The sequence below is a fragment of the Pseudomonas sp. SMN5 genome (assembly GCF_052041925.1).
GTDB lineage: Bacteria > Pseudomonadota > Gammaproteobacteria > Pseudomonadales > Pseudomonadaceae > Aquipseudomonas.
This window is the reverse complement of sequence record NZ_JBKGGX010000025.1, coordinates 1-57,671: the sequence shown is the minus strand read 5'-3', so window position 1 is coordinate 57,671 and position 57,671 is coordinate 1. Positions and strand designations below refer to the sequence as shown.

The following is a 57,671-nucleotide window of genomic DNA, read 5'->3' as shown; positions in this document are numbered from 1 at the left end:
CGGCGGGCGGTGATTTCACCGATCACCACGCCGAACTCACCCGGCTTCAAGGCATCGAGGCGCCCCTGAACGATGTGCTGGGCAACAATCGACACCTTGCCCTCCTGGGCCGGGTCGATACCACTGATCTGGATCGGCTGCATCGAACCCTTGTGGCTGAGCATGCCTTCCAGTTCAGTGAACGGCACGGCCGCGGTCACTTGAGGATTTTTCAGCGCTGCGGCGGCCACCGGTTGCCAGTCGTCGATCGGATTGACGCCGACGACAGTCGCGTGGGGCACCATGCCGAGGATGCGCGAACTCATTTCACGCTGGAAGCCGTTCATCACCGACAGTACCACGATCATCGCCAGCACACCCAGGGCGAGGCCGATCATCGAGGTCATGGAGATGAACGAAACGAAGCGATTGCGACGCTTGGCGCGGGTATAGCGCGTGCCGATAAAGATCGATAACGGTCTGAACATTCGCGGTGCACCGTAAAAAGATAAAAGACCCGGCGCTAGCAGCGAGCGCCGGGTTGCGGTCGGTCAGATAGGTGTCAGGCAACCTTCCTGCAAGTGCAGGACGCGGTCCATCTGCCGGGCCAGGTTCATGTCGTGGGTCACCACCAGGAACGCCGTGCGCATCGAGGTACTGAGCTCCAGCATCAGGTCCTGGATACCCTGGGCGGTGTGAGAATCGAGGTTACCGGTCGGCTCATCGAGCATCACCAGGCCCGGTTTGTTGACCAGCGCCCGGGCAATCGCCACGCGCTGGCGCTCGCCGCCGGACAGCTCGGCGGGCTTGTGCTCCAGGCGATGCCCCAGCCCGACCCGTTCCAACAGCGCCGTGGCACGCTGGCGGGCTTCAGGGATTGCGGTGCGGCCGATCAGCAACGGCATGCAGACGTTTTCCAGCGCCGTGAACTCGGGCAACAGATGGTGGAACTGGTAGACGAAGCCCAGGGAGCGGTTGCGCAGCAGGCCACGGGCCTTTTCGTTCAACGCCGAAAGTTCTTCCCCTGCCAGCCAGACGCTGCCGGTGGTCGGCGTGTCGAGGCCGCCCAGCAGGTTGAGCAAGGTACTTTTGCCCGAGCCGGAAGTCCCGACAATCGCCACCCGCTCGCCGGGGTGCAATTCCAGTTGCAGGCCCGACAACACCACCACCGACTCCGGACCTTCCTCGTAGGACTTGCCCAGGTTGCGGCAGCTCAAGATCGCTTTTTCACTCATGCCCGACTCACTCATAACGTAACGCCTCCGCCGGCTGGGTGCGTGCGGCACGCCAGGCAGGATACAGGGTGGCGAGGAAACTCAGGACCAACGCGGCGCCGCAGACCATCAACACGTCATCGGCCTGCAATTGCGATGGCAGATAGTCAATGAAATACACGTCGGCGTTGAGAAACTTGTGCCCGATCAGGCTTTCGAGGCCGGCAATCGCAGCGCTGACGTTCAGCGCGGCAAACATGCCAACCAGGGCGCCCGCCAGCGTGCCGATCACCCCGATCACCGTGCCCTGGACCATGAAGATGCGCATGATCTGCCCCGGCGTGGCGCCCAGGGTGCGCAGGATCGCGATGTCGCCCTTCTTGTCGTTCACCACCATCACCAGCGTGGAAATGATGTTGAAGGCGGCAACGGCGACGATCAGCAGCAACAACAGGCCGATCATGGCTTTTTCCATGCGGATGGCCTGGTACAGGTTGCCGTGGGTGCGGGTCCAGTCACGGGCGTAGTAGCGGTCCTCGCCCAGCTGCTGGGCGATGGTCCAGGCCGCGCGCGGGGCCTGGAACAGGTCGTCGAACTTCAAGCGCAACCCCTGGACCTGATCGGCTTTCCAGCGATGCAGACGCGCCAGGTCTTCAAGATTGGTCACGCCCAGGTAGCCATCCAGCTCACCGGCACCGACGTGGAAGATGCCGATCACAGTGAAGCGCTTCATACGCGGGAACATGCCGCCGGGCGTTACGGTGACCTCCGGCGCAACAAAGGTCAGCTTGTCGCCGATAGCCACGCCGAGCTTGGCTGCCGCCTTGTCGCCGATGACGATGCCGAAGCTGCCGGGCGCCAGGTCGTCGAGTTTGCCCTGCTGCATGAAGTTATCGATGATCGACACCTGCCGTTCGAGCTTGGGATCGATGCCATTGAGCAACACTTTGGAGACCTTGCCATTGTTGGTCAGCAGGCCCTGCATCTGGGTGAACGGCGCAACGGCCAGTACCTGCGGGTTCTGCTTGACCTTGGCGGCCAGGCTCGGCCAATCGCTGATGGCCTCGCCGGTTTCGAGGGTCGCGTGGGGCACCATGCCCAGTACACGGGTGCGCATCTCGTGATCGAAGCCGTTCATCACCGACAGCACGACGATCATCACGACCACGCCGAGGGCCAGGCCGATGATGGATGTCAGGGAAATGAACGATACGAAATGATTGCGGCGTTTTGCACGGGTATAACGCGTGCCGATGAATACGAAGAGTGGTCTGAACATGTCGGGGCTTGTTCGGAGGGAAAAGGAACGTCCTTGTGGCGGGGGTCACAAACCAGCTTTACACTCAGACCACCGCCGCTACCATGGGTTCGCCATGTCGACATTAGATGAAGAAGATCGCCGCGAATACTACCGTATCGAGGACACGATCGCACTGGAAATTCGGCCCCTGTCCATTCCAGAAGCCGCCGGCCTGGAAATGCTGCAGGATGCGTCCCCGCTGTTCAATCTGCTCAGTGAACTGCACCTGAGCGAGTTCGAATCCCAGCACCTGCTGCGCCAGATCAGCGAGCGCGAACGCAGCATCGCGGCGTACCTCAAGGTGATGAACAAACGCATCGACCTGCTCAGCCAGGTCATCGCCCTGACGGTGCTCGGGGAAATCGGCGAACCGCAGCCAGTGATCATTTCCGAAGGCGGTATCGACTTCCAGTACCCCACCCCCGTCGCCATCGGCGCCCATCTGTCGATCAAGCTGGTGCTGATGCCCCAGGCGCTCGGGCTTCTGCTGCGCGCCCGCGTCACCCACTGCGACCCCAAGGGCGACGGCTTTGACGTGGGCACCGAGTTCGAACGCCCGACCGACGCGCAGCGCCAGTTGCTGGCGCGCTACATCCTGCAGAAACAGGCGCAAGAACGGCGCCTGGCTCGCGAACTGAACGAATCAGGTACCAATAAGGAAGAACCGTGACCCTCATTTATGGCCACCGCGGCGCCAAGGGCGAAGCGCCGGAAAATACCCTGACCGGTTTTCAGGAATGCCTCAAGCACGGCGTACGCCGTTGCGAACTGGACCTGCATTTATCCATGGACGGCGAGTTGATGGTGATCCACGACCCGACCCTCAAGCGCACCACGGATCGCCGAGGCAAAGTGGTGGAGCATTCCGCCGCCGAGCTGGTGACCTACGATGCGCGCAAGGGTGGCCCGGGCTGGGTCCAGCCATGTCCGATCCCGCGTCTGGAGGAACTATTCGAGAAGTGTGATTTCGAGCATTGGCAACTGGAAGTCAAAAGCGCTTCCCGCACCCGCGCCGCCGCCACGGTTTTGGGGATCCGTGAAATGGCCCAGCGTTTCGGGCTGCTGGACAAGGTCACCATCACCTCCAGCTCCCGGGAAGTGCTCAAGGCGGCCCTGGAGCTGACCCCGGACATCTCCCGTGGCCTGGTGGCCGAATATGCCTGGCTCGACCCGCTGAAGGTCGCCCAGAGCTACGGCTGCAAGATTCTGGCGTTGAACTGGACGCTGTGCACACCCGAGCGCCTGATCAAGGCCCAGCGCCAGGGATTGCATGTGTCGGTGTGGACGGTCAACGAACCCGCGCTGATGCGCAGGCTCGCCGACTTTGGCGCTGACAGCCTGATTACAGACTTTCCCGGTTTGGCCACCGCCACGCTCGGGAATGGCTGAAATCGGTCTCCCCGGCCGGCTCAGGCCACCGGCCGGAGCCGCTCAAAAAAGCCGGTTGAGCCCGTCGTAGGCCGCAACCCGATAGGCTTCGGCCATGGTCGGGTAGTTGAACGTGGTGTTGACGAAATACTTCAGCGTGTTCAACTCGCCGGGCTGGTTCATGATTGCCTGGCCGATGTGCACGATTTCCGAAGCCTGGTAGCCGAAGCAGTGCACACCCAACACTTCCAGTGTTTCGCGGTGGAACAGGATCTTCAGCATGCCTTGCGGCTCACCGGCGATCTGCGCGCGGGCCATGCTTTTGAAGAACGCCTTGCCCACTTCATACGGCACCTTGGCCTGGGTCAGTTCCTGCTCGTTCTTGCCGATGGAGCTGATCTCCGGAATCGTGTAGATACCGGTCGGCACGTCGTTGACGAAGCGCCAGCTGCCATTGTCGACGATGCTGCCGGCAGCCGAGCGACCTTGGTCGTGGGCAGCACTGGCCAGGCTCGGCCAGCCGATCACGTCACCGGCGCCATAAATATTCGGCACACAGGTGCGGTAGTTCTCGTCGACTTCGATCTGGCCGCGGCTGTTGACCTTCACGCCGATGTTCTCTAGCCCCAGGGTGTCGGTGTTGCCCGTGCGGCCGTTGCACCAGAGCAAGGCGTCGGCCTTGATCTTCTTGCCGGACTTGAGGTGCAGGATCACGCCGTTGTCCACGCCTTCGACGCGGTCGTATTCTTCGTTGTGGCGCACCGTGATGTTGTTGTTGCTGAAGTGATAGCTCAGGGCCTGGGAGATTTCCGAGTCCAGGAAGCTCAGCAACTGGCCACGGTTGTCCACCAGCTCCACCAACACACCCAGGCCGCTGAAGATCGAGGCGTATTCGCAACCGATCACGCCCGCGCCGTAGACGATGAGTTTACGTGGAGTGTGGCCCAGGCTCAGGATGGTGTCGCTGTCGTAGATCCGGGCATGGCTGAAATCGATGTCGGCCGGGCGGTACGGGCGCGAGCCGGTGGCGATGATGATGTGCTTGGCCACCAGCTTCTCGACCACGCCGTTGCCGCAGACCACTTCCACCGTCTGTTCGTCGGCGAAACTGCCGGTGCCGAAGAATACGTCGACCCGGTTGCGAGCGTAGTAGCCGGTACGCGAGGCGACTTGCTTGGAAATCACCTTCTCGGCGCTCTTGAGCACGTCGGGAAAGGAGAACCAGCGCGGCTCGCCGATGGCCCGGAACATCGGATTGGTGTTGAACTGCATGATCTGCCGCACCGAGTGACGCAAGGCCTTGGACGGGATGGTGCCCAAGTGGGTGCAGTTGCCGCCGACCTGCCGACGGCTGTCGACCATCGCCACCTTGCGCCCTGCCTTGGCGGCGTTCATTGCCGCGCCTTCCCCCGCCGGGCCGGAACCCAGTACCACCACGTCGTAGTTGTAGACAGCCATGCGTACTCCTCAGAACAGGCCGCGGCACCAAGCGTGGTACCTGCGGCTAAATCACGTCGGGTTGCGACATGAAGGAACAATTTTCAGGCCGGTTCACGAGCCCGGCCACAGTCTATAGAAGCGTCAACGCCGCGCACATTACCCCTTGGTCGCATCAGAGGCTAGGGGGCGTTCTCAATTAGTTTCCCTACCGCTTTAAGGCGCAACCCGGAGGGCCGGGCCTACTAATGTGGCGAGGGAGCTTGCTCCCGCTTGAGTGCGAAGCGCTCACAAAAAGGGGTCTGCTGCGCAGCCCAGCGGGAGCAAGCTCCCTCGCCACGGGTCATCTGCGATCCACATTGCAGTCATCATTGGGTTTTCCCGCTGCTTATCCGGTCAAACGTTTCATTGGTGCGAGTGACAAAACGCTCGCCGTCCCGCAACACGAAAAATACCCCAATGCCGTGTTCTTCAGCATAGTCCCAACCCCGTTCAGGACCGAGAATCAGCAACAGCGTCGACAGTCCATCGGCCATCAACGCCGAAGGATGAATGACCGTGACTGACGCCAGGTTGTGCAGGACCGGTGCGCCGGTGCGTGCATCGAGGGTGTGGGAATAGCGCGCCCCGTCCTGCTGGAAATATCGGCGATAGTCGCCGGAAGTTGAAACCCCATAGCCGTCCACCTCGATCACCCGCTCAGCCACCTGCCGGTCATCCCGGGGTTCTTCCAAGGCAACCCGCCAGGCCGAGCCGTCGGGTTTGCGCCCGCGTGCCTTCAGCTCACCCGTCGCCTCGGCCAGGTAACTGTCGATGCCCAAGGCCTGGAGCCTGGCGGCGATCCGGTCCACCGCGTAGCCGGCGGCGATGCTGTTGAAATCGACTTCCACTGCTGCGTCCTTGCACAGCCGGACGCCGTCGATGCGCAGATGAGCCTGGCCGACACGCTGGCGCGTCAAGGCCAAGGCTTCTGCACTGGGCACTTTCTCTTCCCGGGACTGAGGGCCGAAGCCCCATAGGTTCAGCAACGGTTCCACAGTCAGGTCGAAGGATCCACCGCTCCAGGAGGACAACTGCTCGCCCACCCGGACCAGTTCGAGGACGGGGCCAGGCATGACCTGGCAAGCACCCGCCGGCAGCGCATTGAAACGCTCGACATCCGAATCACTGCGATAGGTCGAAAACTGCCGATCCACCTCGGCGAGAATTTTTACCACCTCGGCCTGCACCGCTTTCGGACCCGGCGTGGCGGAATGCCTGACGTACTGGATGAAATAATGACTGCCCATGGTCGGGCCGTCGAAACGCTCAAGGGTGTCGCCATTGCCGCAGCCGGACAACACGCCCCCCAGCATCACAAGCACTGCCCATCGTCCAGTTAACAAATCTTCATCTCCCCGCAAAACCACGACGGCCATTATGGACACAGCCCAACCCCTGGGGGAGCGAGCCTGCTCGCGATGGCGGCATCTCTGCCCGCATCAATGTGTCCGGCACACTGTCATCGCGAGCAGGTTCGCTCCCACAGGTACTGCGTTTACCAGAGTGAGTACCTACACATGTCTTCCAACACGAGCAACGGCAAGGCGATCTTTCGCGTTGTCAGCGGCAACTTCCTGGAGATGTTCGACTTCATGGTCTATGGCTTCTACGCCACGGCCATTGCCAAGACATTTTTCCCCACCGATAGCGCCTTCGCCTCGTTGATGCTGTCCCTGGCGACGTTCGGCGCCGGCTTCCTGATGCGCCCGCTGGGGGCGATTTTCCTCGGTGCCTACATCGACCGCCACGGCCGTCGCAAAGGCTTGATCATCACGCTGGCGATGATGGCCACCGGCACCCTTCTGATCGCCTGCGTGCCCGGTTACGCCACCCTGGGCCTGGCCGCCCCGCTGCTGGTTCTGCTGGGCCGATTGCTGCAAGGTTTCTCCGCCGGTGTCGAATTGGGTGGGGTATCGGTTTACCTGGCGGAAATCTCCACGCCGGGGCGCAAGGGCTTCTTTGTCAGTTGGCAATCGGCCAGTCAACAGGCCGCCGTGGTGTTTGCCGGGCTGCTGGGTGTGGGCCTCAATCACTGGTTGAGTCCTCAGGAAATGGGCGAATGGGGCTGGCGCATACCATTCCTGGTGGGTTGCATGATCGTGCCGACCATCTTCGTGATCCGCCGCTCACTGGAAGAAACCCCTGAATTTCAGGCTAGGAAACACCGCCCCACCCTGTCGGAAATCATCCGCTCCATCGGTCAGAACTTTGGCATTGTCTTGGCCGGCATGGCTCTGGTGGTGATGACCACCGTGTCGTTCTACCTGATCACTGCCTATACACCTACCTTCGGCAAGGCCGAACTGAACCTGTCGGACCTGGATGCGTTGCTGGTCACGGTGTGCATCGGCTTCTCGAACTTCTTCTGGTTGCCGGTCATGGGCGCCGTTTCCGACAGGATCGGACGCAAGCCCCTGCTGCTAGCGGCGACAACCCTGGCAATCCTCACCGCCTACCCGGCGCTGTCCTGGCTAGTGGCGAACCCCAGCTTCAGTCACTTGCTGATCGTCGAGTTGTGGCTGTCCTTCCTGTACGGATCGTACAACGGCGCGATGGTGGTGGCCTTGACGGAAATCATGCCGGTCGAAGTGCGCACCACCGGGTTCTCCCTGGCCTACAGTCTGGCGACGGCAACGTTCGGCGGGTTTACGCCGGCGGCCTGCACTTACCTGATTCATGTGCTGGGCAACAAGGCTGCGCCGGGTATCTGGCTCAGTGGCGCGGCGGTGTTGGGGTTGATAGCCACACTGGTACTGTTCAAGGGCAACCGGCATGAGTTGCGCACTGCGCAAGCTTCGGTAGTCGGTGGCGCCTGATAGATCGCTATCGCGAGCAGGCTCGCTCCCACCGTTGACCGAGTTGTTACTGATATCGGAGATCCAATGTGGGAGCGAGCCTGCTCGCGAGAGGCCCTTGAAAGCCCCACAAAAAATCCAGACAAAAAAACGCCCCGACAAGTCGGGGCGTTTTCACATTCTGCTAATGCTTAGCGCGGGAACGCTGGCGGATTTACACCGGCCATGTCTTCCATCACGCGAACCACCTGGCAGCTGTAACCGAATTCGTTGTCGTACCAGACGTACAACACAACGCGGTTATCGTTGCAGATGGTGGCTTCGGCATCGACCACACCGGCGTGACGCGAGCCCACGAAGTCGGTAGACACCACTTCCTGCGAATTGACGAAATCGATCTGCTTGTGCAGGTCGGAGTGCAGCGCCATGTAGCGCAGGTACTCGTTCATCTCTTCGCGGCTGGTGGCCTTCTCAAGGTTCAGGTTGAGAATGGCCATCGACACGTTTGGCGTCGGGACACGGATGGCGTTGCCGGTCAGTTTACCGGCCAGCTCAGGCAAGGCCTTGGCAGCAGCGGTGGCAGCACCGGTCTCGGTGATTACCATGTTCAGCGCGGCGCTGCGACCACGACGATCGCCCTTGTGGAAGTTGTCGATCAGGTTCTGGTCGTTGGTGTACGAGTGAACCGTTTCCACGTGACCGTTGACGATACCGAACTTGTCGTTCACAGCCTTGAGCACCGGCACGATGGCGTTGGTGGTGCAGGAAGCGGCGGAGACGATCTTGTCGTCAGCGGTGATATCGCCGTGGTTGATACCGTGAACGATATTCTTCAGCTTACCTTTGCCAGGCGCGGTCAGGACCACGCGGTCGATACCCGGGCAGGCCAGGTGCTGGCCCAGGCCGTCGGCGTCACGCCACACACCGGTGTTGTCCACCAGCAGCGCGTCCTTGATGCCGTACTGGGTGTAATCCACCTCGGTCGGGTTCTTCGCGTAGATCACCTGGATCAGGTTGCCGTTGGCGCTGATGGTGTTGTTTTCTTCGTCGATGGTGATGGTGCCGTTGAACGAACCATGGACCGAATCACGGCGCAGCAGGCTGGCACGCTTGGTCAGGTCGTTTTCGGCGCCCTTGCGCACCACGATGGCCCGCAGACGCAGACCGTCGCCGCCACCGGTTTTCTCGATCAGGATGCGCGCCAGCAGGCGACCGATACGACCGAAGCCGTACAGCACCACATCCGTGCCTTTACGGGCGGCTGCGTTTTGCTGACCCACCACGTCGGCCAGCTCTTCGCGAACGAATTGCTCGGCGGTGCGGCCATTGCCCTGGGTCTTGAACTTGACGGCCAGCTTGCCCAGGTCCACCGAAGCGGCGCCGAGCTTGAGCTCGCTCATCGCCTTGAGCAGGGGGAAAGTTTCGTGGACGGACAATTCGCTGTCGTCGGACTGACGGTGGCGAGCAAAGCGGTGGGCTTTGAGAATCGCGATGACAGACTGGTTGATCAGGCTGCGGCCATAGATCGAGCTCACCACGTTGTTATTGCGGTAGAGCTGACCGATGAGAGGGATCATCGCTTCGGCGAGCGCTTCACGATCGATCCATTCACCAAGACACTGGTCGGGCTTCTGAGTCACGGGAACCTTCCACATGTAGGGGCTGAAAAAAGGGGCTACATTATGCCGCCGAGTCCACGGCGGAGCAATGCGCGCCTGTCGCACCGTGGTTTTCCTGTCTACGCGGGTAGTCTGCGACTGACAGCAGCCCCCTTCCCCCGCTACAATTGCCGACTTTGTCGCAACGCTGGAGCTCAACCTTCCGTGCCCGTTCTGCGTCTTCCGCTACTCCCTGCTGCGGCAGGTAAACAGCACTGGGGCAATCTGCCCGGTGCCGCCCTGAGCCTGGCCATTGCCGAGGCCGCCAGCGCTGCAAAGCGTTTCACCCTGCTGCTGACCGCCGACAGCCAGGGCGCCGAGCGCCTGGAACAGGAGCTGGGTTTCTTCGCTCCGGATCTGCCGGTGCTGCACTTCCCGGACTGGGAAACCCTGCCCTACGATCTGTTTTCGCCTCACCAGGACATCATTTCCCAGCGCATCGCCAGTCTTTATCGGCTGCCGGAGCTCAGTCATGGCGTTTTGGTAGTGCCCATCACCACGGCCCTACATCGCCTGGCGCCCACGCAGTTTCTGCTGGGCAGCAGCCTGGTGCTGGACATCGGCCAGAAACTCGACGTCGAGCAAATGCGCACCCGCCTGGAGGCCAGTGGCTACCGCTGTGTCGACACCGTCTACGAGCACGGCGAGTTCGCGGTCCGTGGTGCATTGATCGATTTGTTCCCGATGGGCAGCAAACTGCCGTACCGCATCGACCTGTTCGATGACGAAATCGAGACCCTGCGCACCTTCGATCCGGAAAATCAGCGCTCCATCGACAAGGTCCAGTCGGTGCGCCTGCTGCCGGCCAAGGAATTCCCCCTGCAGAAAGACGCCGTGACCCGCTTCAAGGCGCGTTTTCGCGAGCGTTTCGATGTGGATTTCCGCCGTTGCCCGATTTTCCAGGACCTGAGCAGCGGGATCACCCCTGCCGGTATCGAGTATTACCTGCCGCTGTTCTTTGAGGAAACCTCCACCCTGTTCGATTACCTGCCCCAGGACACCCAGGTGTTTTCCCTGCCGGGCATCGAGCAGGCGGCAGAGAACTTCTGGAACGACGTGCGCAACCGCTACGAAGAACGCCGCGTCGATCCGTCCCGTCCTCTATTGCCGCCGGCCGAGTTGTTTCTGCCAGTGGAAGACTGCTTCGCCCGCCTCAAGAGTTGGCCACGCGTAGTCGCCAGTCAGCAGGATGTGGACACCGGGGTCGGCCGCGAGCGCTTTGCGGCCAAGCCCTTGCCTGATCTGGCGATCGAAGCCAAGGCCACGCAACCACTGGCGGCACTGGCCGGATTTCTCGACGAGTTCCCCGGCCGCGTGCTTTTCACGGCCGAAACCGCCGGGCGCCGCGAGGTGCTGTTGGAGCTGCTGGAGCGCCTGAAGCTGCGACCGAAGACGGTGGACAGTTGGCCGGACTTCATCGCCAGCAAGGATCGCCTGGCGATCACCATCGCCCCATTGAACGACGGCCTGGTCCTGGAGGACCCGGCGCTGGCGCTGGTGGCTGAAAGCCCGCTGTTCGGCCAACGCGTGATGCAACGGCGGCGGCGCGAAAAACGCGCCGACGCGGCCAACGATGCCGTCATCAAGAACCTCACCGAGCTGCGCGAAGGCGCTCCGGTGGTGCACATCGACCACGGCGTAGGACGCTACCTGGGCCTGGCGACCCTGGAAATCGACAACCAGGCGGCCGAATTCCTGACGCTGGAATACGCCGAGGGCGCCAAGCTCTACGTGCCGGTGGCGAACCTGCACCTGATCGCCCGCTACACCGGCAGCGACGACGCCCTCGCCCCGCTGCATCGCCTGGGTTCGGAAACCTGGCAGAAAGCCAAGCGCAAGGCCGCCGAACAGGTGCGCGACGTGGCCGCCGAGCTGCTGGATATCTACGCCCGCCGCGCTGCCCGCGAGGGTTATGCATTCGCCGATCCGAAAGCCGACTACGAAACCTTCAGTGCCGGCTTCCCGTTCGAAGAAACCGTCGACCAGCAGACCACCATCGAAGCCGTGCGCGCCGACATGCTCGCCGCCAAGCCGATGGACCGACTGGTGTGCGGCGACGTGGGTTTCGGCAAGACCGAAGTGGCGATGCGCGCTGCGTTTATCGCGGTACATGGTGGCAAGCAGGTGGCGATCCTGGTGCCCACCACCCTGCTCGCCCAGCAGCATTACAACAGCTTCCGCGACCGCTTCGCCGACTGGCCGGTAACCGTGGAGGTGATGAGCCGCTTCAAGTCCGCCAAGGAAGTGAACGCGGCCGTTGCCGACCTGGCCGAAGGCAAGATCGACATCGTCATCGGCACCCACAAGCTGCTGCAGGACGACGTGAAGATCAAGAACCTGGGGCTGGTGATCATCGACGAAGAACATCGCTTCGGGGTGCGCCAGAAAGAACAGCTCAAGGCCCTGCGCAGCGAAGTCGACATCCTCACCCTGACCGCCACGCCGATCCCGCGCACGCTGAACATGGCGGTGTCGGGCATGCGCGACCTGTCGATCATCGCCACGCCGCCGGCCCGTCGCCTGTCGGTGCGCACCTTCGTCATGGAGCAGAACAAGAGCACGGTCAAGGAAGCCCTGCTGCGCGAGCTGCTGCGTGGCGGCCAGGTCTATTACCTGCACAACGACGTCAAGACCATCGAGAAATGCGCCGCCGACCTGGCCGAACTGGTGCCGGAAGCGCGGATCGGTATCGGCCACGGGCAGATGCGCGAACGCGAACTCGAACAGGTGATGAGCGACTTCTACCACAAGCGCTTCAACGTGCTGATCGCCTCGACCATCATCGAGACCGGCATCGACGTGCCGAGCGCCAACACCATCATCATCGAGCGCGCCGACAAGTTCGGCCTGGCCCAGTTGCACCAGTTGCGCGGCCGGGTCGGACGCAGTCACCACCAGGCCTACGCCTACCTGTTGACGCCGCCGCGCCAGCAGATCACGCCGGATGCGGAAAAGCGCCTGGAAGCCATCGCCAACACCCAGGACCTGGGCGCCGGCTTCGTGCTCGCCACCAACGACCTGGAAATCCGCGGCGCCGGCGAACTGCTGGGCGACGGCCAGAGCGGGCAGATCCAGGCCGTCGGCTTCACCCTGTACATGGAAATGCTCGAACGGGCCGTCAAGTCGATCCGCAAGGGCGAACAGCCGAACCTCGACCAACCCTTGGGTGGCGGGCCGGAAATCAACCTTCGGGTGCCGGCGCTGATCCCGGAAGACTACCTGCCGGATGTCCACGCGCGCCTGATCCTCTACAAACGCATCGCCTCGGCCACCGACGAGGACGGCCTCAAGGATCTGCAAGTGGAGATGATCGACCGCTTCGGCCTGCTGCCGGAACCGACCAAGAACCTGGTGCGCACCACGCTGCTCAAGCTCAAGGCCGAACAGTTGGGCATCAAGAAAGTCGACGGCGGCCCCAACGGCGGTCGTATCGAATTCGAGGCCCAGACGCCGGTCGATCCATTGGTGCTGATCAAGCTGATCCAGGGCCAGCCCAAGCGCTACAAATTCGAAGGTGCCACGATGTTCAAATTCATGGTGCCCATGGAGCGCCCGGAAGAGCGTTTCAACACCGTAGAAGCGCTGTTCGAGCGCCTTACCCCGACCACTGCTTGAAGGACGCCACATGCGCCTGTTTCGCTCACTGACCTTGTTGATGACCCTGGTCGCTCCCCTGGCGTTTGCCGACGACCTGTATCAGGTTGAAATGATCCTGGTGCGCCAGAACGCCGAACCGGCAATCATCAGCCGCGCCGCGCCGGAAGACTGGGACGCCGGGGCGCAACGCCTGGGCGCGGACAGCCAGCGCACGCCGGCGCTGGGCAACATCGTCGAAAAACTCAACGCCAGCGGCCAATACACAGTGTTGATGCATAAGGCCTGGCAACAGCATCTGGGCGAACAGGGGAGCAAGGTCGCCGTCAGCGACGGTGCCGAACAATTCGGTCAGTTTCCCATCGAGGGCACTCTTGAACTGAAGCTGGGCCGCTTCACCGACGTGGACGCCGATTTCTGGATCAACCAGATCGACGCCAACGGCCTGGTCACCGCCAGCGAGCGCCTCAAACAACAGAGCCATACCAAGAACGGGCAACTGAACTTCCTCGACAACGGCCACCTCGGCCTGCTGATCAAGATCACCTCCCTGACTGCGCCCGCGCCACGGCAGGCGCCTGACGTCATTCCGGACTGATCGGCGCGCCTATGCCCTCGCCCCTGAGCAAACCGCTGGCACCTTCCTGGGTCAATCGATTCAAGGAACAGAGCCTGGAGCGCGGGCGCCGTTATGCGTTGGAAAGTCGCGTGCGGATCGTCGAGGCCGGCGACAGCACCATTACCGCCAGCTGCGAAGGCTCTGGCGGCAGCATCTACCGTCAGACCATTCGTCTCAAAGAGTCAGCCAAAGGGACATTGATCCTGCTTGAAGCTGCTTGCTCCTGTCCGGTGCGCATCAACTGCAAGCACTGCGCGGCGGTGCTGCTGCAAGTCCAGGAAACCCTCGCCTACCCGGCCGCCGAGAAAGACGCGCAGTTGCTGGAGAAGCTCCAGGCGGTGTTGGACAACCGCAGCCCCAAGGCCCCGCCGCAAGTGCTGGTGGACAATGTGCAACCGCTGCCACGCCTATGGCTGGCGAGCATCGAATTCAGCGCCTTCGAGCCACGCAACGGCAAGATGCAACGCTACATCCAGCACCGCGCCGCCCTATCCTTCAGCTACCTGGACGAATACGTCAGCGGTCAGCGCAACACCGACGTGCTGATTCGCCAGGAAACCCAGACACTGCGGATAAAACGCCACACCGATGTGGAACAGTCCTATCGCGAACAGCTGCGAATCCTCGGCTTCAAGGTGGCGACCCGGCAGAGCAAGGCGTTGCCCGAAAGCGCCGGCGAACTGTACGAGATGGTCAACGACAGCGCCTGGCTGACCTTCACCCTCAACGATCTGCCGAAATTGCGCGACCAGGGCTGGGAATTACAGATCGACGAGGATTTCGGCTTCGACCTGACCGCCGTCGACGACTGGTACGCCACGGTGGAAGAAGCCCCGGAGCGTGACTGGTTCGACCTGGAGCTGGGGATCATCGTCAACGGCGAGCGCTTGAGCCTGTTGCCGATCCTGCTGAATCTGATGCGTTCGCACATCGAACTGTTCAATCCGGAACGCCTCGCCAGGCGCCGCGATGACGAGCTCATCCTGGTCAACCTGCCCAATCGGCCAAACTCCGAGTTCGGTCCGCAGCAAGTTGCGCTGCCCTATGGCCGGCTGAAACCGGTGCTGGCGACCCTCGGCGAGTTTTACCTGCAAGAACCCGGCACCACCAAACTGCGCCTCAACAACGCGGACGCCTTACGGCTGAACCCGCTGCAAGACATGCCATTGAGTTGGGAAGGCGGCGAACACATTCGCGGCCTGGCCCAGCGCCTGCGGGATATCAAGGATTACATCTGCACCGCGCCCGAAGGCTTGAACGCGACGCTACGGCCTTATCAACTCGAAGGCCTGAGCTGGATGCAATCACTGCGTCAGCTGGAAGTCGGCGGCATCCTCGCGGACGACATGGGCCTGGGCAAGACCCTACAGACCCTGGCGCATATTCTTAGCGAAAAAAACGCCGGGCGCCTCGACCGGCCATGCATGGTGGTGATGCCCACCAGCCTGATTCCCAACTGGCTCGACGAAGCGAGCCATTTCACCCCGCAACTCAAGGTATTGGCACTGTACGGCGCCGGGCGCAAGAAACATTTCGCGCGCCTGGCCGAATACGACCTGATCCTCACCACTTATGCGCTACTGCCCAAGGATGTCGAGCGCCTGAAAGCGCAGCCGCTGCATGTGTTGATTCTCGATGAGGCCCAGTACATCAAGAACCCCACCAGCAAAGCCGCACAGGCCGCTCGTGAGCTCGACGCCCGGCAGCGCCTGTGCCTGTCCGGTACGCCACTGGAAAATCACTTGGGCGAGCTGTGGTCGCTGTTCCACTTCCTGTTGCCGGGCTGGCTCGGGGATGTGAAGAGTTTCAATCGTGATTACCGGGTGCCGATCGAAAAGCGTGGCAGCGACGTCAGATTGCAGCACCTTAACGGTCGGATAAAACCTTTCCTGCTACGCAGGACCAAGGAGCAAGTGGCAACGGAGCTGCCGCCCAAGACCGAGATCATCCATTGGGTCGAACTCAGCGATGCCCAGCGGGATGTCTACGAAACCATGCGGCTTGCGATGGACAAGAAGGTCCGCGACGAGATCACCCGCAAAGGTGTGGCCCGCAGCCAGATCATCATCCTCGAAGCGCTGCTCAAGCTGCGCCAGGTGTGTTGCGACCTACGCCTGATCAACGACGCCACCCTGCCCACCCGAGGCAGCACCTCGGGCAAACTCGACAGCCTGATGGAAATGCTTGATGAGCTGTTTGAAGAAGGTCGCCGGGTACTGCTGTTTTCCCAGTTCACCTCGATGCTGGCCCTGATTGAGAGTGAACTGAAGAAACGCGGCGTCGACTATGCCATCCTGACCGGCCAGACCCGCGACCGTCGTACGCCGGTGAAAGAATTCCAGAGCGGCAAGCGTCAGATCTTTCTGATCAGCCTGAAGGCCGGTGGCGTTGGACTGAACCTGACAGAAGCCGACACGGTGATCCATTACGACCCATGGTGGAACCCGGCGACCGAAAACCAGGCCACCGACCGCGCTTATCGCATCGGCCAGGAAAAACCGGTGTTCGTCTACAAACTGATTGCCCGCGGTACGGTGGAAGAGAAGATTCAGTTGCTGCAAAAGGAAAAGTCCGACCTTGCAGCGGGCGTCCTGGATGGACGCGTGGCCGGAGACTGGAAGTTGCAGAGCGAGGACATAGAGGCACTGTTTGCGCCACTGCCGGATAAGCTGGAGAAGCGCTAACCCATGCCGCCGCTCCTTGTGGGAGCCGAGCTTGCTCGCGATAGCGGTGGGTCAGCGAATGGAAATATTGACCGCACCGCCATCATCGCGAGCAGGCAATCGAAGAGTCGAATGAGCCTCAGGCCCTGGGCAACGGTGCAAACAGCGCTTCGATGTCACTCTGCTCAAGCTTCCATCCGCCTGTCGTTCCGCCATCCAACACACTGCCCGCCAACGCAGCCTTGTCCTGCTGGAGAAGCTGTATCTTCTCCTCTACCGTACCGCGGGCAATCAGTTTATAGACGAACACCGGCTTGTTTTGCCCGATTCGGTACGCACGGTCGGTGGCCTGATTTTCCACTGCCGGGTTCAGAATAATGATCTGGCTGCCAGCCACGCCGCTGCGGGCAATCTCATCGCGCACCTTCTTGTCCATCGCGATGCGCACGGTCTCATAGACATCCCGCTGCCCTTCGCTGAGATCGACCCAATGCACGATTTCAGTCTTGGGAGGCAACTCAGTAGCGACCTGCTCCTTCCTACGCCGCAACAGGAAAGGTTTGATTCGCGCCGTCAGGTGATGCATGCGCTCGCGGTTACCGTGCTTTTCGATCGGTGTCCGATAGTCCCGGTTGAAGGCCTTACTGTCACCCAGCCAACCGGGCAACGGGAAATGAAACAGCGACCAAAGTTCACCCAGGTGATTTTCCAGCGGGGTACCTGACAGGCACAGGCGCTGCCGGGCGTTAAGTTCACGAGCAGCCTGGGCCGCCTTGCTGGCAGGATTCTTGATGTTCTGCGCCTCATCGAGGATCAACACACTCCACGCCTGAGGCTTTAGCGCTTCCAGATCCCGTGGCAACAAGGCATAAGTCGTCAGTACCAGATCGTACTGTGCCAGGTTGCTGAAATCTTTTTGCCGGCCAGTACCGTGAAGCGCCATGACCTTGAGCTGTGGCGTGAAACGCGCAGCTTCATCGAGCCAGTTGGGAATCAGACTGGTGGGCATGACCGCCAGCGCCGGCAGATCCAGACGTCCAGTCTGTTTCTCGTAAAGCAGGTGGGCCAGGGTCTGCAAGGTTTTGCCCAGGCCCATGTCATCACCCAGGATGCCGCCGACCTCCAGCTCACGCAGGTTTTGCATCCAGTTCGGATTCGCAGGGTCTCTGTCCCTGACAAGACCAATATCTCGGTGGCTGCGTCATCGTCCGCAACGTGACCGTCGTAAGTGAAGATCAACGCAGCGCGATGTCGCTTTTTGGGGGGCCAGCGATCAGAGGCTGCGGCAGGTGAAATTCAAGGAACAAGCGAGAGGACTTTAATGCAAGTGCAAGCACCTCGGCGCCATGACGCCCCTGCAAGAGAAAACTGTTCTGGCTATGATGATGCTGACTGCTGACCAGCGACTGACCGATCTGTTTGTCGATATCGGACATGTAATCCGGAAAGCGAATCAACATCTCAGTCAGTTGACCGAACGCTTTAAGGTCCTTCAAGGAGCCGTCGTCGAGCTGACGCCCCTTGAACAGTTCAAGTTTCCACTTTCCGGAATGTACTTTCTGGAGTTTGTAGAAGAGCCGGGCATCGGTTGTCCCGGTGGCTGCCGACTCGGGACCTGGAGCAGGAATATGCGAGATCCAGGCTTCAAGCTCCGTACTCAGGCGCTCACCGGCAGAACCGGTCTGCAGTGCTTGCGGATTACCCAGGAGATGGAACATGACGGCAGCACAGTGCTTGCAGTTGGAGCCGACCGGGCATGAGCATTCGTAATGAACACTGTCGTAGCCCCGATAACGAGTGAGCTTGATGACTTGCTGATAGGTGTTGTCGCCACTGCCCTGGCATTCAGTGAGAATCGCTCGCTCTTCTACACGCAGTATCCGGATGTCATTTCTCTCGGCGTAGTCGAATCCGCGCTCAAGATCACGGGGACCAAACTCCTCCATCCAGTCAGTCTCGAGAAGCTCTTCAATTGAATGGGTCATGGAGTGCCACCGAAGAGAATGTAGACAGCCACCTCCAAGTCCTTAATCGATCAGTTGAGCTGCTTTCAGCGCCCCAATTGCCTCCAGCCAACGCGGATCCTGACGATACTCAGTGCTGGCAAATGCCTGACCGCGCATCCGTGCAATCCGCGCCGAAGGCTTGACCTTCAAGCGCTGGGCAGCGCTCAAGGCCAACTCTGCGGCGGCGCGGTCGTTGCACACCAGGCCCATGTCGCAACCGGCCGTCAAGGCTGCCTCGATCCGACTGGCCGCGTCGCCCACAACATGGGCACCGGCCATGGACAGGTCATCACTGAAGATCACGCCGTCGAACTGCAACTCGCCTCGCAGGATATCCTGCAACCAGCGCCGGGAAAATCCGGCTGGGTGGGCGTCGACCTGTGGGTAAATGACATGGGCCGGCATCACCGCCGCCAGTTGCTTGCTCAGGCGGGCAAAGGGCACCAGGTCGTTGTTGCGGATCTGCTCGAGGCTGCGCTCATCATTCGGAATGGCCACATGGGAATCGGCCTCGGCCCAGCCATGCCCAGGGAAATGCTTGCCAGTAGCTGCCATCCCGGCAGCCTTCATGCCCCGGATGAACGCTCCGGCCAACAGTGCGGCGCGCTCAGGATCGCGTTCAAAGGACCGGCTGCCGACGACAGCACTGCGTTGATAATCCAGGTCCAGCACCGGCGCGAAACTCAAGTCCAGGCCGACCGCCAGCACCTCGGTGGCCATGATCCAGCCACACTGCTCGGCCAGGTAATCGGCGTTCGGGTTATCGGCGATCGCCCGCATTGCCGGCAGTCGCACAAAGCCTTGGCGCAGTCGCTGGACCCGGCCGCCTTCCTGATCGACCGCTAATAAAAGATCTGGCCGGATGGCCCGGATCGAGGCACTCAGCTCACGAACCTGACGCGGATGCTCGATATTGCGGGCAAAAATGATCAGGCCGCCCACTTCAGGCTGGCGCAACAGGTGACGATCCTCGGCCGTCAGCCAGGTACCGGCGACGTCCACCATCAACGAGCCTTGCAGGCCAGCAGTCATATCATTTCCTTAATAACGAAGAACCCGTGCGGCAAGACAGAGATGCCCTTGTCGCCCAGCGCAGTGATTGGCAGGTCGCGATCACGTAGCGAATAATCAAACGGGTTCGAGACGAAAGTCGGCATGGGCGGCTAGCTTAGCGGATGTGAGCCGCCACGCCCACTCGGCTGCTCAAACCTTGGCGGGAACCGGAGCGGATTTACTGCGCGGACGCAGTTGCGCGGCCGCCATGGCCTCATCGGTAACACCGCTTTCGGCGCGCATGCCGGCGGCCAGGAACGGCACCATCAGGCGCATCACCTGCTCGATCGAAGTATTTACCCCGAAGTCGGTCTCAGCGATGGCTCGCAACGCCTTGATGCCGGACATGCTGAAGGCCGCAGCGCCGAGCATGAAATGCACGCGCCAGAACAATTCGATAGGGGGAATACGTGGGGCCGCTTCGTTGACCAGCTGCATGTAGCGACGGAACACCTTGCCGTACATGTCCTCCAGGTAACGCCGCAGGTGGCCCTGGCTCTGACTGAACGCCAGACCCAGCAGACGCATGAAAATGGACAGGTCATTGCCACTGCGTGGCTGTACGACGAGGGCTTGTTCGACGAGGATATCCAGCAACTCTTCGAGGGTCGGCTTGACATCGGGCTTGGCCTGGCGCCTTTCCAGCTCGCGGTCGAGGCTGATACAGAAAGGCCCGAGGAACCGCGAGAAAACCGCCTGGATCAGCGCTTTTTTCGAACCGAAGTGATAGTTCACCGCCGCCAGGTTCACCCCGGCCTTGCTGGTGATCAAACGCAACGAGGTTTCAGCGAAACCTTTCTCCGCGAACAACTGCTCGGCAGCATCGAGAATGCGTTCAACGGTTTCCGACTGGGCCATGGGTACTCCGCCTGACAAACACTTGTTTGAAACATACGTTTCAGCCCTGGGGTTGTCAAGCCTGCCGGGACGTTTTGCGAACGCCCGGTCAGCTATTTAACCACACCTTTTCGCCCGCTGTGACGATGTCAAGCCAAGCGAGCGCTCGACCGTCCGGCGACATACCAAAAAAGGAGGATTGCCAAGCGGCGCCCACTGTATATAATCCCAGTCACTGTATAAAAAGACAGAGCGATCAATATGCTAAAGCTGACGCCACGCCAAGCAGAGATTCTGGCCTTCATCAAACGTTGCCTCGAAGACAATGGCTACCCGCCAACCCGTGCGGAAATCGCTCAGGAACTGGGGTTCAAATCGCCCAACGCGGCTGAAGAGCACCTAAAAGCGCTGGCCCGCAAGGGAGCTATCGAAATGACCCCGGGCGCCTCCCGAGGCATTCGCATACCCGGCTTCGAAGCCAAGGCCGACGAGACCACCTTGCCGATCATCGGCCGGGTTGCAGCCGGCGCCCCGATCCTGGCCCAGCAGCATGTCGAGGAATTCTGCAACATCAACCCTTCGTTCTTTCATCCACGAGCTGACTACCTGCTTCGTGTACACGGCATGAGCATGAAGGACATCGGCATTTTCGATGGTGACCTGCTGGCCGTGCACACCACCCGTGAAGCTCGCAACGGCCAGGTCGTAGTGGCCCGCATCGGTGACGAAGTGACCGTCAAGCGCTTCAAGCGCGACGGCAGCAAAGTCTGGTTGATCGCCGAGAACCCGGAATTCGCTCCCATCGAAGTCAACCTGAAAGATCAGGAACTGGTCATCGAAGGCTTGAGCGTCGGCGTCATTCGCCGCTAAAGGAGGCTTTATGCAGTTCCCTCACACTCCGCAACACACACAACTTCCGCTGTTCGAGGCATTCATGGCCCAACCGCTGGTTCCAGTTCTGAAGGAAGTCATCGAGTCGCCCTGGGGCGTCGAGCCCGAGGCTTTCAGTGAACTGTCGTTACGTGGCGCGGCTGGGAACTGCCTGAACCTGCTGGCACCGGTTCTGCGCGAGCTGAGCCAGGATCAGGATGCCCGCTGGCTGACGCTGATCGCGCCACCGGCCAGCGTAACCCAAGCCTGGCTGCGAGACGCCGGTCTGAACCGCGAACGCATTCTGCTGTTGCAACCCCGAGGCACTCAAAGCGCCCAACAATTGACCTGCGAGGCGCTACGCCTGGGTCGAAGCCATACCGTGGTCAGTTGGCTCAACCCCTTGACCGCCAGCGCACGGCAGCAACTGATCAGTGCCGCTCGCACCGGAGACGCACAAAGTTTGAATATTCGATTGGGCTAAGACACACGCGGGGCTTCTCCAGGACAGAGAAGCCGATAAGATTTGACTCGCTGAAAGACAGGATCAATGCAGAACCCGCGGGCCCTCTTCCTTGTTGAATTCGCCTTCAACCAGGCGGCCAGCCATCTGAACGCCTACGCTCAGCATCGCCTTGGCAACCTCGACATGCTGGCCTTGAAGGAACGCCTTGGCGTCTTCAGAGAAGTTCAAGGTGACCAGAGAACCTTCGTCTTCGGCCCTGCGCAGCTCGATACGGCCATCAGGAAGTTCGACGATTTCTAGAAAGGACGTTGGCATAAAAGTCTGTTCTCCACGAAAGGCGAGGATTATATAGTCATCGGCCAGGCTTCGCTCGGTATCTTGACCAGCGTTATCAACAAACAGAGCGAGTCGAAGGAAAATTCAGCACTCGTTCAACCCTTCGCGAAAGCGTATTGCCAAGCTCTTGAGGCTCTGGCGCCAACTCTCCAGCTCCTCCCGGCTCAATTCCTCTTCAGGTTCTGGTTCATCCAGGTTAACCGCCACGATCAGCGGCTGGGTCACGTCGCCCCTGGGCTTGTGCGGTGCCCTGGGCGGTTGGTACAGCGCCGCGTGGGCAGCCAAGAGCTTTGCCAGCCAGGTTTCCGGGTTATGAGCCAATTCGACCATTTCAGCCAATTCAGGGATGGCGATGCTCTGCAGCACGTCCCGCGTCAACAATAGCTCGGCCCGCGGCGCATTGGCTTGAGGCAGGCGATAAAAGCCAGCAATTTCATGGCATAGCCCCAACAACGCGCCGTAGAGATGAAACAGCACGGCCTCGCGCCCCGCCTGGAGCAACGCCGGGGAGTTCATTGCGCGCCCATCTTCAGCCCTCGTCAGTGCTTCAAGCGACAGGCCGGCGAAATAGATTTTCTGGTTGGTGCGGGTATAGAGTTCGTGGGCCATGGCGGCATTCTCCCAACGACATGAAAGCTTCACGCAAGGGCGACAGTGTCGTGGATCAACCAAGACCACTGCAAGCCAAATACAGTCAGAGGATCAAGCGATACCCTGTGGGAGCGAGCCTGCTCGCGATAGCGGCGCAACAATTAACATCAATGTTGCCTGATTCACCGCTATCGCGAGCAGGCTTGCTCCCACAGTTGTTTGCTTGACTGATCGGCACAGGGGAAGCCCCCTGCCTCCACCAATCAGCGCTTGTCTTCAACCTTCCATTTGCCGCCGTCGTAGAAGGCCTTCCAGCCAGTCGGCTTGCCATCGACTTCGGTCTGCACGTACTGCTCCTTGGTCTTGCGGCTGTAGCGAATCACCGCTGGACGGCCTTCCGGGTCTTTCTGCGGCGCTTCGCAGAGGAAATGGTACTTCGGATCGATCTCATCCTTGTGCGGCACGATCTCCATCACCAATGGCGCGCGGGTCTCGCGGTTTTTCGGGAATTGACTGGCCGCCAGGAACAGCCCGGAAGCGCCGTCGCGCAGGATGTAGGTATCGTCGACCTTTTCGCATTTAAGCTCCGGCATTTTCACCGGGTCCATCTTCGGCGGTGCCGCGTCCCCGCTCTTGAGCAACTTGCGGGTGTTCTTGCAGGTCGGGTTGGTACAACCGAAGAACTTGCCGAAACGGCCGGTCTTGAGCTGCATCTCGCTACCACATTTATCGCACTCCAGGCTCGGCCCTTCGTAGCCCTTGATGCGGTAGCTGCCCTCTTCGATTTCGTAGCCGGCGCAGTCCGGGTTGTTACCGCAGATATGCAGCTTGCGCTTTTCATCCAGCAGATAAGCGTCCATAGCGGTGCTGCAGATTGGGCAGCGATGCTTGCCACGCAACACCAGCGATTCCGATTCTCCCTCATCGTCCGCAGCGATTTCGTCGCCCGGCACCAGATTGACGGTCGCCTTGCAGCGCTCCTTGGGTGGCAGGCTGTAGCCGGAGCACCCCAGGAAAACCCCAGTAGAAGCGGTACGAATCTGCATCGGTCGTCCGCAAGTCTGGCACGGGATGTCGGTCATCACCGGCTGGTTGGCGCGCATGCCACTGTCAGGGCTTTCCGCCACCTCAAGTTTTTTCTTGAAGTCGCCGTAGAACTCATCGAGGACATTTTTCCAGTCGCGCTCGCCCTGGGCCACATCATCGAGGTTCTCTTCCATGCCAGCGGTGAAGCCGTAGTCCATCAGGTTCGAGAAGCTTTCGGACAGACGCTCGGTAACGATGTCACCCATCTTTTCCGAGTAGAAACGACGGTTGTGCAGGGCCACATAACCACGATCCTGAATCGTGGAGATGATCGCGGCGTAGGTCGAAGGACGACCGATACCGCGTTTTTCCATTTCCTTGACCAGACTGGCTTCGGAATAACGTGCCGGAGGTTTGGTGAAGTGCTGCGTCGGATCAAGCTTGATCAGCTTCATCACATCGCCCTGGGCCATGTCCGGCAGGACATCGTCATCCCCAGGCTTGGCTATTTGTGGCAGGACGCGGGTGTAACCATCGAATTTCAGGATACGGCCCTTGGCACGCAACTCGAAATCGCCGGCACCGACGCTGACCGTGGTCGACAGGTACTGCGCAGGCAACATCTGGCATGCCAGGAACTGGCGCCAGATCAGCTCGTAGAGGCGCTCGGCGTCACGCTCCATGCCCGACAGCTTGCTCGGTTCGGTGTTGGCGTCTGACGGACGAATCGCTTCGTGAGCCTCTTGTGCGCCTTCCTTACTGCTGTAGACATTGGGTGTGTCCGGCAGGTACTTCTTGCCGAATTCGCTTTCAATATAAGTGCGCGCCATCGCCACGGCATCGGCCGAGAGGTTGGTCGAGTCGGTACGCATATAAGTGATGTAGCCGGCTTCGTACAGACGCTGGGCCATCATCATGGTTTTCTTCACACCAAAGCCCAGGCGGTTACTGGCGGCCTGTTGCAGCGTGGAGGTGATGAACGGTGCCGACGGCTTGCTGCTGGTCGGCTTGTCTTCGCGCTTGACGATGCTGTAGCTGGAAGCCTTGAGCTTCTCCAGCGCGGCCATCGCCTGGGCTTCGTTGAGCGGCTTGAAGGCCTCGCCTTTCTCGCGGGCGACCTCGAAACGCACGGTAGCGCCCTTGGCAGTGCCGAGGTCGGCGTGGACTTCCCAGTACTCTTCAGGGATGAACGCACGGATCTCCCGCTCGCGCTCCACCACCAGCTTCACCGCGACCGACTGCACCCGCCCGGCCGACAGGCCACGGGCGATCTTGGCCCACAGCAGTGGCGAGACCATGTAGCCCACCACGCGGTCCAGAAAACGACGCGCCTGCTGGGCGTTGACGCGATGGATGTCCAGCTCGCCCGGCTCGGAGAAGGCTTCCTGGATGGCTTTCTTGGTGATCTCGTTGAACACCACACGCTTGTAGCGGCTGTCATCGCCACCGATGGCTTCGCGCAGGTGCCAGGCAATGGCTTCCCCTTCGCGGTCCAAGTCCGTCGCGAGATAGATGGTGTCGGCGTCCTTGGCGAGCCGACGCAGTTCTTCAATGACCTTTTCCTTGCCCGGGAGAATCTCGTACTTGGCTTTCCAACCATGTTCCGGATCCACCCCCATGCGCGAGACCAGCTGCTTGCGCGCCTTCTCCTTGGGCGACAGCGCCGGGGCTTCGCCCGCAGCCGCCTTGCCGCGCTTGGCGGCTGGCTCCTTGCTGGCGCTAGCCGAACCGCTGGTGGGCAGGTCTCGGATATGGCCGATACTCGACTTCACCACGTATTGGTTGCCCAGATACTTGTTGATGGTCTTGGCCTTAGCCGGGGATTCCACAATGACCAGCGATTTGCCCATGGATCAGAAAATTCCTGAATTCTAAAAAGTGAAAGGCGGTTGGCGCCTGACGCGGCACCGCTATATATAGTGGCTGCAAGGTGAGGTCAAGCGCAGGGTCACCCGCGTGCCGACTTCAAGACCTGGAAAAAATGCTCGTCTCGGCCTGCACCAAAGCAAAGCGTGGGACCTGTTCGCCGTCAACCTCGACGGACTCCTGAAACATGCTCAAGGGACGCACCCAAAAGCCGTAATCACCATACAGGGCTTGATAGAAGACCACTTCTTCCTCGGTTTCGGAATGCCGCGCGACGCTGAATACGCGGTACTGCGGCCCCTTGTAATGCTGGTAGAGCCCAGGTTGTATCGGCATGTTCTGGCCCTCACTGAAATCTTTTCAAAATGAAAACAAAATTTTTTTACTGAACCCGGAAAAACAAAAACCGGGGCGCTTGGCCCCGGCTTCCATCAACGCAACGCTTAGACGCGTTCGAAGACAGTGGCGATGCCTTGGCCGAGACCAATGCACATGGTGGACACGCCAAAAGTGCCGCCGTTCTGTTTCATGACGTTGAGCAGCGTGCCGGAGATGCGGGCACCGGAGCAACCGAACGGGTGACCCAGGGCGATCGCGCCGCCGTGCAGGTTAACCTTCTCGTTCATCTTGTCGAGCACTTTCAGATCTTTCAGCACCGGCAGGGCCTGTGCGGCGAAAGCTTCGTTGAGCTCGAAGAAGTCGATGTCCGAGATACTCAGGCCCGCACGCTTCAGGGCTTTCTGAGTGGCCGGAACCGGACCATAGCCCATGATCGCCGGGTCCACACCCGCCACGGCCATGGAACGGATCACCGCCATCGGCTGGATGCCAAGATCATGCGCGCGCTGGGCCGACATCACGATCATGCACGAGGCACCATCGGTGATCTGCGACGAAGTACCGGCGGTCACGGTGCCGCCCTTCGGGTTGAAGGCCGGCTTGAGGGTCGCCAGGCTTTCCAGGGTAGTTTCCGGACGAATGGTCTCGTCGTAGTCGAACAGCTTCAGGAAGCCATTCTCGTCATAGCCCTGCATCGGGATGATCTCGTCCTTGAACTTGCCTTCCACGGTCGCCTTGTGGGCGAGCTGGTGGGAACGCACGCCGAAGGCGTCCTGCTGCTCGCGGGTGATGCCGTGCATCTTGCCAAGCATTTCCGCAGTCAGGCCCATCATGCCCGAGGCTTTTGCCGCGTACAGCGACATGTGCGGGTTCGGATCGACGCCATGCATCATGCTCACGTGACCCATGTGCTCGACGCCACCGACGACGAACACGTCACCGTTACCGGTCATGATCGCCTGGGCAGCGGTGTGCAGCGCGCTCATGGACGAACCGCACAGGCGGCTGACGGTCTGGCCGGCCGAGGTGTGAGGGATCTGGGTCATCAGCGAAGCCATGCGGGCGATGTTCCAGCCCTGCTCCAGGGTCTGGTTCACACAACCCCAGATCACATCCTCGACTTCGTTCGGGTCGACCTTGACGTTGCGTTCCAGCAGTTTGCTGATCAGGTGCGCCGACATGTCTTCGGCGCGGGTGTTGCGGTGCATGCCGCCCTTGGAGCGGCCCATCGGGGTACGACCGAAGTCGACAATCACGACGTCTCTAGGATTCAAGCTCATAAATGTTCTCTCGCTCTAGTCGTTGGGCGCTTAACCGAAGAAGCTCTGGCCGTTCTTGGCCATCTCACGCAGCTTCGCGGTGGGGTGGTACAACGCGCCCAGATCAGCGTACTGGTCAGCCAGCGCAACGAACTCGGCCACACCGATCGAGTCGATGTAGCGCAGCGCACCGCCACGGAATGGAGGGAAACCGATACCGTAGACAAGCCCCATGTCGGCTTCGGCGGCGGTTTCGACAATGCCATCTTCCAGGCAACGTACGGTTTCGAGGCACAGCGGGATCATCATCCAGTTGATGATGTCCTCGTCGGTGACTTCGCGCTGCTCGTAGACGATCGGCTTGAGCACTTCCAGCACCGATGGATCGGCCACTTTCTTCTGCTTGCCGCGCTTGTCGGTCTCGTAGGCATAGAAGCCCTTGCCATTCTTCTGGCCCAGGCGCTTGGCTTCGTAAAGCACATCGACAGCCGAACGACGGTCGTCCTTCATGCGGTCGGGGAAACCTTCAGCCATTACGTCACGGCCATGGTGCCCGGTGTCGATACCGACCACGTCCATCAGGTACGCGGGACCCATCGGCCAGCCGAACTTTTCCATGATCTTGTCGATACGCACGAAGTCCACGCCCGCGCTGACCAACTTGGCGAAACCGCCGAAGTACGGGAACAGCACGCGATTGACCAGGAAGCCCGGGCAATCGTTGACGACGATCGGGTTCTTGCCCATTTTCTTGGCGTAAGCCACGGTGGTGGCAATGGCCTCTTCGCTGGACTTCTCGCCACGAATCACTTCGACCAGCGGCATCATGTGCACCGGGTTGAAGAAGTGCATGCCAACGAAGTTTTCCGGATGTTTGAGGGCCTGGGCCAGCAGCGAAATGGAAATGGTCGAGGTATTGGAGGCGAGGATGGTGCCTTCTTTGACCTGGCCTTCAACTTCAGCCAACACCGCCTGCTTGACCTTCGGATTCTCGACGACCGCTTCGACCACCAGATCGACGTGGCCGAAATCGCCGTAGGACAGGGTCGGACGAATGCCGTTGAGCACCTCTGCCATTTTCGCAGCGGTCATGCGGCCTTTGTCGACGCGACCGACCAGCAGCTTGGCGGCTTCGGCCAAACCTTGCTCGATCCCGTGTTCGTTGATGTCTTTCATCAGGATCGGCGTGCCTTTGGACGCCGACTGGTAGGCGATACCGCCGCCCATGATGCCGGCGCCGAGTACGGCAGCCTGCTTCACGTCACGGGCGATTTCGTCGTAGGCCTTGGCCTTTTTCTTCAGTTCCTGATCGTTGAGGAACAGACCGATCAGGCTTTGTGCAGCCGAGGTCTTGGCCAGTTTGACGAAGCCGGCGGCTTCGACTTCCAGGGCCTTGTCGCGACCGAAGTTCGCGGCTTTCTGGATGGTCTTGATCGCTTCGACCGGCGCCGGGTAGTTCGGGCCGGCTTGACCGGCAACGAAACCCTTGGCGGTTTCGAAGGCCATCATTTGCTCAATGGCGTTGAGCTTGAGCTTTTCCAGCTTCGGCTGGCGCTTGGCCTTGTAGTCGAACTCACCGCTGATGGCGCGCTTGACGGTTTCAAGGGCCGCGGCCTGGAGCTTGCCAGGTTCGACCACGGCATCCACGGCGCCGACTTTCAGCGCGTCTTCTGCGCGGTTTTCCTTACCGGCGGCAATCCACTCGATGGCGTTATCGACACCGATCAGGCGTGGCAGGCGCACGGTGCCGCCGAAGCCCGGATAGATGCCCAGCTTGACTTCCGGCAGGCCGATCTTGGCCGAAGTGGACATGACGCGGTAATCCGCTGCCAGACACATTTCCAGGCCACCGCCCAGGGCGATGCCGTTGATGGCTGCAACGGTCGGTACGTTGAGGTCTTCGAAATCGCTGAAAATACGGTTGGCTTCGAGGTTGCCAGCGATCAGTTCGGCATCGGGCAGTTTGAAATTGTCGACGAACTCAGTGATGTCGGCGCCGACGATGAACACGTCCTTGCCGCTGCTGACGATCACACCCTTGATCGAAGCATCTGCCTTGATAGTGTCCACGGCCTGACGCAGTTCGTTCAGGGTAAGACGGTTGAACTTGTTGACGGACTCACCCTTGAGATCGAACTTCAGTTCGACGATGCCACTTTCAAGAGCCTTAACCGTGATGGCTTTACCTTCGTAAATCATCAACTGATCTCCACGATATGGAAGCTGAACAGTACACGTTGGACGCTGGCCGCTGGTTCGGGCATGGACGTTTACCGCCGATGCTACGCCAATTCGCCAGGCACACCCGTCAACGCGATAGTCGGGTTTCTGTAGGAACGTTCTGAAAATACAAACGCTCAATTCATACGCCCGTTTGATTTGGGTACACCACCTTCACGGAATTTCCGACAATTGTCAATCACGCTAAACAGAGCGAGTGAACGCGACTTCACAGTCATTTCCGTACTGTGCGGACCTGTTATGCAGGGCCTGATGGAACGCTATTCATAGAGTCAATAATTAGAAAATTCGCCCTAATCCAAGGCACGACGGATTCAACCGGCTAAGCTGGGGTTACGTGCTTGGATGAAGAGCAGTGACGTTACGAATGAACGCCTGGATTTGAGAAAGGTTACCGGCCTGCCTGGCCAACCCGCCCGACGCTTGTGTCGGGCTTTTTTTGCCCGCAGCGGGGCAAGCGCAGGCTTCAGGCCAATGCTTTGAGCACGGCGGCGATATCCTGTAATACGCTGGCCTCACCTTTTTCCCCCCAGTACAGGGCGATCATCTGCTGGTCGGCCTCGACTTTATAGACGTTGGCCGGCAACTTCTCGAAATGAATGAGCAGAGATTCATCCAGGCAGATTTCCCGCCATTGGTTGGCCCACACCCCGGGCGCGGTTTGCCAGTAACTCCAGCTCGCCGACTGCCCGCTCCGTCGGGGCCGATAGTACTGAGCGCACGGGTTCGGCGGCTGCTGTCCAAGCCAGTGTGGCCATTCCTGAGGGGCCAGTTGCATGGCCAGGCCGAGGCGCCGTGTCTCCATGCGCAAGGCCATGCGACCGCTCTGTACACGGGACGGGCGCAACCATGCCAGGGGGCTCAACACCACCAACAGGATTGACAGCACAATCCAGACCGTCATATTCGTACTCCCAAATTCCGATGAGCCCATTGACCCAAGTCGCCATCAACGGGCTTGAAACCAGCCATACTTACCGTATCGCCATTCTCTGGAGTGCTTTTCATGTACTACGAACACATCCTGGTCGCCGTCGACCTCACTGAAGAATGCGATCCCGTCGTCAAGCGCGCGCTCGCCCTTTGCGAAGGACGGGACGGCACCAAACTGTCCCTGGTACACATCGTCGAACCGATGGCCATGGCCTTCGGCGGTGATGTGCCTATGGATCTTTCCCAGTTGCAACAGCAGCAGTTCGATCAAGCCAAGGAGCGCCTGGATCGGCTGATCACCAAGTATCCGGCCCTGAAAAAGGAAAACAGTCACCTGACCTACGGGCAACCGCGCCAGGAGATTCATCACCTGGCCAAGGAACAGGGCTGCGACATGATCGTCGTCGGCAGCCACGGCCGTCACGGCCTGGCGTTGCTGTTGGGCTCGACCGCCAACGATGTGCTGCACGGCGCGCCTTGCGACGTGCTGGCGGTGCATCTGGTCAAGCGCGCATAAACGCCTGTGGGAGCGAGCCTGCTCGCGATAGCGGTGGTTCAGTATCATTTATGTTGACTGACATACCGCTATCGCGAGCAGGCTCGCTCCCACAAGGGAACTGCACTTCCCATAAAAATCCCGGCATTCATCAAACTCAATGCCGGGATTTTTTACAGCAATGGATCAAGCGTCCAGCTCAGCCCAGCGCTCCACCAGCGCATCCAACTCGCCCTGTAATTGCTCCAGGTGCGCGATAACCTTGGCCGTTTCGGCAGCAGGTCGCTGATAGAAGCCGGCATCGGCCATTTCGGCCTCCACGGCTGCGATCTGCGCTTCCTTGGCCTCGATATCACCCGGCAACGCTTCCAATTCGCGCTGCAACTTGTAGCTGAGCTTTTTCTTCGCCGGGGCCGGAGCTGCCGCGACGGCAACCGGCGCGGGCTCGGCCTTGACCACGGCCGAGTTCAGGTCGGCCTTGCCGGATTTGCTCTCGGTCACGCCCAGCAGACGCGGCGAGCCGCCCTGGCGCAGCCAGTCCTGATAACCACCGACGTATTCACGCACCTTGCCTTCGCCTTCGAATACCAGGGTGCTGGTGACCACGTTATCGAGAAATGCCCGGTCGTGGCTGACCATCAACACGGTGCCGTTGAAGGTCAACAGCACCTCTTCCAGCAATTCGAGGGTTTCCACGTCCAGGTCGTTGGTCGGTTCGTCCAATACCAGCAGGTTCGCCGGCTTGCTGAACAACTTCGCCAGTAACAGGCGAGCGCGCTCGCCACCCGACAACGCCTTGACCGGCGTACGGGCCCGCTGAGGGCTGAACAGAAAATCGCCGAGGTAGCTCAACACGTGACGGCTTTGGCCATCGATTTCGATGAAGTCGCGACCCTCGGCCACGTTATCGATCACGGTCTTTTCCAAGTCCAGCTGGTGGCGCAACTGGTCGAAGTAGGCGACGTCGATCTTCGTGCCCTCTTCCACCTTGCCGCTGGTCGGCACCAGGCCACCGAGCATCAGCTTGAGCAACGTGGTCTTGCCGGTACCATTGGCGCCCAGCAAGCCGATGCGATCGCCTCGCTGCAGGACCATGGAAAAGTCCTTGATGAGAAACGGGCCGTCCGGATGGGCGAAACTGACGTTCTCCAGGACCATCACCTGCTTGCCGGATTTCTCAGCGGTTTCCAGCTGGATATTGGCTTTGCCCGTGCGCTCGCGACGCTCGCTGCGCTCCACGCGCAAGGCTTTAAGGGCCCGCACCCGACCTTCGTTACGAGTACGACGGGCCTTGATGCCCTGGCGGATCCAGACTTCTTCCTGGGCCAGGCGCTTGTCGAACAGGGCATTGGCGGTTTCCTCCGCCGCCAGCACCGCTTCCTTGTGCACCAGGAAGCTGGCGTAGTCGCCGTTCCAGTCGATCAGGCCGCCGCGATCCAGTTCGAGAATGCGCGTCGCCAGGTTTTGCAGGAAAGAACGGTCGTGGGTGATGAACAGCACCGCACCCTGGAAGTCCCGGAGGGCTTCTTCAAGCCAGGCGATGGCACCGATATCCAAGTGGTTGGTCGGTTCGTCGAGCAACAGCAGGTCCGGCTCGGACACCAGGGCCTGGGCCAGCAGGACGCGACGACGCCAGCCGCCGGACAACTCGGCGAGGGTTTTGTCGGCCGGCAATTGCAGGCGGCTGAGGGTACTGTCGACCAGTTGCTGCAGACGCCAGCCGTCTCGGCTTTCGAGATCGTGCTGCACGTGCATGAGCTTTTCCAGGTCGGCATCGGTGACGATGTTCTGGCTCAGGTGGTGATATTCGGCCAACAACGCGCCAACGCCATCCAGGCCTTCGGCTACCACGTCAAACACCGTCCGCTCGTCGGCGACCGGCAGTTCCTGGGGCAATTCGCCGATTTTCAAGCCTGGCGCACGCCAGACCGAACCGTCGTCGGGCTTCTGATCGCCCTTGACCAGCTTCATCATGCTGGACTTACCAGTGCCGTTGCGGCCGATGATGCACACCCGCTCACCACGGGCGATCTGCCAGGACACCTTGTCCAACAACGGCATTGCGCCGAAAGCAAGGGACACATCGCTGAATTTGAGCAGGGTCATGAGCTTCTCCAAAAACCGGGCGCGCATTCTACCCGAGATGAGACCTCAAGGGTCCGCCAATTTCTTCGCCCAACCGCTCTTTACATGTTTTGCATACCAAATGTTGCGAACTTGTGCCGACGGCCCTGCAAAGCTTTCGCCGGTTGCTGGCAAAAGGCTAAGCTACTGACAGTTACCCTGGGGTCACCCTTGGGCTTGTCCTGTTTTCTCTGCCCGGATGTCTCATGCGCAGTCGCCTTTTTAGTGTCTTGTCTTGTTTTTTTGTGTGTGCCACTGCCGTTCAAACCGCCCAGGCGGTGGATATTTCCACTCAGCGCCAGTACTACGACGAGGCCAAGCGAGCCTTGGCCAAGGGCGACACCGGCCCCTATTTCCGTTATAGCCAGGCCCTGCGCGATTATCCGCTGGAGCCGTATCTGGCCTACGACGAACTGACTGCTCGGCTCAAGAGCGCCAGCAATGCCGAGATCGAGAAATTTCTCGCCGAGCACGGTGACCTGCCCCAGGCCAACTGGATGAAGTTGCGCTGGTTGCGCTGGCTGGCCGAACGCGGCGATTGGGAGACATTCGTCAAGTATTACGACCCCAAGCTCAACTTTACCGAACTGGATTGCCTCAATGCCCAGTACCAGCTCAACCACGGCCTGAAAGCCGAGGGTTACGCCAACACTGAAAAACTCTGGCTGACCGGTAAATCCCAGCCCCAGGCGTGCGACGTGCTGTTCGGTCTCTGGGCCGCCCAAGGCCAACTCACTGAACAGAAACGCTGGGAACGGGCCAAACTGGCGGCCCAGGCGCGCAACTATCCGTTGGCCAACAGCCTGGTCGGCAGCCTGACGACACTTGCCCCGAGAGGCAGATTATTGGTGGACGTCGCACAGAAACCGGAGCTGCTCAACCAGCCATCGCGCTTCAGCCCGGCCGATGAGCCGATGTCTGATATCGTCAGTCTCGGTCTGCGTCGCCTGGCCCGCCAGGACCCGGAAAAGGCCATGGCGCTGCTGGATGGTTACGCCAGCACCATGCACTTTTCCCGGGATGAAAAAGTCGCCATCGCCCGGGAAATCGGCCTGACCCTGGCCAAGCGCTTCGACAGCCGCGCATTGGAGGTGATGACCCGATATGACCCGGAACTGCGGGACGACACCGTTTCGGAATGGCGCCTGCGCCTGCTGTTGCGCCTGGCCCGTTGGGATGATGCCTACCAGTTGACCCGACGCCTGCCTGAATCACTTGCCAGCACCAACCGCTGGCGGTACTGGCAGGCCCGCACGCTGGAACTGGCACAACCGCAGAACCCGGAAGCACTGACCCTCTACAAACAGCTGGCGCGTGAGCGGGATTTCTACGGTTTCCTGGCCGCCGACCGCTCCCAGTCACCGTACTCGCTGGTCAACAAGCCGCTGCCAATGAGCCAGACACTGATCAACAAGGTACGCAACACCCCGGGCGTACGTCGGGCACTGGAGTTTCATGCCCGCGGCGAGATCGTCGACGGGCGTCGCGAGTGGTATCACGTCAGCCGTCATTTCAACCGCGATGAAATGGTCGCCCAGGCGAAGTTGGCCTACGACCTGAGATGGTATTTCCCGGCGATCCGCACCATCAGCCAGGCCAAGTACTGGGACGACCTGGATATCCGCTTCCCGATGGCCCACCGCGATACGCTCGTGCGCGAGGCGAAGGTACGCGGTCTGCATTCGAGCTGGGTGTTCGCAATCACCCGCCAGGAAAGCGCCTTCATGGATGACGCCCGCTCCGCCGTCGGCGCCGCCGGCCTGATGCAATTGATGCCCGGCACCGCCAAGGAAACCGCACGCAAATTCAGCATCCCCTTGGCCTCCCCCCAGCAGGTGCTGGACCCGGACAAGAACATCCAGCTTGGCGCGGCCTACTTGAGCCAGGTCCACAGTCAGTTCAACGGTAACCGAGTCCTGGCCTCTGCCGCCTACAACGCCGGCCCCGGCCGCGTGCGTCAATGGCTGCGCGGTGCCGACCACTTGAGCTTCGACGTCTGGGTCGAAAGCATTCCGTTCGACGAAACCCGCCAGTACGTGCAGAACGTGTTGTCGTACTCGGTCATCTACGGCCAGAAACTCAACTCGCCCCAACCGTTGGTGGACTGGCACGAGCGGTATTTTGATGATCAGTGATAGCGACAAGCGCTGAGCTGCAAGCTGCAAAAAAGCCCGCATCGAGAGATGCGGGCTTTTTTTGAGTCGTTTACCGGACCTTGTGAGCGAGCCTGCTCGCGATGACGGTGGCACATTCAGCACTAGTGTAGGCTGACCCATCGCTATCGCGGGCAGGCTCGCTCCCACGGGTTAGCGACGTGTGATTCTCAGTTGCTGACCGGCTCATGGTCGACATTGAACTGCAACGCGGCCAGCCGCGCATACAGCGCATTACTCGTCACCAGTGCCTGGTGGGTGCCCACGGCGACCACTTTGCCCTGCTCCATCACCGCGATCCGGTCAGCATTCTTTACCGTGGCAAGACGGTGGGCGATCACCAGGGTGGTGCGGTTTTTCATCAGGTTGGGCAAGGCTTGCTGGATCAGGTGTTCGCTTTGCGCATCCAGGGCGCTGGTGGCTTCATCCAACAGCAGGATCGGCGCGTCCACCAGCAGCGCCCGGGCGATGGCCAGGCGTTGGCGCTGGCCGCCGGACAAGCCGAGGCCGCCGTCGCCCAGGTGAGTCTGGTAGCCGTCGGGCATTTTCTCGATGAAGTCGTGGGCGTAAGCAATCTGCGCGGCCTCGCGCACCTGCTCGGACGTGGCTTGCGGATTGCCATAGCGGATGTTCTCTTCAACGGTGCCGAAGAACAGCGCCGGATTCTGCGAGACCAGCGCGAAATGACGGCGCAAGTCCAGCGGATCGAGTTGGGTCAGCGGTACGCCGTCGAGGAGAATCCGCCCCTGCGTCGGGTCGTAGAAACGCAGCAGCAGGTCATACACCGTCGATTTGCCCGCCCCCGACGGTCCGACAAGGGCCAGGGTTTCTCCGGCGTTGACGGTCAGGTCCAGGCCATCCACTGCATAGCTTTCCGGCCGCGACGGATAAGAAAACCGCAGGCCTTCGAGGCGCAACTCACCCCTGACCCGCTCAGGCAACCTCACCAGCCCCGAGGCCGGCGGTTGAATGACGTTCTCGGAGCGCAGCAACTCGGCAATGCGCTCTGCCGCACCCGCCGCCCGTTGCAACTCGCCGATCACCTCGCTCAAAGTGCCGAAGGCACTGCCAACGATCAGGCTGTAGAACACGAAAGCCGCCAGCTCACCGCCGGAAATCCGCCCGGCGATCACGTCCATGCCGCCGACCCAGAGCATTACGCCCACCGCTCCCAGCACCAGCACAATCACCAGGGTAATCAACCAGGCCCGCTGGGCGATGCGCTTGCGAGCGATGTCGAAAGCCTGCTCCACCGTCACGCTGAACCGCTGCTCGTCCTGGATCTGATGATTGTAGGCCTGCACGGTCTTGATCTGGCCAAGGGTTTCAGAGACATAACTGCCGACATCGGCGATGCGGTCCTGGCTCTGGCGCGACAGATTGCGCACCCGACGACCGAACAGCAGGATCGGCGCCAGCACCAACGGCAAGGCAATCATCACAATGCTGGTGAGCTTGGGGTTGGTGACGAACAGCAGCACGATACCGCCGACCACCATCAGGACGTTACGCAGGAACAACGACAGCGACGAACCGATCACCGATTGCAGCAACGTGGTGTCGGCAGTCAGGCGCGACTGGATTTCCGAACTGCGGTTGTTTTCGTAGAAACCCGGATGCAGGTAGATCAGATGGTTGAACACCTGCCGTCGGATATCGGCCACCACCCGCTCACCAATCCACGACACCAGGTAAAAGCGCGCAAAGGTCCCGACTGCCAACGCCAGCACCAACAACATGAACAGGGCGATGGACTGGTTGAGCAGATGCGGCGAGCGCGTCATGAACCCCTGGTCCACCAGCAAACGGATGCCCTGCCCCATGGACAGGGTGATGCCAGCAGTTACGATCAGCGCAAGCATGGCTGCGAAAACCTGCTTGCGATAAGGGGCGATGAAGCCTATGGCCAGACTTATGGCACGACGGTGGCGGGAAGAAAGCATCAGAAACGTCCGAGAATGAAGCAGGAAAAGTCTGATCCGCCGCACCGAAGCGCAACGGAACCAAGTGAAATCAGAATGAGTCAGGTTAAATATGACCGCAACGACTAGAGGCTAGATGTTATCGGTCTAAAGTCTGGGTGGAAACGCAACTGTGTTTCTGATTGAGTGGGCGTGTCGCCGTTGACCTAACAAGGAGTGTCATGGCTCGGTCACCCGGCGACATTAAATTAGGCACACAACCTGATGAGGAGACAGGCCATGTCCTTGCAACACAGCAGCGACGACAAGATTCAAGTGATCCGCACGCAACCGGACCAGTCCCTGGGCTGCTCGTTCATCGACGCCGAAGGGCGCGAAGTACCGATCACCGAAGACATGATCCAGAAAGCCTGCAGCGAGCTGGAAGAACGACTGGTCAAGCCTGCCGAACAAAAGTGATACAGCCCGTCTCGATTAAACCCGACCTCTGATGTCGGGTTTTTTATGCCTGTAGATATTGCGCAAGCTTGCGGCCAGGCTCTTGTGGCGAGGCTCTTGTGGCGAGGGAGGAACAACCTTCGGCTGGTCGGGAATGCTTCTGTGGCTGGGGAGCTTGCTCCCGCCGGACTGCGCAGCAGGCCCAAAAAACGGCGGCTGCTGCGCACCCGAGCGGGAGCAAGCTCCCTCGCCACAAGAGCGTTCCAGCATTAAATAGCGGTGGCGCCCAGTGCGGTCACAATCTGCCGTAAAGCCTCGGACTGTCCCTCGATACGGACTTTCAAGCTGTCGATTTCACGACGGGGCGGATAGTGTTTGCGCAGCGCATCGAACGCGCTGCGCTGCTCGCTGACCAAGCCGACCAGGCTGCGGCGAAAATCCGCGTCGTCGCGACGCGGGTCGTACACGCCCCGGCACAGCGCGGCCAGGGCCCAGGCCGGGTCGGTTTCGGCATCGAGCGTGACACCGCCCAGCCATGGCTTGGGCAGCAGGTCAGCGAGGCGGACTTCAACCGGCCGCCCCAGAAAACCGCACAAGGCTTCATAGATCTGCGCGGTGCCGCGTTGGCGACCATCGAGGCTGTAGCCGGCGATGTGAGGAGTGGCGATCACGCACAGGTCGGCCAGGTCAACGTCCACGGTCGGTTCCTGCTCCCAGACGTCCAGCACCGCCTGCAGATCCTCCCGGGCGAGCAACACCTCGCGTAGCGCCGCGTTGTCGATTACCGGGCCACGAGCCGCATTGATCAGCCAGGCGCCCGGCTTCAGCCGGTTCAAGCGCGCCTCGTCGAACAGGTGCCAGGTCGAGTGCTCGCCGTCACGGGTCAATGGGGTGTGCAGGCTGATCACGTCGCACTGCTCGATGATCTGCGCCAGGCTCACGTAATCGCCACCTTCGGCCGCCTGACGCGGTGGGTCGCAGACCTGCACCGTCCAGCCAAGCCCCCTAAGCACCTCGATCAACCGCCCGCCGACCTGGCCGGCGCCGACCACGCCGAAGGTCCGCCGGCGCAGCTCAACGCCCTCGATCTCCGCCAGGGTCATCAGGCTGCCCAGCACATAGTCCACCACACCACGGGCGTTGCAGCCCGGCGCGCTGGCCCAGCGGATGCCAGCCTCGGCGAAATAGTCCAGGTCCAGGTGATCGGTGCCGATGGTGCAGGTGCCGACGAAGCGAACCTTGCTGCCCTCCAGCAGCGCCCGGTTGACCTGGCTGACCGAACGTACCAGCAACACATCGGCCTGCTCGACCATCGCCCGATCGATACCCCGCCCCGGCACCCGGCGGATTTCGCCGAAACCTTGGAAAAACGCGTCAAGCAAGGGGATGTTTTCGTCGGCGACGATCAGCATGGCAAAGCTCCTTTGGCGGGGTAGGCAGTGTAGGCGTTCCGTTCAATCCGTGCATTCTTCAATGAACGCCGTTGTGGCGAGGGAACTTGCTCCCGCTGGACTGCGTAGCAGCCCCAAAAGCTTGGGACCGCTGCGCGCTCCAGCGGGAGCAAGCTACCTCGCCACGGGGCGGTGACGTCCTTAAGTGAACGGCATTGGCTCATGCACGGGTTTTACAAATCCACAACACACACTTTTTCCTGACCATTGCGTCAAGGCGTAGAATGCGCCGCCTTGCGCTTATTCTTTCTGGACGCTTTGCCTGTGAACCCTGAACTCGACACGCCAACCACCCTCTCCCGCCCGGCTCGGGTTTGCCTGGAGTTCAAGACGCTGCTGGCCCTTGCCCTGCCGATCATGGTGGCGCAACTGGCGACCACCGCCATGGGCTTTGTCGATGCGGTGATGGCCGGTCGTGTCGGCCCGCGGGACCTGGCGGCGGTGGCGCTGGGTAACTCGATCTGGGTGCCGGTGTTTCTATTGATGACCGGCACGCTGCTGGCGACCACACCGAAAGTTGCCCAGCGCTTCGGCGCCGGCACGTTCGAGGAAATCGGTCCGCTGGTGCGCCAGGCGCTCTGGCTGGCGCTGGTGGTGGGGTTGATCGCCACGCTGGCACTGTTCAGCGCCGAGCCGATCCTGCACCTCATGAAGGTCGATCCGCAATTGATCGGCCCCTGCATGGAGTATCTTCGCGGCATCGGCACCGGCCTGCCGGCGGTGGCCCTGTATCACGTGCTCCGCTGTTTCAGCGATGGCCTGGGCCGTACCCGGCCAGCCATGGTGCTGGGCCTGTGCGGCCTGGGGCTGAACATTCCGCTCAATTACATTTTCATTTACGGGCATCTTGGCGTGCCGGCCATGGGCGGTGTCGGTTGCGGCTGGGCCACCGCCATCGTGATGTGGGTCATGGCATTGGGCATGGCCGGCTGGGCACGCTGGGCGCCGGCCTACCGGTCGAGTCGCCTGTTCAGTCGTTTCGACTGGCCGCAATGGGCCGTGATCAAGCGCCTGCTGGGCATCGGTCTGCCAATCGGCATCGCGGTATTTGCCGAGTCGAGTATCTTCGCGGTAATCGCACTGCTGATAGGCAGCCTCGGTGCCACGGTCGTGGCCGGCCACCAGATCGCGCTGAACTTCAGTTCGCTGGTGTTCATGATCCCCTACTCCCTGGGCATGGCCGTGACCGTGCGGGTCGGTCAGGCCCTGGGACGTCGCCAGCCTCGCGAAGCGCGCTTCGCCGCCGGAGTCGGCATGGGCACGGCGCTGGCGTATGCCTGCCTGTCAGCAAGCCTGATGTTCCTGCTGCGTGAGCCCATCGCTGCAATCTACACCGCTGATCCGGTGGTGATCGAAGTGGCCTCGATGCTGATCGTCTATGCAGCGCTGTTTCAATTTTCCGATGCGATCCAGGTGACGGCAGCCGGCGCGTTGCGTGGCTACCAGGACACCCGGGTAACGATGATCCTGACGCTGTTTGCCTATTGGGGCATCGGCCTGCCGGTGGGTTACGCGTTGGGCCTGACCGATTGGCTTGGCACCGCCAGCGGCCCGAGCGGATTGTGGCAAGGCCTGATCGCGGGCTTGAGCTGCGCGGCGCTGATGCTGTCGATCCGCCTGGCACGCAGCGCACGTAAGCAGATCCGCATCAGCCGTCCGGCGGATCAGGCGAGCTTCTTGCGAATCCAGTAGCGGTAGGTCCCGTCCGCCTCGTCCTGGGCCACCAATTCGTGGTCGAGAAACACGCAGAACTTGGGGATGTCGCGGCGGGTCGAGGGGTCCGTGGCAATCACCTTCAACAGGCCGCCAGGGGCCAGGTCGCGAATATGCTGGTGCAGCATCATCACCGGCTCCGGGCAGTTGAGGCCGGTGGCGTCCAGCGTGCCGTCGACCGGCGTGTCGTTCATTTCACTCATGTTCTACTCCTGAAACCGGTCGGTATTGTCGCGCAATGTCGGCGCCCTTAACAGACTCACATCAATTCCTGTGGCGAGGGAGCTTGCTCGCGCTCGGCTGCGTAACAGTCGTCGCTTTTTGGCCAGGGCCTGCTGCGCAGTCCAGCGGGAGCAAGCTCCCTCGCCACAAGAGCGGTGCTGCGGCGCATCAGCGGGACTTGGGCTTCCTTGTATCCAACCGCCGCAGATGGCAGGTCACTTCCTCACGGTCGTGATACAGCTGCTTGCAGCCGATCTCGACCTTGATGCCCCGGGCCTTGAAGCCGTCGGCAATGCGTTCGAGCAGGCGCTTGACCTCGGCGTAACGCTGTTTCATCGGCAGCTTCAGGTTGACCACCGCCTCGCGGCAATGACCTTCGCCGATCCACTCTTCGAGCATGGCCGCGTTGCGCGCCGGTTTCTCGACAATGTCGCAAACCATCCAGTCCACCGGCTGCTTGGGCTTGAAGGTAAAGCCGTCCGCCATCAGGTGCTGCACCAGTCCGGTGTCCATCAGGCTCTCGGCCATCGGACCGTTGTCGATGGCGGTCACCAGCATGCCGCGGTTGACCAATTGCCAGGTCCAACCGCCCGGCGCGGCACCGAGGTCGACGCCGGTCATGTCGCTGTGCAGGCGCTCGTCCCACTGATCGCGGGGGATGAAATGGTGCCAGGCCTCTTCGAGCTTGAGGGTTGAACGACTCGGCGCCTCCCGCGGGAACTTCAGCCGTGGAATGCCCATGGGCCACATCGCCGAGTTATCGGCATCGGCCAGGCCCAGGAACACTTCGCGTCCACTCTTGAAGGTCAGCAACAGGCGCGGCTTATGCGTATCGTCAACCAGTTTGCCGGCTGCGGTCAGCGCCTTGCGCAACGGGCCTTCGAATTTTTTGCAGAAGTTCGACAGTTCCTTGCCATCGTTGGTGTCCACCACTTCCAGCCACAGACTTCCACAGGCCGGGAACGCCGCCATATGGTTCAAGATGACGCTGATGCGATCGGTTTCCGGCAAGTCGATAAAAGTGCCTCGCGCCCATTGGCGCGGAAAAATCAACTCAGCGAAACGCAAGCCGCGCATCAACCGCTCGGCGCCGTCGTTCTCCGTGCAGACGAATTCGGCGCAGGCACTGGCCGGCTTGGCCTTGGCGTAGCCGGCCACGTTGAGTCGCACCGCGTGGTCAGCGATCTCAGAACAGACCTCGCCTTCGAAGCCCGGCCGGCAGTGCATGAAAAGCGTGTTCATTGAAACTCCGTAGCAAAGCCTGTCACGAAAACCGCCGCATGATAGCGGAGTTCTGAACCCCGAACCCGCCGCTGATGTCCTGTGATTAGTCAGAAGCTCAAAACAGGGCTAGGTTAAAGGCTCTGTCCGTCCCGTCAGTCCGTAGCCGTGCGGACTCAAAGGAGTCAATTCAATGCCGTCCCTCGATAGCCTGAAAACCCTTAAAACACTGCAAGTCGACGCCCGGACCTATCACTATTTCAGCCTGCCGGACGCCGCCCGGAGCCTGGGCGAGCTGGACAAGTTGCCCATGTCGCTGAAAGTGCTGCTGGAAAACCTGTTGCGCTGGGAAGATGAAAAAACCGTCACCGGTGCCGACCTCAAGGCCCTGGCCGGCTGGCTCAAGGAGCGGCGCTCGGACCGCGAAATCCAGTACCGCCCGGCCAGGGTCTTGATGCAGGATTTCACCGGCGTTCCCGCCGTAGTCGACCTGGCCGCCATGCGCGCCGCCGTGGAAAAGGCCGGCGGCGATCCGCAGCGGATCAATCCGCTTTCTCCCGTGGACCTGGTGATCGACCATTCGGTGATGGTGGATAAATTCGCCAGCAGCCAGGCCTTCGAGCAGAACGTGGACATCGAAATGCAGCGCAACGGCGAACGCTATGCCTTCCTGCGCTGGGGCCAGAGCGCCTTCGACAATTTCAGCGTGGTGCCGCCGGGCACCGGTATCTGCCATCAGGTCAATCTCGAATACCTGGGCCGCACCGTCTGGACTCGCGAAGAAGACGGCCGCGTCTATGCCTTCCCGGACACCCTGGTGGGTACCGACTCCCATACCACCATGATCAACGGCCTCGGCGTGCTGGGCTGGGGTGTGGGCGGGATCGAGGCCGAAGCAGCCATGCTCGGCCAACCGGTGTCGATGCTGATTCCCGAGGTCATCGGCTTCAAGCTCACCGGCAAGCTGCGTGAAGGCATCACCGCCACTGACCTGGTGCTGACGGTCACACAGATGCTGCGTAAAAAAGGTGTAGTGGGCAAATTCGTCGAATTCTACGGGGATGGCCTCGCCGACCTGCCGCTGGCCGACCGCGCCACTATTGCCAATATGGCCCCGGAATATGGCGCCACTTGTGGCTTCTTCCCCGTAGACGAAGTGACGCTGGATTACCTGCGCCTGTCGGGGCGACCGGCGGAAACCGTGAAGCTGGTGGAAGCTTACTGCAAGGCCCAGGGCCTGTGGCGCCTGCCGGGCCAGGAGCCGGTGTTCACCGACACGCTGGAGCTGGACATGGGCAGCGTCGAGGCCAGCCTCGCCGGGCCGAAACGCCCTCAGGACCGGGTTTCACTGCCTAATGTAGGTCAAGCCTTCAGTGATTTCCTCGGCCTGCAAATCAAACCCACCAGCAAGGAAGAAGGTCGCCTTGAAAGCGAAGGCGGCGGTGGCGTCGCGGTGGGTAATGCAGATCAGGTCGGCGAAGCCGAATACCAGTTCGAAGGCCAGACCCATCGCCTGAAGAACGGCGCAGTCGTAATCGCCGCGATCACGTCTTGCACCAACACCTCCAACCCCAGCGTGATGATGGCCGCCGGCTTGCTGGCGAAAAAAGCCGTGGAGAAAGGCCTGGTCCGCAAACCTTGGGTCAAGAGTTCCCTGGCGCCGGGCTCCAAGGTCGTGACCGATTACTACCAGGCCGCCGGCCTGACCGAATATCTGGACAAGCTCGGCTTTGCCTTGGTCGGTTATGGCTGCACCACCTGCATCGGCAACTCCGGGCCGTTGCCGGAGCCGATCGAAAAGGCTATCCAGAAGGCCGACCTGACCGTGGCCTCGGTGCTGTCGGGCAACCGCAACTTCGAAGGCCGGGTCCATCCGCTGGTAAAAACCAACTGGCTGGCCTCGCCACCGCTGGTGGTCGCCTACGCCTTGGCCGGCACCGTGCGCATTGACATCAGCAGCGAGCCACTGGGCAACGACCGGGATGGCAAGCCGGTGTACCTACGAGACATCTGGCCCAGCAGCCAGGAAGTGGCCGAGGCCGTGGCGCGGGTGAATACCAGCATGTTCCATAAGGAATACGCTGCGGTGTTTGCCGGCGACGAGCAATGGCAGGCCATCGAAGTGCCCCAGGCCGCCACGTACGTCTGGCAGGCCGACTCGACCTACATTCAGCATCCACCGTTCTTTGATGGCATCGGCGGGCCGCCCCCGGTCGTCAGGAATATCGAGGGCGCGCGGGTCCTGGCGCTACTGGGGGACTCGGTGACCACCGACCACATCTCCCCCGCCGGCAATATCAAGGTCGACAGCCCGGCCGGCCGTTACCTGCGCGAACAAGGCGTGGAACCGCGGGACTTCAACTCCTACGGTTCAAGGCGCGGTAACCACCAGGTGATGATGCGCGGCACCTTTGCCAACATCCGTATCCGCAACGAGATGCTCGATGGCGAAGAAGGCGGCAACACGATCTACATCCCCAATGGCGAACGGATGCCGATCTACGATGCCGCCATGCTGTACCAGGCCACCGGCACGCCGCTGGTGGTGATCGCCGGTCAGGAATATGGCACCGGATCGAGCCGGGACTGGGCGGCCAAGGGGACGAACCTGCTGGGCGTAAAAGCGGTGATCGCCGAAAGCTTCGAGCGTATCCACCGCTCCAACCTGGTAGGGATGGGTGTACTGCCGCTGCAATTCAAGCTCGACCAGAACCGCAAGAGCCTGAACCTTACCGGCAAGGAAACTCTGGACATCCTGGGCCTGGATGGGGTCGAACTGACGCCGCGGATGAATCTGCCGCTGGTCATCACCCGCGAAGATGGCCGCCAGGAGCGGATCGAAGTGCTGTGCCGGATCGATACCTTGAATGAGGTGGAATACTTCAAGGCGGGCGGGATCCTGCACTATGTGCTGCGGCAGTTGATAGCCAGCTAGAGTTCGCCCTTGTGGGACCTGTGGGAGCGAGCCTGCTTGCGATAGCGGTGGGTCAGACAACGGGATGTTGCCTGGCAGGGCCCTCATCGCGAGCAGGCTCGCTCCCACAATAGATTCCGGTTGCTCACGCATTCAGCGCTCGACACAGCCCCCCTGTGGGAGCGAGCCTGCTCGCGATAGCGGTGGGTCAGGCAATTGGGATACCTCCTGGCATGGCCTCAGCAAGCATCAATCACCCGACCAGTCGCCGTTTTCGTATCGCCCCACCTATAATCCTTTCCCCTGGCGCTCACGGATAGAGTCGACCAACCGTTCCCCTCCCCTACGCATGAATCTGCCGGGATAACACAATGTGCTCTTTGTGCGGCAAGGCGGCGTCGTAGACGCGGCGGCCACGTTCGCCCAAAGCTTCACTGTCTAAAAGGATGTGATATGCCCGTTCTGCCCTGGCCTTACCTGGCCCTTCTTTCCATCGGCTATGGCCTGGCCCTGGCTTACGGCCAACTGGCCTGGACGGCCGGTATTTCCGTCGCGCTGCTGTTGTTTGCCGGTTACGCGGTACGCCAGCGGGAAATGCCGGTTGGCCGGTTCCTCGGGCATGCCCTGTTCCTACTGATGGCCCTGGCCTTGGCAATGCACTGGATGCCGGGTTTTTTCAACGGTCGGGCCATCGCGGCGCAACGCCTGACCGATGATGCGGCACGCTTCGCCATGTACCTGAATCAGGACAAACCCTTGATCGGCTTCTGGCTGCTGCTGGCCTGCCCCTGGATCATCGGTCGACGCTCGTTGCGTTGGTCCATCTATGCCATCGCCCTCGGGCTGGGCCTGAGCACGGTCCTGGCGCTGGGCGGAGCCTTGTTGCTGGGAATGATCCACTGGGCACCGAAATGGCCGGAACAGGCGTGGATCTGGATTCTCAACAACCTTTTGTTGGTCACGCTGGTGGAGGAAGCACTGTTTCGTGGCTACATTCAAGGAGGGCTGAGTCGGCGCTTCAAGCATTTGCCCCAGGGTGACAATCTCGCATTGCTCCTGGCCTCGCTGCTGTTCGGCCTGGTGCATGCGGGGGCGGGTTGGCAATGGGTCCTGCTGTCGGGCCTGGCGGGTATCGGTTACGGCCTCGCGTATCGCTTTGGCGGCCTCGGCGCGGCGATTGCCACGCACTTTGCGCTGAATCTGCTTCACTTCACCCTGTTTACTTATCCGATGCTGGCGTAGGACCGCAGGGTAAAAATAACCTCAACTAAAACCTGACTACGCCGACAACCCTTCAAAGCCTTGCGGATTTGCACACCATGCGTAACAACCAACCCGTCACACAACGCGAAAGGACCTTCCCGGCCCAGCAACGATTGATCTCCACCACCAATGCCAAAGGTGTGATCACTTACTGTAACGATGCATTTGTCGAGATCAGCGGATTTTCCAGGGAAGAACTGATCCATGCACCGCACAACCTGGTGCGTCACCCTGATGTCCCTTCCGCCGTGTTCGCCCACATGTGGGAAACGCTGAAACAAGGCTTGCCATGGATGGGCATCGTCAAGAATCGCTGCAAGAACGGCGACCATTACTGGGTCAACGCCTACGTTACGCCGGTGTACGAGGGTAACCAGGTGGTGGGCTACGAGTCGGTTCGGGTCAAGCCCACCGCCGAACAGATCGCCCGCGCCGAGGCGCTGTACAAGCGCATCAACCAGGGTAAGCCCGCCGTCCCGAGCAGCGATCGGTGGATTCCGATGCTACAGGACTGGCTGCCGTTCATCCTGGTCAGCCAGTTGAGTTTCGTCGTGGGCGCATTCTTGAACTCCCATTGGGGCTTCGCCCTGGCTGCGGTGCTGTCGGTGCCCCTGGGGCTGCTGGGCCTGCAATGGCAGCAACGCGGGATCAAGCGCCTGCTACGCCTGGCCGAGCAGACCACTTCCGATCCCTTGATCGCGCAGATGTATACCGACAGCCGTGGCGCCCAGGCGCGCCTGGAAATGTCGATCCTCAGTCAGGAGGCTCGCCTGAAGACTTGCCTGACCCGACTGCAGGACACCGCCGAGCACCTGAACGAGCAGGCCCGTCAATCCAACACCCTGGCGCACGACAGCTCCAGCGGCCTGGAACGCCAGCGCCTGGAAACCGAACAGGTTGCCACCGCGGTCAATCAGATGGCCGCGACTACCCAGGAAGTTGCCAGCCACGTGCAACGCACGGCCGACGCCACCCAGGAAGCCAATCGCCTGACCGGGCGCGGACGCGACATCGCCGGGGAAACCCGCGAAGCGATCGAGCGCTTGTCGGTGGTGGTCGGCGAGACCGGCCAGACCGTGACCCAACTGGCCAAGGACAGCGACGAGATCGGCGGTGTGGTGGATGTGATCAAGGGCATCGCCGACCAGACCAACCTGCTGGCACTCAATGCCGCCATCGAAGCGGCTCGTGCCGGCGAGATGGGCCGTGGCTTTGCGGTGGTCGCCGACGAAGTGCGGCAACTGGCACAACGCACCAGCGAGTCCACCGGGCAGATCCATGCCTTGATCGCCAAGCTCCAGCAGACCGCCAACAACGCCGTACAGACCATGGACGCCGGGCATCGCCAGGCCGAGGAAGGCGTGGCGCGGGTGATGGAAGCCGACCAGGCGTTGGTGGGGATCAGCGAAGCGGTCGCCAACATCACCGACATGACCACGCAGATCGCCGCTGCCACCGAGGAACAGAGTTCGGTGGCCGAGGAAATCAGCCGTAACATCAGCAACATTTCGGAACTGGCCGACCAGACCTCGGGCCAGGCCCACAGCTCGGCGCTGCTGAGCGAAGAACTGACCCGCACGGCCAATACGCAATATTCATTGGTGGAGCGGTTCAACCGCTGACGTCAGTTGGCTTGCTAAAAACCCGGACAGCGAAAGCTTCCGGGTTTTTTATTGTCTGGCATACCGCTTTCGCGAGCAGGCTCGCTCCCACGGAGGCTGAATGCATTCCAATGTAGGAGCGGGCCTGCTCGCGATGAGGCCAGACCAGACACTATCAATGACGAAGAAGAAACCCAGCCACCGCCTGCGCAGCCGTCTCCAGATGCTGCCCATGACTGAACCCCGAAGCCTTCAGCGGCTTCAGATCATGATCTCCCGCCTCAAGCCACAACACCTCGATATTCGCTGACAGCGCATACCCTGCCACCGCCTCACGATTGCCCAGCGCATCGCGCTCGCCCTGGACGATCAGGGTCGGGGTTCTCAACGCGGCCAGATGCTCAACCCGCGGTTTCTCCGGTTTGCCCGCCGCATAAAACGGATACCCCAGGCACACCAGCGCGTCGCAGCCCAGCTCTTCGGCCAGCAGACTCGCCATTCGCCCGCCCATGGACTTGCCACCGATAGCCAGCCGCCCAGCGACATAAAGTCGCACCGTGGCGTACACCTCGCGCCAGCATTCCAGCAGCTTGGGGGCGGTGTTGGGTGGGCGTTTGCCACCGTCCAGCCGCCGTTGGGCCATGTAGGGAAATTCGAAGCGCAACACGTTCACCCCATGCGCAGCAAGGCGCGCGGCCATTTCGTTCATGAAGCCGCTGTCCATCGGCGCGCCGGCGCCGTGGGCGAGGATCAGGGTGGGCACCCCGCTACCCGCGTCCGATTGCGCACGCGTCCACAGCCAACCGTGCTGCTGCACACACTGCGCCCATTGATCCCCGTCAATACTGGCCTTGTGCTGTTTCTCCATGCTTGCCTCGCTTTCAGTCTGCCTATAACTCCAGGCGAAGCACGCGGCACTGCCTTGGGCAGGCGCTCACTTCGGCTGAACCGTGGATGGGGAACCATGAACACTTCTATCAGTACCGCCTACAACTACAAGGTGGTCCGCCAATTCGCCATTATGACGGTGGTGTGGGGCATCGTCGGCATGGGGCTCGGGGTTTTTCTCGCTGCCCAATTGGTCTGGCCACAGCTCAACTTCGATTTGCCCTGGACCAGCTTCGGCCGCCTGCGTCCGCTGCACACCAACGCGGTGATCTTCGCCTTCGGTGGCTGCGCGCTGTTCGCCAGTTCGTTCTATTCGGTGCAGCGCACCTGCCAGACCCAGCTGTTTGCACCGAAAATCGCCGCATTCTGCTTCTGGGGCTGGCAACTGGTGATCCTGCTGGCAGCTATCAGCCTGCCGCTGGGCTACACCAGTTCCAAGGAATACGCCGAGCTGGAATGGCCGATCGACATCCTGATCACCATTGTCTGGGTCGCCTACGCCATCGTTTTCTTCGGCACGGTGGCCAAGCGCAACACCAAGCACATCTATGTCGGTAACTGGTTCTTTGGCGGGTTCATCCTGACCGTGGCGATCCTGCACATCGTCAACAACCTGGAACTGCCGGTGAGCTTCACCAAGTCGTACTCGCTGTACGCCGGGGCCACCGACGCGATGGTGCAATGGTGGTACGGGCACAACGCTGTAGGTTTCTTCCTGACGGCAGGGTTCCTGGGGATGATGTACTACTTCGTGCCGAAACAGGCCGAGCGTCCGGTGTATTCCTATCGCCTGTCCATCGTCCACTTCTGGGCGCTGATCACTTTGTACATCTGGGCCGGTCCGCACCACCTGCATTACACCGCGCTGCCGGACTGGGCGCAGTCCCTGGGCATGGTGATGTCGCTGATCCTGCTGGCACCGAGCTGGGGCGGCATGATCAACGGCATGATGACCCTCTCGGGCGCCTGGCATAAATTGCGCAGCGACCCGATCCTGCGCTTCCTGGTGGTGTCCCTGGCGTTCTACGGCATGTCGACCTTCGAAGGTCCGATGATGGCGATCAAGACCGTCAACGCCCTGTCCCACTACACCGACTGGACCATCGGCCACGTACACGCCGGTGCACTGGGCTGGGTGGCGATGATTTCCATCGGCGCGCTGTACCACATGATCCCGAAAGTCTTCGGCCGGCAACAAATGCACAGCATCGGCCTGATCAACGCGCACTTCTGGCTCGCGACCATCGGTACCGTGCTCTACATCGCCTCGATGTGGGTCAACGGCATCGCCCAGGGCCTGATGTGGCGCGCAGTGAACGAGGACGGCACGCTGACCTACTCCTTCGTCGAAACCCTGGTGGCCAGCCACCCAGGCTTCGTCGTGCGGTTGGCCGGCGGTTCGATCTTCCTCGTAGGCATGCTGCTGATGGCCTACAACACCTGGCGCACTGTGCGGGCCTACCGGCCTGCCGAAGCCGCCGCTGCCGCGCAGATGGCCTGAGGAGTCCGCCATGAAACACGAAACAATCGAAAAAAACGTCGGCCTGCTGATGCTGTTGATGGTCCTGGCCGTGAGCATCGGCGGCCTGACCCAGATCGTCCCGCTGTTCTTCCAGGACGTGACCAACAAGCCGGTGGACGGCATGAAGCCCTACACCGCCCTGCAACTGGAAGGCCGTGACATCTACATCCGCGAAGGCTGCGTCGGCTGCCACTCGCAAATGATCCGGCCGTTCCGCGCCGAGACCGAGCGCTACGGCCACTACTCGGTCGCTGGCGAAAGCGTCTGGGACCACCCGTTCCTGTGGGGCTCCAAGCGCACCGGGCCGGATCTGGCGCGGGTTGGCGCACGCTATTCCGATGACTGGCACCGTGCGCACCTGTACAACCCGCGCAACGTCGTGCCCGAGTCGAAAATGCCGGCCTACCCGTGGCTGGTGACCCAGACGGTGGACAGCAGCCACACCGAAGCCAAGCTGCGCGCCATGCGCACCCTGGGCGTGCCATACACCGACGAAGACATCAGCGCCAGCGTGGCCTCGCTCAAGGGCAAGACCGAAATGGACGCACTGGTGGCCTATCTGCAAGTGCTCGGCACTGCCATCAAGAGCAAGAGGTAAGCCCCATGTTCCTTGAAATGAGCACTGGAATGATCCGCGGCCTGGGCACGGTCGTGGTGTTCGTGGCCTTCATCGGCCTGACCCTGTGGGTCTTCAGCAGCAAGCGCGGCCCGGAATTCGCCCAGGCGCGCCTGCTGCCGTTCGCCGACGAACCGCCCGCCGACAATGCCAATCCCCAAGCCCCTGCAACAAGGAGTACCCGGCCATGACCACCTTCTGGAGTACGTGGATCTGCGTACTGACCCTCGGCAGCCTGATCGGCCTGACCTGGCTGCTGATCGGCACCCGCAAGGGCGAGACCAAGGGCAGCGTCGACCAGACCATGGGCCACAGCTTCGACGGCATCGAGGAATACGACAACCCGCTGCCGCAATGGTGGTTCCTGCTGTTCGCCGGCACCCTGGTGTTCTCGGTCGGCTATCTGGTCCTTTATCCGGGGCTGGGCAATTGGAAAGGCATCCTGCCGGGCTATGAAAATGGTTGGACCGGCGCCCACGAATGGGAAAAGGAAATGGCCAAGGCGGACGCGAAGTTCGGGCCGATCTTTGCCAAGTTCGCGGCGATGCCCGTGGAAGAAGTCGCCAAGGACCCGCAAGCCCTGAAAATGGGCGGTCGCCTGTTCGCCTCCAACTGCTCGGTCTGCCATGGCTCCGATGCCAAGGGTGCCTTCGGCTTCCCGAACCTGGCCGACAGCAACTGGCGCTGGGGCGGCGCGGCCGACACCATCAAGGCCACCATCATGGGCGGACGCATGGCAGCGATGCCGGCCTGGGGCGAAGTGTTGGGCGATGCCGGGGTCAAGAACGTCGCCGCCTATGTGCGCCATGAGCTGGCAGGCCTGCCACTGTCCGCTGACAGCGGTGCCGACCTGCAAGCCGGCCAGCAGGCATTCAGCACCACTTGCGTCGCCTGCCATGGGGCCAACGGCCAGGGCAACGAAGCCATGGGCGCGCCGAACCTGACGCAGCCGGCCGGCTTCATCTATGGCACCAGCCTGGCGCAGTTGCAGCAAACCATTCGCCATGGGCGCCAGGGTCATATGCCGGCGCAGAGCGAGTTGCTGGGCAATGACAAGGTGCAACTGCTCGCCGCGTACGTCTACAGCCTCTCGAAGGGGAACGAGCAGTTGAGCGGCGAGCCGCAAGCTTCAAGCATCAAGTAAAGGCAAAGCAAGAGCTGCAGGCGACGAACACTCGCTTGCAGCTTGCAGCTCGAAACTCGCAGCTGCTTCTTTTTGTCGCACCCTTCCAAAGTCTGCCTTTCGGTTCCTCCGAATCGGGTCTAAGCTTACCTCAGCGTGCACTGGCGACTGCCGGTTTCAGGTCGACCCGACCCGATGTGTTCGACAATCGTTCGAAAAAACGCCGTAAAGACAGGCAGATACCGGCCACGCGACAGCGGCCAGGTCTCGACTGAACGTCCTGTTTGAACACACCCCGTTACAAGCGACCCGACCCCCTCGCCTCTTTCCTTCGTTGCGACATTTTGCCGAGCGGCGATTTTGTCCCTACACGGAACATGGAAAGGCCGCAGAATCAGCGTTGGAAAGCATTGACCGAGGTCATGGCGCGTTGCAATGACCCCCCGCTTTCTCCATACTTGCGACCGATTTTTATCCTAATAAAACACCCAAACCGTGGAACCTTAGAATGAGCACAGCAATCAGTCCGACTGCTTATAACTATAAGGTAGTCCGCCAGTTCGCCATCATGACGGTGGTCTGGGGGATCCTTGGCATGGGGCTTGGTGTCTTCATCGCTTCGCAACTGGTGTGGCCGGAGTTGAACTTCGATCTGCCATGGACGACGTTTGGACGCCTGCGCCCGCTGCACACTAACCTGGTGATCTTCGCCTTCGGTGGATGTGCGTTGTTTGCCACTTCTTACTACGTCGTGCAGCGAACCTGCCAAACGCGACTGATTTCCGATAGCCTCGCCGCCTTTACCTTCTGGGGTTGGCAAGCGGTCATCGTCGGCGCCATCGTGACCTTGCCAATGGGCTTGACCACCACCAAGGAATACGCGGAGCTGGAATGGCCGCTGGCGATCCTGCTGGCCATTGTCTGGGTGACCTACGGCCTGGTGTTCTTCGGCACCATCGTCAAGCGCAAGACCAAGCACATCTACGTCGGTAACTGGTTCTACGGTGCGTTCATCGTCGTGACCGCCATGCTGCACATCGTCAACCACATGTCGCTCCCGGTCAGCCTGTTCAAGTCGTACTCGGCCTACTCGGGCGCGACCGATGCGATGATCCAGTGGTGGTACGGCCACAACGCGGTGGGTTTCTTCCTGACCACCGGCTTCCTGGGGATGATGTACTACTTCGTGCCGAAACAGGCCGAGCGTCCGATCTATTCCTATCGACTGTCCATCGTGCACTTCTGGGCGCTGATCACCCTGTACATCTGGGCCGGTCCGCACCACCTGCACTACACCGCGCTGCCGGACTGGGCACAGTCCCTGGGCATGGCCATGTCGATCATCCTGCTGGCGCCAAGCTGGGGCGGCATGATCAACGGCATGATGACCCTGTCGGGTGCCTGGCATAAGCTTCGCACCGACCCGATCCTGCGTTTCCTGGTGGTGTCCCTGGCGTTTTACGGCATGTCGACCTTCGAAGGCCCGATGATGGCCATCAAGACCGTGAACTCCCTGAGTCACTACACCGACTGGACCATTGGCCACGTACACGCCGGTGCGCTCGGCTGGGTCGCGATGATCTCCATTGGCGCCATCTACCACATGATTCCGAAGCTGTTCGGGCGTGCGCAGATGCACAGCACCGGTCTGATCAACGCGCATTTCTGGCTTGCGACCATCGGTACCGTGCTCTACATCGCCTCGATGTGGGTCAACGGCATCACCCAGGGCCTGATGTGGCGCGCGATCAACGACGACGGCACCCTGACCTATTCGTTCGTTGAAGCGCTGCAAGCCAGCCACCCTGGTTTCATCGTACGTGCCCTGGGCGGTGCGTTCTTCGCCAGCGGCATGCTGCTGATGGCCTACAACGTGTATCGCACCGTTCGTGCCTCTGACCCGGCTGAAGCTGAAGCCGCCGCCAAGATCGCCGTAGTTGGAGCTCACTGATGAAGCACGAAGCAGTAGAGAAGAATATCGGCCTGCTGGCCTTCTTCATGGTCATCGCCGTGAGCATCGGCGGCTTGACCCAGATCGTTCCGCTGTTCTTCCAGGACGTCACCAACAAGCCGGTCGAGGGCATGAAGCCGCGTACCGCCCTTGAACTGGAAGGCCGCGACATCTACATCGCCAACGGCTGTGTCGGCTGCCACTCGCAGATGATCCGTCCGTTCCGCGCCGAGACCGAACGCTATGGCCACTACTCGGTCGCTGGCGAAAGCGTCTGGGACCACCCGTTCCTGTGGGGTTCCAAGCGTACCGGCCCGGACCTGGCCCGTGTTGGCGGCCGTTACTCCGACGACTGGCACCGTGCGCACTTGTACAACCCGCGCAACGTGGTGCCCGAGTCGAAAATGCCGGCCTACCCGTTTCTCGTAGAAAACAAGCTCGACGGCAAAGACACCGCGAAAAAAATGGAAGTCCTGCGCACCCTGGGCGTGCCTTACACCGACGAAGACATCGCCGGGGCCAAGGATGCCGTCAAGGGCAAGACTGAAATGGACGCGCTGGTGGCCTATCTGCAAGGCCTGGGCACCATCATCAAAAGCAAACGGTGATTGTTAATGGATATCGGGATGATTCGTGGCCTGGGTACCGTCATCGTGATGGTGGCTTTTATCGGCCTGGCCCTGTGGGTGTTCAGCCCCAAGCGCAAGTCGGAGTTTGACGACGCGACCTTGCTGCCGTTCGCGGATGATCCCGAAGCCATCAAGCACGTCGAGCAAGCTTCTAGGAGTAATAAAGAATGACTACGTTCTGGAGTCTGTACGTCACAGTCCTCAGCCTGGGAACGATCTTCGCCCTGACCTGGCTGCTGCTGTCGACCCGCAAGGGCCAACGCAGCGAAGCCACTGAAGAAACGGTCGGCCACTCCTTCGACGGGATCGAGGAGTACGACAACCCGCTGCCGAAATGGTGGTTCATGCTGTTCGTCGGCACCATCGTGTTCGCCCTTGGCTACCTGGTGCTCTACCCTGGTCTGGGCAACTGGAAAGGCCTGCTGCCAGGCTATAACTACCTGGACACCGAAAAGCAGACCGCCTTCGCCAACGGCCAGACCGGCTGGACCGGCGTTCACGAGTGGGAAAAGGAAATGGCGCGCTCGGACGCCAAGTTCGGTCCGATCTTCGCCAAGTTCGCGTCCATGCCTATCGAAGAAGTCGCCAAGGACCCGCAAGCCCTGAAGATGGGGGGCCGCCTGTTCGCCTCTAACTGCTCGGTCTGCCATGGTTCCGACGCCAAGGGTGCCTACGGCTTCCCGAACCTGACCGACGCCGACTGGCGCTGGGGCGGTGAGCCGGAAACCATCAAGACCACCATCATGGGCGGTCGTCACGCGGTGATGCCGGGTTGGGCTGCCGTGGTTGGCGAGCAAGGCGTTGCCGACGTCGCCTCGTACCTGGTGACCGGCCTGCACGGTCGCAAACTGCCGGAAGGCGCGAAAGCCGACCCGGCCAACGGCCAGAAACTGTTCGCCGCCAACTGCGTGGCCTGCCACGGTCCGGCCGGCAAGGGCACGCCCGCCATGGGCGCACCTGACCTGACGCATCCGGCAGGGTTCATCTACGGTTCGAGCTTCGCTCAACTGCAGCAGACCATCCGCTACGGTCGCCAGGGCCAGATGCCGGCCCAGGCCGACCTGCAGGGCAACGACAAGGTCCACTTGCTGGCCGCGTATGTCTACAGCCTGTCCCACGGCGAAAAGGCCCCGGCCGCTGACGCCCAGTAACGGGAAAACCTGATGTACAGAAGGCCCCGCCAATCAGTTGGCGGGGCCTTTTTTCTTGCCGCCCCTTCACTCAAGTAGTAACGTGCCTACATTCAGATTCCATGAGGGCACTTCGATGTCCATCACCACTATTTCCAGCCGCGAATTCAACCACGACACAAGTGGTGCCAAAAAAGCCAGCCGGGAGGGGCCGGTGATCATCACCGACCGTGGCAAGCCAGCCCATGTGCTGCTAAGCATTGAGGAGTACCAGAAACTGACCGGCATGGGCATCAGCATTGTCGAGTTGCTGGTCATGCCCGATGCGCCGGATATCGATTTCGACACCGAGCGTGCCGTCATCACTCCCCGCTCGGTAGACCTGTCCTGAATGTTCTTACTCGATACCAACGTCATTTCGGAACTGCGCAAACCTCAAGCAGATAGAAACGTCCAAGCCTGGGCGCGCAGCGTTCCTGCCCCCAGCCTGTACGTTTCGGCAATTACCTTACTGGAACTGGAAACCGGTGTGTTGCGCTTCGAACGCAAAGACCCGGTTCAAGGCAGCCGCTTGCGTGAATGGCTGGATAACCATGTCATGCCCGCGTTTGCAGGTAGAATCCTGACGGTCGACCGCGCCGTCGCGCTGCGCTGCGCCCGGCTGCATGTACCGGACCGCAGCAATGAATGCGACGCGCTGATAGCCGCAACCGCATTGGTCCATGGATTGACCGTGGTTACCCGCAACGTGAACGATTTCCAAAACAGTGGCGTGGCGCTGCTCAATCCGTGGTCAAGCTGAAATAACGTTACGACGGACTCTCAATTCATCGCCAAGGAGACAGGCGTAGTGGTAGGTATCAACCTCTTCAAGCAGATGGCCGTCAAACGTCCGGGTCTCCGGCATGTCTGACGCACTCTGGGCCGCCCGCCTGGGCGATGCGCTGGAGCATACCTCGATGATGGCCGACATCCTCGGCGGGGTGCTGGAGGTGGCGGCTAACATTGCGATCACGGCCGTGGCGACGGCGGCGGTGGTTGCCGCCACCGGCATCACGGTGGCGACCGGGGGCCTGGGCTGCTTTTTGCTCGGCGCGGTCGTCGGCGCCGTAGTGGGCCTGGCCATGAGCAAGACCGGGGCGGACAAAGGGTTAAGTAACATTTGCGAGGGCATCGGCAACGCGCTCTTCCCGCCCACGGTGCAGGCCAACATCCTCACCGGTGCCACCGACACCCTGACCAACAACATCCCCGCCGCCCGCGCCGCCGGGGCGATTCAGTCCCATGTCGCGCCGGCCGGTACAGAGCTGGAAGAACCCGAGGCCGAGCCCAGTTACCTGGACATGGCCGAGAGTTTCTTCTCGCAGATGTGGCGCCCCACCGTCGCCACCCCCGCCCCCGGCGCGGTGCCCAAGCCGTTGGACATGATCGTGTGCATGAAGCACCCGCCGATGCCGCCGCAGTTCCTGGCCGAAGGCTCGGACAAGGTCACCATCAACGGCCAGCCCGCCGTGCGCAGCGGCGACCGCAGCACCTGCGACGCCAAGGTGGTGTCGTCGGGGCTGATTTCCTCCAACGTCACCATTGGCGGCGGTTCAGTGGTGGTGCGCGAGATTCGCAGTGGCAAGACGCCGGGCGTGGGATTGGCGGTGACCGCGCTGCTGATGCTCAAGGGTGGCAAGGGCAAGTTCTTCAGCAAGCTGCCGTGCATGCTGGTGAGTGGCGCCGCATCCATGGCGGTCAGCAGTGCGATGGGCGCGGCGGCCAATGCGGCCATGGGCTCGTCGAATCCGGTGCATGCG

48 protein-coding genes and 1 pseudogene (1 of these 49 running past the window's edge) are annotated in these 57,671 nt (G+C 61.1%); 26 read left to right on the top strand and 23 right to left on the bottom strand.

All coding sequences use genetic code 11. The annotated features are described in order from the left end of the window. The 3 genes from ACLEJR_RS22025 to ACLEJR_RS22015 all read right to left on the bottom strand — a co-directional run. Positions 1-467, bottom strand: the 5' end (the start) of a protein-coding gene (locus ACLEJR_RS22025) for a lipoprotein-releasing ABC transporter permease subunit (RefSeq protein WP_440795233.1). Its footprint begins 778 nt before the window's first position; 467 of the gene's 1,245 nt are visible here — the first part of the coding sequence; its start codon is at positions 465-467; the stop codon falls past the left edge of the window. A 63-nt stretch (positions 468-530) separates the two neighbouring features. Next, positions 531-1,214, bottom strand: a complete 684-nt coding sequence (gene lolD, locus ACLEJR_RS22020) for a lipoprotein-releasing ABC transporter ATP-binding protein LolD (protein WP_175459445.1) — start codon at positions 1,212-1,214, stop codon at positions 531-533. A 7-nt stretch (positions 1,215-1,221) separates the two neighbouring features. Further along, positions 1,222-2,472: a lipoprotein-releasing ABC transporter permease subunit gene (locus ACLEJR_RS22015; RefSeq protein ID WP_440795231.1), complete on the bottom strand. Its 1,251-nt coding sequence runs from the start codon at positions 2,470-2,472 to the stop codon at positions 1,222-1,224. A 94-nt stretch (positions 2,473-2,566) separates the two neighbouring features. Here ACLEJR_RS22015 and ACLEJR_RS22010 point away from each other — a divergent pair, with 94 nt between their 5' ends. Both ACLEJR_RS22010 and ACLEJR_RS22005 read left to right on the top strand, forming a co-directional pair. Next, on the top strand, positions 2,567-3,163 hold the full coding sequence (locus tag ACLEJR_RS22010) for a PilZ domain-containing protein (protein WP_440795229.1): 597 nt from the start codon (positions 2,567-2,569) through the stop codon (positions 3,161-3,163). Next, positions 3,160-3,882 (top strand): glycerophosphodiester phosphodiesterase, encoded by a 723-nt coding sequence (locus tag ACLEJR_RS22005; protein WP_440795227.1) that lies wholly within the window; start codon positions 3,160-3,162, stop codon positions 3,880-3,882. Before ACLEJR_RS22010 ends, ACLEJR_RS22005 begins: the two co-directional genes overlap by 4 nt. Before the next feature lie 42 nt (positions 3,883-3,924). Here the strand turns inward: ACLEJR_RS22005 and sthA are convergent, their stop codons facing one another. Beyond that, positions 3,925-5,319: a Si-specific NAD(P)(+) transhydrogenase gene (gene sthA, locus ACLEJR_RS22000; RefSeq protein WP_440816469.1), complete on the bottom strand. Its 1,395-nt coding sequence runs from the start codon at positions 5,317-5,319 to the stop codon at positions 3,925-3,927. 347 nt (positions 5,320-5,666) lie between these two features. Beyond that, complete coding sequence (locus ACLEJR_RS21995) at positions 5,667-6,653, bottom strand: FAD:protein FMN transferase (protein WP_440816509.1); 987 nt, start codon at positions 6,651-6,653, stop codon at positions 5,667-5,669. 204 nt (positions 6,654-6,857) lie between these two features. On the opposite strand from ACLEJR_RS21995, the gene ACLEJR_RS21990 reads away from it, so the two are divergent. Then, positions 6,858-8,156 carry an MFS transporter gene (locus ACLEJR_RS21990; RefSeq protein ID WP_440816467.1) on the top strand — a complete coding sequence of 433 codons (1,299 nt, stop codon included), beginning with the start codon at positions 6,858-6,860 and terminating at the stop codon, positions 8,154-8,156. A 170-nt stretch (positions 8,157-8,326) separates the two neighbouring features. Here ACLEJR_RS21990 and ACLEJR_RS21985 read toward each other — a convergent pair whose 3' ends face one another. Then, a complete protein-coding gene (locus ACLEJR_RS21985) occupies positions 8,327-9,790 on the bottom strand; it encodes a glyceraldehyde-3-phosphate dehydrogenase (RefSeq protein WP_440795221.1) in 1,464 nt (487 codons plus the stop codon). Between the two features lie 168 nt (positions 9,791-9,958). Between ACLEJR_RS21985 and mfd the strand changes: the two genes are divergently transcribed. From mfd to ACLEJR_RS21970, 3 genes are read left to right on the top strand one after another with little or no spacing between them, the layout of a single operon-like run. Continuing rightward, positions 9,959-13,408, top strand: coding sequence for a transcription-repair coupling factor (gene mfd / locus ACLEJR_RS21980; RefSeq protein ID WP_440816464.1), 3,450 nt, complete (start codon positions 9,959-9,961; stop codon positions 13,406-13,408). 10 nt (positions 13,409-13,418) lie between these two features. Then, positions 13,419-13,985: a CsiV family protein gene (locus ACLEJR_RS21975; protein WP_440795217.1), complete on the top strand. Its 567-nt coding sequence runs from the start codon at positions 13,419-13,421 to the stop codon at positions 13,983-13,985. A gap of 11 nt (positions 13,986-13,996) precedes the next feature. Beyond that, the gene (locus tag ACLEJR_RS21970) at positions 13,997-16,690 is read left to right on the top strand and encodes an SNF2-related protein (RefSeq protein WP_440816461.1); all 2,694 of its coding nucleotides are present in this window, start codon (positions 13,997-13,999) and stop codon (positions 16,688-16,690) included. A gap of 118 nt (positions 16,691-16,808) precedes the next feature. On the opposite strand, the pseudogene ACLEJR_RS21965 reads toward ACLEJR_RS21970, so the two are convergent. The 4 genes and pseudogenes from ACLEJR_RS21965 to ACLEJR_RS21950 all read right to left on the bottom strand — a co-directional run. Continuing rightward, positions 16,809-17,819, bottom strand: a pseudogene (locus ACLEJR_RS21965) (DEAD/DEAH box helicase); the annotation flags it as partial. A gap of 85 nt (positions 17,820-17,904) precedes the next feature. Beyond that, the gene (locus ACLEJR_RS21960) at positions 17,905-18,654 is read right to left on the bottom strand and encodes an SWIM zinc finger family protein (protein ID WP_440816459.1); all 750 of its coding nucleotides are present in this window, start codon (positions 18,652-18,654) and stop codon (positions 17,905-17,907) included. Positions 18,655-18,696: 42 nt separating this feature from the next. Then, positions 18,697-19,695, bottom strand: a complete 999-nt coding sequence (gene nagZ / locus ACLEJR_RS21955; protein ID WP_440816508.1) for a beta-N-acetylhexosaminidase — start codon at positions 19,693-19,695, stop codon at positions 18,697-18,699. Between the two features lie 183 nt (positions 19,696-19,878). After that, entirely contained in the window at positions 19,879-20,586 is a 708-nt protein-coding gene (locus tag ACLEJR_RS21950; protein ID WP_440816457.1) for a TetR/AcrR family transcriptional regulator, read from the bottom strand. Positions 20,587-20,826: 240 nt separating this feature from the next. Between ACLEJR_RS21950 and lexA the strand changes: the two genes are divergently transcribed. Both lexA and sulA read left to right on the top strand, forming a co-directional pair. Beyond that, complete coding sequence (lexA, locus tag ACLEJR_RS21945) at positions 20,827-21,435, top strand: transcriptional repressor LexA (RefSeq protein ID WP_440816454.1); 609 nt, start codon at positions 20,827-20,829, stop codon at positions 21,433-21,435. Between the two features lie 10 nt (positions 21,436-21,445). Continuing rightward, complete coding sequence (gene sulA / locus ACLEJR_RS21940; protein WP_440795206.1) at positions 21,446-21,919, top strand: SOS-induced cell division inhibitor SulA; 474 nt, start codon at positions 21,446-21,448, stop codon at positions 21,917-21,919. A gap of 63 nt (positions 21,920-21,982) precedes the next feature. Here sulA and ACLEJR_RS21935 read toward each other — a convergent pair whose 3' ends face one another. The 7 genes from ACLEJR_RS21935 to ACLEJR_RS21905 all read right to left on the bottom strand — a co-directional run bounded on the left by ACLEJR_RS21935 (position 21,983) and on the right by ACLEJR_RS21905 (position 30,463). Next, complete coding sequence (locus tag ACLEJR_RS21935; RefSeq protein ID WP_047227208.1) at positions 21,983-22,216, bottom strand: hypothetical protein; 234 nt, start codon at positions 22,214-22,216, stop codon at positions 21,983-21,985. Between the two features lie 105 nt (positions 22,217-22,321). After that, positions 22,322-22,846, bottom strand: a complete 525-nt coding sequence (locus tag ACLEJR_RS21930) for a DUF6586 family protein (protein ID WP_440816452.1) — start codon at positions 22,844-22,846, stop codon at positions 22,322-22,324. A gap of 245 nt (positions 22,847-23,091) precedes the next feature. Next, on the bottom strand, positions 23,092-25,704 hold the full coding sequence (gene topA, locus ACLEJR_RS21925) for a type I DNA topoisomerase (protein ID WP_440795201.1): 2,613 nt from the start codon (positions 25,702-25,704) through the stop codon (positions 23,092-23,094). A 115-nt stretch (positions 25,705-25,819) separates the two neighbouring features. Then, positions 25,820-26,056, bottom strand: coding sequence for a DUF1653 domain-containing protein (locus ACLEJR_RS21920; protein ID WP_440795199.1), 237 nt, complete (start codon positions 26,054-26,056; stop codon positions 25,820-25,822). Positions 26,057-26,163: 107 nt separating this feature from the next. Continuing rightward, the gene (gene fadA, locus ACLEJR_RS21915) at positions 26,164-27,339 is read right to left on the bottom strand and encodes an acetyl-CoA C-acyltransferase FadA (protein ID WP_440816451.1); all 1,176 of its coding nucleotides are present in this window, start codon (positions 27,337-27,339) and stop codon (positions 26,164-26,166) included. A 30-nt stretch (positions 27,340-27,369) separates the two neighbouring features. Beyond that, positions 27,370-29,517: a fatty acid oxidation complex subunit alpha FadB gene (gene fadB / locus ACLEJR_RS21910; protein ID WP_440795195.1), complete on the bottom strand. Its 2,148-nt coding sequence runs from the start codon at positions 29,515-29,517 to the stop codon at positions 27,370-27,372. 508 nt (positions 29,518-30,025) lie between these two features. Continuing rightward, a complete protein-coding gene (locus ACLEJR_RS21905) occupies positions 30,026-30,463 on the bottom strand; it encodes a hypothetical protein (protein ID WP_440816448.1) in 438 nt (145 codons plus the stop codon). Between the two features lie 102 nt (positions 30,464-30,565). On the opposite strand from ACLEJR_RS21905, the gene ACLEJR_RS21900 reads away from it, so the two are divergent. Further along, the gene (locus tag ACLEJR_RS21900; protein WP_440795191.1) at positions 30,566-31,009 is read left to right on the top strand and encodes a universal stress protein; all 444 of its coding nucleotides are present in this window, start codon (positions 30,566-30,568) and stop codon (positions 31,007-31,009) included. A gap of 165 nt (positions 31,010-31,174) precedes the next feature. Here ACLEJR_RS21900 and ACLEJR_RS21895 read toward each other — a convergent pair whose 3' ends face one another. Beyond that, on the bottom strand, positions 31,175-33,094 hold the full coding sequence (locus tag ACLEJR_RS21895) for an ATP-binding cassette domain-containing protein (protein WP_440795189.1): 1,920 nt from the start codon (positions 33,092-33,094) through the stop codon (positions 31,175-31,177). Positions 33,095-33,318: 224 nt separating this feature from the next. Between ACLEJR_RS21895 and ACLEJR_RS21890 the strand changes: the two genes are divergently transcribed. Then, positions 33,319-35,247, top strand: a complete 1,929-nt coding sequence (locus ACLEJR_RS21890) for a transglycosylase SLT domain-containing protein (protein ID WP_440816446.1) — start codon at positions 33,319-33,321, stop codon at positions 35,245-35,247. Positions 35,248-35,435: 188 nt separating this feature from the next. Here the strand turns inward: ACLEJR_RS21890 and ACLEJR_RS21885 are convergent, their stop codons facing one another. Further along, positions 35,436-37,208, bottom strand: a complete 1,773-nt coding sequence (locus ACLEJR_RS21885) for an ABC transporter transmembrane domain-containing protein (RefSeq protein WP_440816444.1) — start codon at positions 37,206-37,208, stop codon at positions 35,436-35,438. A gap of 258 nt (positions 37,209-37,466) precedes the next feature. Between ACLEJR_RS21885 and ACLEJR_RS21880 the strand changes: the two genes are divergently transcribed. Then, positions 37,467-37,646 carry a PA1571 family protein gene (locus tag ACLEJR_RS21880; protein ID WP_440795183.1) on the top strand — a complete coding sequence of 60 codons (180 nt, stop codon included), beginning with the start codon at positions 37,467-37,469 and terminating at the stop codon, positions 37,644-37,646. A gap of 248 nt (positions 37,647-37,894) precedes the next feature. Here ACLEJR_RS21880 and pdxB read toward each other — a convergent pair whose 3' ends face one another. Beyond that, entirely contained in the window at positions 37,895-39,037 is a 1,143-nt protein-coding gene (gene pdxB, locus ACLEJR_RS21875) for a 4-phosphoerythronate dehydrogenase PdxB (RefSeq protein ID WP_440816441.1), read from the bottom strand. A 303-nt stretch (positions 39,038-39,340) separates the two neighbouring features. On the opposite strand from pdxB, the gene ACLEJR_RS21870 reads away from it, so the two are divergent. Next, positions 39,341-40,768 carry an MATE family efflux transporter gene (locus ACLEJR_RS21870; protein WP_440816439.1) on the top strand — a complete coding sequence of 476 codons (1,428 nt, stop codon included), beginning with the start codon at positions 39,341-39,343 and terminating at the stop codon, positions 40,766-40,768. Here the strand turns inward: ACLEJR_RS21870 and tusA are convergent. Continuing rightward, a complete protein-coding gene (gene tusA, locus ACLEJR_RS21865; protein ID WP_440795178.1) occupies positions 40,741-40,992 on the bottom strand; it encodes a sulfurtransferase TusA in 252 nt (83 codons plus the stop codon). The genes ACLEJR_RS21870 and tusA overlap by 28 nt on opposite strands. A gap of 187 nt (positions 40,993-41,179) precedes the next feature. Then, the gene (gene rlmM / locus ACLEJR_RS21860) at positions 41,180-42,253 is read right to left on the bottom strand and encodes a 23S rRNA (cytidine(2498)-2'-O)-methyltransferase RlmM (protein ID WP_440816437.1); all 1,074 of its coding nucleotides are present in this window, start codon (positions 42,251-42,253) and stop codon (positions 41,180-41,182) included. Positions 42,254-42,425: 172 nt separating this feature from the next. Here rlmM and acnA point away from each other — a divergent pair, with 172 nt between their 5' ends. The 3 genes from acnA to ACLEJR_RS21845 all read left to right on the top strand — a co-directional run bounded on the left by acnA (position 42,426) and on the right by ACLEJR_RS21845 (position 48,031). After that, positions 42,426-45,167, top strand: coding sequence for an aconitate hydratase AcnA (acnA, locus tag ACLEJR_RS21855; RefSeq protein ID WP_440795174.1), 2,742 nt, complete (start codon positions 42,426-42,428; stop codon positions 45,165-45,167). A gap of 432 nt (positions 45,168-45,599) precedes the next feature. After that, entirely contained in the window at positions 45,600-46,388 is a 789-nt protein-coding gene (locus ACLEJR_RS21850; RefSeq protein ID WP_440795172.1) for a lysostaphin resistance A-like protein, read from the top strand. A gap of 77 nt (positions 46,389-46,465) precedes the next feature. After that, positions 46,466-48,031: a methyl-accepting chemotaxis protein gene (locus ACLEJR_RS21845; protein ID WP_440795170.1), complete on the top strand. Its 1,566-nt coding sequence runs from the start codon at positions 46,466-46,468 to the stop codon at positions 48,029-48,031. 154 nt (positions 48,032-48,185) lie between these two features. Here the strand turns inward: ACLEJR_RS21845 and ACLEJR_RS21840 are convergent, their stop codons facing one another. Beyond that, positions 48,186-48,878, bottom strand: a complete 693-nt coding sequence (locus tag ACLEJR_RS21840; RefSeq protein ID WP_440795168.1) for an alpha/beta family hydrolase — start codon at positions 48,876-48,878, stop codon at positions 48,186-48,188. A 96-nt stretch (positions 48,879-48,974) separates the two neighbouring features. Here ACLEJR_RS21840 and ccoN (ACLEJR_RS21835) point away from each other — a divergent pair, with 96 nt between their 5' ends. The 11 genes from ccoN (ACLEJR_RS21835) to ACLEJR_RS21785 all read left to right on the top strand — a co-directional run. Next, positions 48,975-50,399, top strand: coding sequence for a cytochrome-c oxidase, cbb3-type subunit I (ccoN, locus tag ACLEJR_RS21835; protein WP_440795166.1), 1,425 nt, complete (start codon positions 48,975-48,977; stop codon positions 50,397-50,399). Between the two features lie 10 nt (positions 50,400-50,409). Continuing rightward, positions 50,410-51,018 carry a cytochrome-c oxidase, cbb3-type subunit II gene (gene ccoO, locus ACLEJR_RS21830; RefSeq protein ID WP_440795164.1) on the top strand — a complete coding sequence of 203 codons (609 nt, stop codon included), beginning with the start codon at positions 50,410-50,412 and terminating at the stop codon, positions 51,016-51,018. Between the two features lie 5 nt (positions 51,019-51,023). After that, entirely contained in the window at positions 51,024-51,227 is a 204-nt protein-coding gene (locus ACLEJR_RS21825; protein ID WP_440795162.1) for a cbb3-type cytochrome oxidase subunit 3, read from the top strand. Beyond that, complete coding sequence (gene ccoP, locus ACLEJR_RS21820) at positions 51,224-52,180, top strand: cytochrome-c oxidase, cbb3-type subunit III (RefSeq protein ID WP_440816434.1); 957 nt, start codon at positions 51,224-51,226, stop codon at positions 52,178-52,180. Before ACLEJR_RS21825 ends, ccoP (ACLEJR_RS21820) begins: the two co-directional genes overlap by 4 nt. Positions 52,181-52,667: 487 nt before the next feature. Next, complete coding sequence (gene ccoN, locus ACLEJR_RS21815; protein WP_440795158.1) at positions 52,668-54,110, top strand: cytochrome-c oxidase, cbb3-type subunit I; 1,443 nt, start codon at positions 52,668-52,670, stop codon at positions 54,108-54,110. Then, on the top strand, positions 54,110-54,718 hold the full coding sequence (gene ccoO, locus ACLEJR_RS21810) for a cytochrome-c oxidase, cbb3-type subunit II (RefSeq protein WP_003199605.1): 609 nt from the start codon (positions 54,110-54,112) through the stop codon (positions 54,716-54,718). Before ccoN (ACLEJR_RS21815) ends, ccoO (ACLEJR_RS21810) begins: the two co-directional genes overlap by 1 nt. A gap of 6 nt (positions 54,719-54,724) precedes the next feature. Beyond that, on the top strand, positions 54,725-54,910 hold the full coding sequence (locus tag ACLEJR_RS21805) for a cbb3-type cytochrome oxidase subunit 3 (RefSeq protein ID WP_440795155.1): 186 nt from the start codon (positions 54,725-54,727) through the stop codon (positions 54,908-54,910). Further along, the gene (ccoP, locus tag ACLEJR_RS21800) at positions 54,907-55,890 is read left to right on the top strand and encodes a cytochrome-c oxidase, cbb3-type subunit III (protein ID WP_440795153.1); all 984 of its coding nucleotides are present in this window, start codon (positions 54,907-54,909) and stop codon (positions 55,888-55,890) included. The genes ACLEJR_RS21805 and ccoP (ACLEJR_RS21800) overlap by 4 nt, the downstream gene beginning before the upstream one ends. 115 nt (positions 55,891-56,005) lie before the next feature. After that, positions 56,006-56,260 carry a type II toxin-antitoxin system Phd/YefM family antitoxin gene (locus tag ACLEJR_RS21795; protein ID WP_440816432.1) on the top strand — a complete coding sequence of 85 codons (255 nt, stop codon included), beginning with the start codon at positions 56,006-56,008 and terminating at the stop codon, positions 56,258-56,260. After that, positions 56,261-56,671 (top strand): type II toxin-antitoxin system VapC family toxin, encoded by a 411-nt coding sequence (locus ACLEJR_RS21790; RefSeq protein WP_440816429.1) that lies wholly within the window; start codon positions 56,261-56,263, stop codon positions 56,669-56,671. A 103-nt stretch (positions 56,672-56,774) separates the two neighbouring features. Then, on the top strand, positions 56,775-57,671 hold an 897-nt coding region (locus ACLEJR_RS21785; protein WP_440816427.1), incomplete at its 3' end, for a PAAR domain-containing protein.

Bases quoted from the DNA above. Each gene is read 5' to 3' on its own strand.
- pdxB (WP_440816441.1), bottom strand. From the start codon at position 39,037: ATGCTGATCGTCGCCGACGAAAACATCCCCTTGCTTGACGCGTTTTTC.
- ccoP (WP_440795153.1), top strand. From the start codon at position 54,907: ATGACTACGTTCTGGAGTCTGTACGTCACAGTCCTCAGCCTGGGAACG.
- ACLEJR_RS21935 (WP_047227208.1), bottom strand. From the start codon at position 22,216: ATGCCAACGTCCTTTCTAGAAATCGTCGAACTTCCTGATGGCCGTATC.
- ccoN (WP_440795166.1), top strand. From the start codon at position 48,975: ATGAACACTTCTATCAGTACCGCCTACAACTACAAGGTGGTCCGCCAA.
- ACLEJR_RS21890 (WP_440816446.1), top strand. From the start codon at position 33,319: ATGCGCAGTCGCCTTTTTAGTGTCTTGTCTTGTTTTTTTGTGTGTGCC.
- ACLEJR_RS21790 (WP_440816429.1), top strand. From the start codon at position 56,261: ATGTTCTTACTCGATACCAACGTCATTTCGGAACTGCGCAAACCTCAA.
- acnA (WP_440795174.1), top strand. From the start codon at position 42,426: ATGCCGTCCCTCGATAGCCTGAAAACCCTTAAAACACTGCAAGTCGAC.
- ACLEJR_RS21840 (WP_440795168.1), bottom strand. From the start codon at position 48,878: ATGGAGAAACAGCACAAGGCCAGTATTGACGGGGATCAATGGGCGCAG.
- fadA (WP_440816451.1), bottom strand. From the start codon at position 27,339: ATGAGCTTGAATCCTAGAGACGTCGTGATTGTCGACTTCGGTCGTACC.
- ACLEJR_RS21990 (WP_440816467.1), top strand. From the start codon at position 6,858: ATGTCTTCCAACACGAGCAACGGCAAGGCGATCTTTCGCGTTGTCAGC.
- ACLEJR_RS21880 (WP_440795183.1), top strand. From the start codon at position 37,467: ATGTCCTTGCAACACAGCAGCGACGACAAGATTCAAGTGATCCGCACG.
- sulA (WP_440795206.1), top strand. From the start codon at position 21,446: ATGCAGTTCCCTCACACTCCGCAACACACACAACTTCCGCTGTTCGAG.
- fadB (WP_440795195.1), bottom strand. From the start codon at position 29,517: ATGATTTACGAAGGTAAAGCCATCACGGTTAAGGCTCTTGAAAGTGGC.
- ccoO (WP_440795164.1), top strand. From the start codon at position 50,410: ATGAAACACGAAACAATCGAAAAAAACGTCGGCCTGCTGATGCTGTTG.
- tusA (WP_440795178.1), bottom strand. From the start codon at position 40,992: ATGAGTGAAATGAACGACACGCCGGTCGACGGCACGCTGGACGCCACC.
- ACLEJR_RS21805 (WP_440795155.1), top strand. From the start codon at position 54,725: ATGGATATCGGGATGATTCGTGGCCTGGGTACCGTCATCGTGATGGTG.
- sthA (WP_440816469.1), bottom strand. From the start codon at position 5,319: ATGGCTGTCTACAACTACGACGTGGTGGTACTGGGTTCCGGCCCGGCG.
- ACLEJR_RS21975 (WP_440795217.1), top strand. From the start codon at position 13,419: ATGCGCCTGTTTCGCTCACTGACCTTGTTGATGACCCTGGTCGCTCCC.
- lolD (WP_175459445.1), bottom strand. From the start codon at position 1,214: ATGAGTGAAAAAGCGATCTTGAGCTGCCGCAACCTGGGCAAGTCCTAC.
- ccoN (WP_440795158.1), top strand. From the start codon at position 52,668: ATGAGCACAGCAATCAGTCCGACTGCTTATAACTATAAGGTAGTCCGC.
- ACLEJR_RS21885 (WP_440816444.1), bottom strand. From the start codon at position 37,208: ATGCTTTCTTCCCGCCACCGTCGTGCCATAAGTCTGGCCATAGGCTTC.
- ACLEJR_RS21920 (WP_440795199.1), bottom strand. From the start codon at position 26,056: ATGCCGATACAACCTGGGCTCTACCAGCATTACAAGGGGCCGCAGTAC.
- lexA (WP_440816454.1), top strand. From the start codon at position 20,827: ATGCTAAAGCTGACGCCACGCCAAGCAGAGATTCTGGCCTTCATCAAA.
- ACLEJR_RS21795 (WP_440816432.1), top strand. From the start codon at position 56,006: ATGTCCATCACCACTATTTCCAGCCGCGAATTCAACCACGACACAAGT.
- ACLEJR_RS21960 (WP_440816459.1), bottom strand. From the start codon at position 18,654: ATGACCCATTCAATTGAAGAGCTTCTCGAGACTGACTGGATGGAGGAG.
- ACLEJR_RS21895 (WP_440795189.1), bottom strand. From the start codon at position 33,094: ATGACCCTGCTCAAATTCAGCGATGTGTCCCTTGCTTTCGGCGCAATG.
- rlmM (WP_440816437.1), bottom strand. From the start codon at position 42,253: ATGAACACGCTTTTCATGCACTGCCGGCCGGGCTTCGAAGGCGAGGTC.
- ccoP (WP_440816434.1), top strand. From the start codon at position 51,224: ATGACCACCTTCTGGAGTACGTGGATCTGCGTACTGACCCTCGGCAGC.
- ACLEJR_RS21995 (WP_440816509.1), bottom strand. From the start codon at position 6,653: ATGCTGGGGGGCGTGTTGTCCGGCTGCGGCAATGGCGACACCCTTGAG.
- ACLEJR_RS21970 (WP_440816461.1), top strand. From the start codon at position 13,997: ATGCCCTCGCCCCTGAGCAAACCGCTGGCACCTTCCTGGGTCAATCGA.
- ACLEJR_RS21900 (WP_440795191.1), top strand. From the start codon at position 30,566: ATGTACTACGAACACATCCTGGTCGCCGTCGACCTCACTGAAGAATGC.
- topA (WP_440795201.1), bottom strand. From the start codon at position 25,704: ATGGGCAAATCGCTGGTCATTGTGGAATCCCCGGCTAAGGCCAAGACC.
- ACLEJR_RS21825 (WP_440795162.1), top strand. From the start codon at position 51,024: ATGTTCCTTGAAATGAGCACTGGAATGATCCGCGGCCTGGGCACGGTC.
- ACLEJR_RS22010 (WP_440795229.1), top strand. From the start codon at position 2,567: ATGTCGACATTAGATGAAGAAGATCGCCGCGAATACTACCGTATCGAG.
- ACLEJR_RS21845 (WP_440795170.1), top strand. From the start codon at position 46,466: ATGCGTAACAACCAACCCGTCACACAACGCGAAAGGACCTTCCCGGCC.
- ccoO (WP_003199605.1), top strand. From the start codon at position 54,110: ATGAAGCACGAAGCAGTAGAGAAGAATATCGGCCTGCTGGCCTTCTTC.
- ACLEJR_RS21905 (WP_440816448.1), bottom strand. From the start codon at position 30,463: ATGACGGTCTGGATTGTGCTGTCAATCCTGTTGGTGGTGTTGAGCCCC.
- ACLEJR_RS21950 (WP_440816457.1), bottom strand. From the start codon at position 20,586: ATGGCCCAGTCGGAAACCGTTGAACGCATTCTCGATGCTGCCGAGCAG.
- ACLEJR_RS21930 (WP_440816452.1), bottom strand. From the start codon at position 22,846: ATGGCCCACGAACTCTATACCCGCACCAACCAGAAAATCTATTTCGCC.
- ACLEJR_RS21850 (WP_440795172.1), top strand. From the start codon at position 45,600: ATGCCCGTTCTGCCCTGGCCTTACCTGGCCCTTCTTTCCATCGGCTAT.
- ACLEJR_RS21985 (WP_440795221.1), bottom strand. From the start codon at position 9,790: ATGTGGAAGGTTCCCGTGACTCAGAAGCCCGACCAGTGTCTTGGTGAA.
- ACLEJR_RS22015 (WP_440795231.1), bottom strand. From the start codon at position 2,472: ATGTTCAGACCACTCTTCGTATTCATCGGCACGCGTTATACCCGTGCA.